The sequence below is a fragment of the Flavobacterium sp. genome (assembly GCF_027531705.1).
Lineage (GTDB): Bacteria > Bacteroidota > Bacteroidia > Flavobacteriales > Flavobacteriaceae > Flavobacterium.
The window spans coordinates 1-44,525 of record NZ_JAPZSP010000027.1; the positions used below are offsets into that span (position 1 = coordinate 1).

The following is a 44,525-nucleotide window of genomic DNA, read 5'->3' on the forward strand; positions in this document are numbered from 1 at the left end:
TGTCGGAACAGCGCATGTTGGTTGAGTTGTACTTGCTACTGTCGGCGCTGTTGGCGCTGTTGGTACAGCGTTGATAGTTACTGTCGATGCTGCTGGTGTTGAACAAGTAGTATCTGTAGTGCTTCTTACTCTTAATGTATAGGTTCCTGGTGCTAGTCCTGCAAAAGTTGCACTAGCTTGGTAGGTTGTTCCGTTATTGATACTGTAAGTAACTCCTGCTTGAGTAGTAAATACTATAGTTCCTGTCGGTACAGCGCATGTTGGTTGAGTTGTACTTGCTACTGTCGGCGCTGTTGGTGCTGTTGGTACAGCGTTAATAGTTACTGTCGATGCTGCTGGTGTTGAACAAGTGTTATTGGCTATACTTCTTACCCTCAAAGTGTAAGTCCCTGGTGCTAGTCCTGCAAAGGTGGCTCCTGCTTGGTAAGTCGTTCCATTATTGATACTGTACTCTACGCCTGCTTGTGCGGTAAAGACTATTGTTCCTGTTGGTACTGCGCATGTTGGTTGTGTGGTACTGGCTACTGTAGGTGCTGTTGGACTAATACAAGTAGGTGATATTGAAGATGTATTATTTGCTAAATTGGGGTCAGGGTCAAAAGCTGAAATTGTGGCTGTATTAGTATTTGCCCCTGTTGCATTAACCGTCGCCGTAATTTGCAAAGTTGGAGTATCTCCTATATTTAGACTGCCAATATTCCACACTCCAGTAGTATTATTATAAGTCCCAACTGAAGGATTGGCACTTACAAAAGTATAACCAGAAGGCAAAATATCATTAACAATAGCATTAACTGTATTGTCAGGCCCTGCATTAGCTGCAGTTACTGTAAACACTACATTACTTCCAATAACTGGAGTAGGATTACTTATCGTTTTAGTAACAGAAACATCTGCTGCATTAACACCAAATAATTGCGTTATGAAAACTCCAGAATCATAAGAAGCATCTCCACCCGCGTCAGCAATAGCTATTTTAAAAGTATATGTTCCTCCGGGAGTTAAACCAGTTAAATTTCTATTAATAACTGTTGTTATTCCATTAAATTCTACAAAAACTGGAAATGGTCCAGGTTGTGTAGCAGGGTTTTGGACATAACGCCCATTTGCGGCAATTGTAGTTGTATGTCCATTATTTATATAAAAAGCTGATTGGGTTAAGTCTAAAGCAGCATTATTAGTCCCTGAAAAACCCTGAACACCAGCATTTACTTTATTAATTGAAGTAACATTATTATTTGGTAGCCTTGCCATGTTAACCGTTCCTGCAATACCAGGTCCCGTAACAAAAAAACCAAAATTATCATCAAATGCAGAACCTACATAATCTGGATATTCTTCTGAACCAAATTGATAAGAAAGTCTTATAGAGGTAGTAGAAGGACCTAATGTAACTGTAAAACTATAAACTACATTATCTCTTATTGCAGTTGGATCAATCGCTGATAAATTTACATCCGAATAAGTAGTTCCTCCCATGGGATTATCACTCCTATTTCTTACTGAATTTCTGTTGGATAAATTTTGTGTTACATTACCTGTAGAAAAGAATACTCCATTATCAATACCCAATGACGCACCTGGCATACCATTTGCAAAAGTAGCAATTTGATTAGGCCTACTTCCATTGACTAGATTACCGCCAGAAATTGTCAAACCAGTACCATTTAAAGCCGTATTTATTTGGGCATCAGTAGGATTTGCGGTAAATGTAGCTTGAGAAAAAACTAATTGGCAAGCTAATACTAGAGTAAATACAAAAATTACTTTAATTTTTCTAGTGATTAATCTATATATCATGGTAATGTTTTTTTAATTTTATAGAAAAAAAATTATTAATAACTACTAAAAATAGTATCACTCATTTTTTTATTCTCATTCAATAGCTGAATTTGTCTAGCTGTTAAACAATTTTCAAATTCTCGTTTATAAGCCAAAAGCACAATTTCCTTTCTTGCATCAGACAATTCGGTATCAGCAAAAAACTCTATTTTGTTTTGAAAATGTTTTTTTAGAATAGTGTACTGTTCTTTAGATAAAGAAACAAGTTTGTCAATTTTAGTTATTAGCTCTTCAGATTTAGACTCTGATTGATTTTTGCCTGTTTTATTTTCTTGAGCAACCAGATTAGTTGTAAAAAATAAATTTAAAAACATCATTAAAACTATTCTTTTCATAATATAACTTTTAAATTTTCGAAACATCTTATTGTTTTCAACACTTCACCTAAAATAGAACATATTTTTACCAGCTAAATTAAGTAATCATTTCCTTTGCAAATTTTATTAAAATTTATTTTGTTAACAAAATTGTTAACAAGATTGCTTAAAATGTTAATAATTAAAAATTGTTTTTATTTAAACGAAAATCAATGTTTTGCTTAAATTTTAAATCGCTGTAAATCAACATTATAAATAAATTTTAATGTGTTAAATTCCTAAATACAGACAACTTTACTAAGTCAGTAATTTACAATTAGTTAGTGTTCATTGCTAGCAACATTGCTAATTTGCAGCAAATTTAATTAAAAAAAAATAAAATTATTGAACTATATAAATACTATACGATATATTTGTACTTAAAGTTTTTGATTACAATGAATAACTCCATTTCAGGATTCTCTAAATTATCCAAAGAAGACAAAATAAATTGGATTGCCAATCAATATTTCGCAAATCCAAATGAAGCTGTTGAAACCATAAAACAATATTGGAATAGTAATACAAATCTTCAACAACTTCACGATGAGTTTATAGAAAACACCATAACCAATTTCTATTTACCAATGGGAATTGCTCCCAACTTTCTTATCAACGATAACTATTATTCAGTCCCAATGGTAATCGAAGAAAGTTCGGTTGTAGCCGCGGCCGCAAAATCTGCAAAATACTGGTCAACTCGAGGTGGCTTCAAAGCAAAAGTTATCAATTCTGAAAAAATAGGACAAGTTCACTTTATATATAAAGGTGATGTTGCCAAACTTGAAAACTTTTTTAACAAAACCAAAGCAACTTTTTTCTCTGCTACCGAAAGCATTACTAAAAATATGCAAAAACGTGGTGGTGGAATTCTAAATATCGAATTAAGAAACAAAACCAACGAACTAGAAAATTATTTTCAACTTCACGCAACTTTTGAAACCAAGGATTCAATGGGCGCCAATTTCATCAATTCGTGTTTAGAACAATTTGCCAAAACCTTAAAAGAAGAAGCCCAAAATTATCCTGATTTTTCCGATGACGAAAAAAACATTCAGGTTGTCATGAGCATTCTATCTAATTATGTTCCAAACTGCATTGTTCGCGCAGAAGTTTCATGCAAAATTGAAGAACTTGCCGAAAAGAAAATCGAAAACCCTCAAGAATTTGCCGAAAAATTTGTTCAAGCTGTTAATATTGCCGAAATCGAACCTTTCAGAGCTGTTACACATAATAAAGGCATCATGAATGGTGTTGACTCAGTTGTTCTTGCCACCGGAAACGACTTTCGCGCTGTTGAAGCTGGCGTTCACGCTTATGCCTCACGAAATGGAAAATATTCAAGTTTATCGCATGCCAAAATAGAAAACGGCATATTTACTTTTTGGATGGAAATTCCATTAGCATTAGGAACCGTTGGCGGCTTAACGTCATTGCATCCATTGGTGAAAATGGCATTGCAAATTCTAAAAAAACCATCTTCTCATGAATTAATGCAAATTGTGGCGGTTACTGGTTTAGCCCAAAACTTTGCCGCTTTACGTTCGCTTACAACTACAGGAATTCAGGAAGGCCACATGAAAATGCACCTTAATAATATACTAAACCAATTTCAAGCCACCAAAGACGAGCGAGTAGCAATCGCCAAACATTTTGAAAACAATACGGTTTCGCACGCTTCGGTAGTTGAGTTGATTGAAAATTTAAGGAAATAAAAGTTGAAGCGAAAGGTTCGGGTATTTCGATAATCCCTATTCCCGCTTTCCGTTCCAATCTTTTCTTTTTTATCCAAAAAAAGAAAAGGATTTCCACTGCAATCGGGGCTATTGAGTCAACCATAGCACAAAATCAAGTTTATGAAGAAAGAATTTTATAGCAACGGAAAATTATTAATAACAGGAGAATATGTAGTTCTTGACGGTGCAAAAGCATTAGCCTTGCCAACCAAGTTCGGACAAAGTCTAATCATTGAACCGTCAGACAATAACGAAATTTATTGGAAAAGCCACGATCAAGATAAAAGCATCTGGTTTGAAGACACTATTCCGTTTTCAGCTATTATTCAAAAGAAAAACTACAACGAAGAACATTCTATAAAAAATACTTTGATAGAGATTTTACATGAAGCTTATCAACTAAATTCCGATTTTATTTCTCAATCAAAAGGTTACAAAATCACAACCGAATTGACATTTCCAAAATTTTGGGGATTAGGCACTTCTTCTACTCTAATCAATAATATTGCACAATGGTTAGAAATTGACGCCTACGAATTATTGAAAAAAAGTTTTGGTGGCAGCGGTTACGACTTGGCTTGTGCACAAAACGACTCTGCTATTCTTTACCAATTACAAAACGAAAAACCAGTTGTAGAAAAAATCAGTTTCGAACCAAGTTTTTCTGATAAGATTTATTTTGTTTATCTAAACAAAAAACAAAGTAGCAAATCCGCAATCGCTTCTTATCTTGACAAGCAAGGCAATATTAGCAAAACCGTAAAAAAAATCGATTCTATAACGAACAAAGTTCTGCAAGCAACCGAACCAAAAGAATTTGCACTAGCATTACAACAACACGAAATAGAAATGAGCAATATTTTAGAATTACAAACTGTTCAAGAAGCGTTGTTTGATGATTTTCGTGGCGTAATTAAAAGTCTTGGTGCTTGGGGCGGCGATTTTGTTTTAGCCATTTCCAAAGAAAACCCAACTAATTATTTCAAAGAAAAAGGATATAAAGTGGTCATTCCATATCAAGAAATGATTTTATAAAACAAAAAAAAATCCCTACCATTTCTGCTAGGGATATTTTACATTCTATTTAACTTCTTAGTAATTAAAGTCAGCTCTATTATCTTCAATTTCAGCATCCGATTTAAGCGCTTGAATAACTCTTCCAGCGTTTCCAGCAGCTTGTTGTGCTACTTTCTTAGTATAATCAGCGTAAGATTTTAAAACTGGTGCTTTAGTAACCACTTTTGTTTGGATTACATAAACTCCTGTATTTCCTTCAATTGGTGCAGAAACTTTGTTAGCCGCAGTTCCAAAAGCAGTACCAACCACTTTAGGCTCATAACCAGCATTAGGAATTGATGGATTTTGCAAAACTAAATCAACTGCATTTTGAACCGTTACAGCATTTTTAGAAGCGATAGTCGCTAAAGAAGTTCCAGCCATTTTAGCTTTTATTTTTTCAGCTTTCTTTTTGTTTTTAATGATAGTTTCTACCATTGGTCTTGCATCTTCAGCCGACATTAATCCTTCTTCTGAAGCTTTCTTAACTTTAGCAATTACATTACCAACGTTAGCAATTTCGAATCTTTTTACATCACCAATTTTAGTTTCTTTGTCAAATGCCCAACGAACAATTTGTCTTTGGTTTTGCATTGGTCCAAAGTTTTCGTCCATTGTTTTAACTTTTACAGATGGATTGATTGTCAATTTTTCAGCTTTAGCAACAGCAGCAAAATCTTTTTCGTTAGCATCCATTTCAAACTTAACAGCTTGTGTGTAAATTTTATCAGCAGTAGCTTCAGATGGTTCAATTTTTTGAGAAATTGTTGCCAAACGAACACCGTCTTGTTTATCGGTAACATTAATAATGTGGAAACCAAAATCTGTTTCAACCAAACCAATTTTTCCAACAGAATTATTAAAAACGAAATCGTTGAATGGTTTTACCATTTGTCCTGGAGAAAAATAACCTAAATCACCACCTTGTTGAGCAGATGAATCATCAGAATTAGTCAAAGCCAACATTAAGAAACTTGAAGGATTAGCTTGAACTTGTGCTAACAAACTTTCAGCTTTAGCTTTAGCTTGTTCTTTAGTTCTTTTTTCTTTTTTGTTTGGTACTTGCGTTCCTTCATAGCTAATTAAGATATGACTAGCTTTAGCAGAAGTACCCGATTTTCTTCCCATTGCTTTAGTGATGCAATAATCTTTACCATTCATGTAAGGTCCGAAAACTTGTCCAGCAGGAAGATTATATAATTGTTCAGCATATTGAGCTGGTAAATCTTTTTTAGCTATATAAGTAGAATCATAAGGCTTTTCAGAATTAGCATTTACAAATTCAACTGTGTTAGCTGCTTGTGCAAAACCAACAATTGTATCGTTTGCTCCAGTTTCTTTATTATAAACAACTCCACCAACAAGTAATTTATTGATTTCGTTTTTAACTTCAGCTTCATCTTCTGGAGATGCTTTGTCTTCTATAAGAACATAATCTAATTCGCGACCAGCTTCACCTTTATATTTTTTCTCATTCTTTTTAATGAATTCTACAATTTCTGCATCAGTAACTTTTACTGTTTCATCTTTGATAGAAGTATATGGAACGGCAACATAATCAAAAGTCACTTTGTCAGATTCCATTTTGTATCTCAATTTACCTTCAGCTTCTGTTGTAAACATACCCGCTTTTAGTAAAGTGTTATAGATTTGGTATTTTGCATTAAGTGTTGCAGATTTTTCTTGATCTTTCAACATAGCGGCTTGCTCAGGATTTGATTTGAAAAATTCTTTGAATTTAGCAATATCAAATTTTCCATCTTTACCTTGAAAAGTTGGGTTTCCACCAATATTTTGATCGTTTTTGAAAACTTCCATGATGTGTTTTTCACCAACTCTCAAACCTAATTTTTCAAATTCTTCAGAAAGTAATGCGACAGAAACTTCTTGTTCCCAAACTCTATTTGCAGCTTGAGTTGAAGTCATTCCTTGACCACTTTTTTCAAGATTACTAACTTTTACACGAAAATCTTCGAAAGTAATATCTTTTCCATTTACGCTTCCAACATCATTTGAACTTGAAGAAAAACTATTATTTTGAACGATGTCACCAATGATAAATGCTAATAAACTCAAACCAATAACTACTATTAGTAAAAGTGAGCGTTGTCTAATTTTTTGTAAAACTGCCATTGTATTATTGTTAATTTTTTATTTCAGTTTGCGAAAATACAATTATCTATTTAATAATTATAGTACTAAAGCTGAAATTTATATGAAAAATATTTTTTTATTGATTTTTGTTACGATCTTCAAATTTTTTTGCAAATTTTCTTCTGAAGAAAAACATGAAAATAGCCAATCCAGCTATTACAAAACTTAAGATTGCATTTTCACCAGAAGTATATTTCATTATTCCATCATAAATGAAATAAATTCCAAAAAGTAAGTAAGCGTATTGAGTATATTTTAAGTAATTCATTGTGTATTATTTATCTTCCGTTTGTATTTCTCCTTTTATTCGTTGTGAGTTTACAATTTTAAAATCTTTACTAAAATCGATTCCTTCTCCAAAAGAATTTCCATTTGGAGCTGATAATTTATAAACTCTTTGTGTATGAAACCATTCGTTTTTTTGGTCAAAATACAATTGCTCTGTTTCTAGCATTTGACCTGTTTCGTTATAAATTTTTACCTTTCCTTGCAAGTCAATAACATCTGTTCCTTTGAATGAAATTGCATATTTTGCTTTTACAAAAGTCTTCTTTCCTTTTTCATCATACATTGTTACATCAATGCCTTTTGGAAATTCGATAAACGGAAATTCAACACTCCCATAATCTAACATTTTGGGACTTATCAAGATTGATTTTATTCGCCCAGAATCTGTATATTTTAAATTAAAATCGTCGGCTTCACCGGTTGGATGAAACTCAGAAAGGTTAATTTTTTGAACATCTTTAATACTGTTTCCTTCACAGGAAATTAACAACATTAAAAGTATTGCAGTTGAAAAAAATATTTTGAAATTATTTTTCATTAACCAAGATTAATCATACTTTCTTTTCACAAACCAAAGATCGTTTAATGACAAACTTATCATTACGTTTAAGAAGTTTTCCTGAACAAGATTTGCTTTTCTAGTTCCACGTTTCCCATATTCAACACCAATATTTAGGTTTGAAAATGTTCCGCCAAGAGGAAATCCGAATCCTAATGAAGCAGCCTGCTCTTTGATTGATTCATTAAAAATAACTAAACCAGTATTTTCAAATCTAAGTCCTGCACGATAAGTTACTTTTTTATAATAATCTGTAAAAGAGCTATAGTTTGGTAAATAATATCCGCCAAAGCTATATTTGGTTACATCCTCATAAGTTCCTTTAGTATAATCGCTAAATCTATTAGTAAAATCACTTGATTGTTGTGATGTTATTTCGGCACCAAACATCCATTTTCTTGCTTGTCCAACTCCTACTCCAAAAGACACTTTAGTTGGCATTTTGATAGTTGTTTCTGTTTCAATTACATCATTAGCTTGATAAGTAGACCCAGAGGCTGATAAGGCTGAAAGTAGTAAAGAATTAGTTGTCTTTAAATTTGCACTTGGAGAAAAAACAAAACTTGAATAGGCTTCTAGTTTTGGAGAAATTTTAGTTTGATACATTGCACCTAAATTAAAATTCACACCCGACATTTCAGAGTTTCTAGCTTCTGACGTAATAAGTTCAACATTCTTTTTACTTGTATAGCTTTGTGCTTCAATTGTACCAAAATTATAATTCAAATCAGCTCCAACACTAAAATTCTTATTGACTTTATATGCTAATGCAACATATACTTTATTAAGTCCTCCTGAGCCATTATAGCTGCTTTCTTGAGAAATGTTATCTACAATTTTTGAACTTTTTATTTTATATCCAACAGAAGAATATGGTATAAGACCAAAACTTGCTCCGAATTTTTTCCCAATTGGAACACCAACTGCTAAATAATCCAAAGTGGTTCTTTGTGCCTTATCATCAACAGTAGCAGTTCTTAGCTTTGAAGCATTAAAACTTCCTGCAACACTAAAAGTAGTTAGTTTTAAATCTGAATAAGAGGCTGGATTTTGAATATTTAGGTGGATACTATCCGGCAATATAGATAAGCCACCCATGAATCTATTTTCTATTGTTCCTTTAAATCTTACTTCACCGATTCCGTAAAAAGAATAAGGTGAAGCAGTACCTTCTTGTGCCAACGAAGCTAAAGAAAAGAGTAAACTAATACTCAGTATGAATTTTTTAATCATTTTTGATTTTGTATTGATAAATTGTATTCAAACTTTCGAGTAAAAAGTTTGCGTTGGCAAATATGGTATTTTTTAATCGTTTAGCCAAAAAATCTGTGTCTCCACCCGTTAAAATTATTATAAAGTTTGTAAATTGATTAGAATATTGGTCGACAAAGCCATTTATTTCATTTGTCAATCCTTCTACAACGCCTGAATGAATGGATTCAGAAGTAGAATTTCCGATGAATGATTCTGGCTCTTTTTTGGTCAATAAAGGCAATTTTGCAGTATAATTATGTAAAGCCTCGTATCTTAAACGTATTCCTGGAGAAATTGCTCCTCCTAAATAATTGTTATTAGAATCAACAAAATCATAGGTTACACATGTTCCTGCATCAATAATAAGTCTGTTTTGGTTAGGATAAAGAATTGTTGCACCCGAAGCAAGAACTATTCTATCTATCCCTAAAGTATTGGGTGTTTCATATAAATTGACAAATGGAAACTTATCTTTGTGAGTAATAAAATGAAGCTTCAATCTGTTTTCAAATTCTAAAAAAGCTTCTTTTTCTATATTTCCGACTGATGCAACTATCAAATTGGAAACTTTTTTATATTTATTTAAAATTTTTTCAATTTCTTTTTTAAAGTCTTCTTTTAGAAAAAAATGATTATCAATAATTGTATTGTTCTCAAATACAGCATATTTAATTCTAGTATTTCCGATATCGATAGCTAACAACATTCAAGATGATTTGATTTTGCAAAGTTAGTGATAGATTTTTTTAATAATTGTTTTGTTTAAATAAAAAATGATTCTATATTTGCACCCGCATTAGCAAGGTACCTTAGCTCAGATGGTAGAGCAATGGACTGAAAATCCATGTGTCCCTGGTTCGATCCCTGGAGGTACCACAAAAACAATCCGTAATACACTTGTAAAACAAGGAATTACGGATTTTTTGTTGTTTTTTTTGAACTCCAACTGTACGATAAACGATTATATATAAAAAAAGATAAACAATAATTTAAAAATAAAAAGCATAAAAAAACCTTTCAAATCAATGAAAGGTTTTTTGTTTTCAAGTAATATAACGTATTATTGTTTGACTAATTTAACCGTATTTTCACGATTATTTGAATCAACAACTTTGACAAAATATACACCTTTATTTAAATCGCTAATATTGAATTGATAAGTACTTGCTTGTTTATCAAAACTTTTCACTAGTTGCCCTGTTATAGAATAAACATAAACTTTATTAGTATCACTATTAATTGTAAACTCATCATTTGCTGGATTTGGATACAAGCTTATAATTTTACTGTTAAAAGCATTAGTTGCTAATGTAGATGGTTTATTTCCATATATTTTAAATTGTCCTGCATCAATTGTTATAGGAGTTGCTGTGTCTGTAACATTCAATGTCGAATCATCCATAAGATCATACCAAATTCCAGTGTATGGAAAGTTAGGAGTTATATTTTGACTTGTAACATTGAAATTAGATAACACAACTACATTTTTCAATTGTGTTGAAGGAATAGCTTCATCGTAGATATATAATTTTGGCGTTAAAGTTGTTCCAGAATTTATCGCATAATTACCACTAAAAACTGGTTCAGATTTTTTTAAATTTATCATTTTAGACCAGTCATTGTAAATTTTTGATCTATTTACATCTGCAAGCCAATTGTTTGCCCATTGTGGTTGCGGTTTATTGTCTAATTTACAATCTCCAGGTGTTGCATCAGATTGGCTATTTACTGTGCCATTACTGCATGTAAAAATTGATAAATCCCATCCTAATGCTCCAAAATGCCAAATCATTTTTGGGCCTGGAACTAATAAAGAAACTGCACCAATTGCAGACATTCTTGATAAGGCTGTATTTAAGTTTCTTACATTATGTGAAGCATTTGTATTATTTCCAAATTGAAGATTTTTGTACATTAATCTTTCTTCATCATGGCTTTCTGGATAACCAATAACTCTTTTTGCAGAAAATCCTCTAGCGACATTCCCCATTCTTGTTATATCGTTATTTGAATTGAAACCCATTGATAATTGGTTATATTGAGAAGTCATAATTCCCCACATCATTACACCCTTACTTGGAGTTTCGTTTATTCTATGATTTGCCCATTGTTGCTCTTCTGCATCTGTTCCTAAATGTTCAAAAATTACATAATGCGTTGGGTCAAGACTCCAAGAATAATCAGCATATTCTTTTAAAACATCCACTCTATCTTGTTGATAAGCGTTAGTACATGCATCACCACTTTGACAATTTTGTGTAAATCCTTTTGTTAAATCCCATCTGAAACCATCAATTTTATATTCTTCAATCCAATGTTTAACCGTTCTTTTAACGTAGTTTTTTGTCCTTTGTTGTTGGTGGTTAAAATCACTTCCAACACTATAACTATGTGTTGCAATCATATTGAAATATGGACTATCTGAAGAAGGTCCGCCCCAACCATCACCATCTGCATCACTCATCCACATTCTATTCATTGGATTTCTACCGAATGCGTGATTTAATGCAACATCAAGTATTACTGCTATACCATTTTGGTGGCATAAATCTATAAACTCTTTTAACTTTTCTGCTGGACCATAAGCCTTGTCATTTGCTAAATGAAATGCGGTGTTGTAACCCCAACTTTCATTTCCTTCAAACTCCATTACCGGCATTAATTGAATTGCGTTTATTTTCAAGTTTTTGAAATAGTCAATTTTATTTATTAAATCTTGATAGCTTCTATTCGAATCAAAATCTCTTACTAGAACTTCATATACAACTAATTTGTCTTTATCTGGTTTAACAAAATTTGTAGTTGCTGTACTCCATGCATAAGGAGTTTGTCCTGTTTTCAAAACGGTAACTTCTCTTTCTTGGCCGGATGCAGTTGGAAATGCTGGTAAATTTGGATATACCAAAGAATTAATCCAAGGATCATCATAAGAAGACAAAACCAACGTTGAATATGGATCGGCCGTTTTTACCAATACTGGAGAATTTGCCACAGGCGTATTGTCTACAACCCAATATTGATAAGTGTAATCAACTCCTGGCGTTAAACCTGTAAGTTCAAGCCAAAATTTTGATGATGAAACATCTTTTCGCATTGCATATGAATTGTCAGGTTGCCAATTATTGAAACTTCCTGCAACATAAATAAAGTCTTTTCCTGGGGCATCTAATACTAAAACGGCTTTTGTTGGATCATTTGGATCATAATTAATTCCATCAATTTTCCCCGAAGGAATTGATTGCGAAACTGTTGGGGGCGTTACTATTACCGAAAATTTCTTAGTCTGTGTTATTGCTCCTTGTGTAATATCTAATTCATAATTTTGATTAGATGTAAGATCGGTATGTGTGTAAGAATAGCTTGTAACATTAGAAGCAGTATTAATACTTACGCCATTAGCTTTTAAATTGTAATTTGCATTACCGTTAGTATTAGATGCGGCAACTGTTCTACTACCGCCAGATGCAATTATTGTGGTGCTATTAAGAGCAGGTGTTGTTAGTGTAGATTGAAAAAAACCAACTTCTGCTAAAATATCTTGCGATTTTTTATCGCCAGTACCGTTTTTTGCTTTTACTAAAAAGCCTATTCGACCAATGTTTGTTCTGTTATAAAATGTTGTTGGTGTGATAGTCTTTGTATAAGTATCGGTTCCTGCATCATATGTAAACTTGTTAGCTTCATTGGAGACTGTCCAAGTTCCGTTAGTTGGGCAGTCTATGATGTTGACATCATTTATATCAAATGACCATGCCCACATATAAAGGGCATTTCCAATAACACCCCAAGTAGTTTCATTTACACTACTTCCATTTATAGTTATAGTGATTGGTGTTGTTTCTTCAAATGTATTTGGAGAAATAGAATAGGTTATAGATTGCTGTTGTGCCCAAGTACTCATTGTGAACAATGCAAATAAAAAGTAACAAATTATTTTTTTCATATTGGTTAAGTTAAGATAAAAAAGGGCTGCAATATACAGCCCTTAATTTATTGGTTGTTATAAAACTTATTGAGTAACTAATGTGTATTTGTAGTCTCTTGAGTTTCTTACATCAATTGTTATAATACAAGTAACTTTTGTGCCATCGTCTGTTCCAGGAACAGTTATCAAACCATCTGTAACATTCAAGTCAGGATCTACACTAACTAATTGTCCAGATGTAGAGGATTTTCCTAGTGCAGAAATAATTGGTGCTGTGCTTGGTATATAAGGAGGAGTTCCTGTTAATAGTGCTGTCCAATAATTAGATTTTAGTTTGAATTTTCTCCCTTTGTATAAGTCTACAGTTATAGTCCAAATATTATCATGATCATCGTCAACAAAAGGCAATGCTCTATCTGAAAAAAGTGTGCTTTTTGCTTTCCCATAAATACCAAAATAATTGTACTGCGATACTGAGTAGGTATTAGCAACAATATTTGCTTTAACTAAATAATATCCCGCAGTAGCTATCGTTATACTTGGCGCAGCAGAATCAGTATCTAAAGTTCCTGCTGTTCCACCGATTGCAGTAGCTGAAGCGAAATCGCCGCAAGCACTTGGTTGGTAGAATTTATAACTTCCTGACTGAAGATAAAAGTATCCTTCAAACTCAGAATTTAAAATTCCTTTTGAAACCATTTTAGAAGAAGCTGCAATTTCTGAAGTACTAGTTACAAAAGCAAGTTCAGGTGTTTCAGTAGAATAAGGAGTTACATTAATCGTTATTACATTGGAATATTGAATAAATGGATTACCTACTCTATTTCCAAGAACAGATTTAATTCTAACATCAACTGGAGTACTAACACCACATTGAAAACCAGCTGTTGCTAATAGTGAATTTAATTCAGCAACTTTTAAAACATAAGCTCTATCAGTTAAAATAAATTCATCATCATTTGCAACAAGTGATTCAGAAAAATTAGTTCCTGACTTGGCGACTTCTAATAAATAATTTGAATCTTGTGTTGCCACACCATTATTAACTTTATCCCATTCAAAAGTTAAAACTGTATTTTCATTATCTTGTGGCAACAATACAAACGAACTAACTGACTCTAATGTTCTCAATTGAAAACTATTAGCTGAAACTATTGGTTCTTTATCATTTTCGCATGAACTTATAGTAATAATAAGAAATGCAAAAAACATTGTTTTAATTATATTTTTCATTTAAAATTAATTTAATCTGTTAATTATAACCTATATTTTGAGTTAAATTTGGATTAGCTTGAATAGCTTTAAGTGGAATTGGAAATAAATTATAATGTACAGGAATTGCAGTTCCATCTTTTACATTTCCTTTCCAAGGCCATAAATAGGTTCCACCAGTAAATTTTCCAAAACGAATTAAGTCAGATCTTCTGTGCCCTTCGAAATTTAATTCTCTAGCTCTTTCATCTAAAATAAAATCAAGAGTTAGCTGACTTGCATTAATTGTAGTTGCATTTGATCTATTTCTAACATCATTAACATACTGCAATGCTTGAGATATACTGCCGCCGCCACCTCTTACCACACATTCTGCATACATTAAGTATACATCAGCCAACCTAAAAAGAGGGAAATCAGTTCCAGAGAAACTTGTAGCTACAGTTGAACTTGAGAAATTTGAATTTCTAAACTTTACACTAGGAAAACCATCTGTCCACTCTTTATAATCTTCCATTTCAAAGTTATGACGTTTTAATGGATCAGTGTCTAAATGATTTGACCAAAATAAATGAGCTCTATCATCATCAGAATCATCTAAATCTTGAGCACTATTACCAAACAATCCATACCAAGCTTTAGTTGCTCTATGTCCACCCCAGCCTTCAGTTGCGCCATAATCTCCTAATTGCATGTTACTGCCATTTAAACTTCCGTTAACCAAATAAGTAGTGTTTCCATAACTTTGACTAGTTAAAGGATCTGCAATTAAAGCATAAATAATTTCATTTTTAGCACTAGTTAAGTTATTATCTCCAGAAAACAAACTGACAAAATTAGGAGTTAATGAATATCCTCCTTCATCTATTATTTTTTTAGAATAGATTAAAGCATCCGCATATCTTGGAGATCCGGTATATACTTCTGCGTTCAAATAAAGTTTTGCCAATAACATTCTAGCAACAGATTTATTTGCTCTTCCATATCCAATGTAAGCTGGTAACTTTTCTTCAATATCTTTTAATTCAGACTCTATAAAACTAAATAACTGCTGTCTTGTTGATTCAGGTTTCGACACATTTGGCAAGTCATTTTCAGTCAAAATTGGTCCTTTTCCAAAGCAATCAATCAAATAATAATATGAAAGGGCACGCAAAAAACGCATCTCGCTAATAACTTGATCTTTTGTAGCAAAATCTAATACACTAACTTGTTTAATGACATTATTAGCTTGAGGTACAGTATAATAAATTCTATTATACATATATCTGAAAAATTTATTGTTCTCATCCCAATCAGAAGTCGTTGTCAATTGATCTAAACCATTGTCTCCCCAACGATTTTTCATATCATCCGCAGTGAAATCTTGAAGATTGATAATCCCTCTTAAGAAAGGAGATTCTCCTGCATCATCACCAGGTGTATCTGTACTACCCGGACCGCTAGGTCCAGACAAAGCAAAAGATCCATACACTTTTGAAACTAAACCTCCTAATGTAGATTGTTCCTCTAACAATTGGTCAATAGTTTTGGTAACATCTTTTGGTTCTGTTTCTAAGTCATCAATGCAACTTGTGAATATAGAAATAGATAAAAGAAATAAACTAATAATTTTATATTTTTTCATTTTCATTTTTTTTACTATTAAAAATCTAATGTTAGTCCTAAAGTGAGTATTCTTGGTCTTGGATAAAAGGTTCTATCAATCCCGTTAAAATTTTCAGGATCTTGCCCTGAATATTTCGACAATACAAACACATTGTTTACTGAGGTGTTTACTTTTAAAGTAGAATTTTTCACAAATTTACTAAATTTATAACCTAAAGTTACATTGTCAAGTCTTAAAAATGTTGCATCTTCGAGTAAATAATCAGAGAATTGAGCGTTCCCATTGTAATTTATAAACGAAGGATTTGCTGCTCCAGTATTGAAGTTTAAAACATTGTAAATTGAATTACCATCTGTAGCAGAACCACTTTGAATAGAACCATTACTGTCTTTTTTCAGATTATAAATTTGACCACCTACTTGACCTCTAAAATTGGCGGCTAAATCCCATTTCCCATAATTAACCGTTGTGTTAAAACCATATGTCCAATTTGGACGCAATGCTTTATAATATCTATCGTCATTTGTTATTTCCCCGTCTCCATTTAGATCCTTATAAGCCCCAACGATTGGTTGTCCATTTGAATCATAAATTTGTTCGAAAACAAAGGCTGAATATGGTTGTTCACCTACTTTATTATAGGCTAAAACTACTCCAGTACCTCTAATCCCACTTCCTTTATCAGGCGTTACATCTCTTCCTTCTAATTCAATAATTGTATTATAATTATAAGATATATTTCCGCCAAAATTCAATGATAAATTATCAGTGTCAATTATTTTTGTATTGAGATTCAATTCAAAACCATTACTATCTAAAGAACCAATATTTTTAGCAAACTCAGTTGCAACAGTACCTCCTGCTTCAAAGGGAACTACTGAAATTAGATCCGTAGTTTTTCTACTATAGACATCAACGCTTCCACTAAGTAAACTGTTTTTAAAAATTTCAAAATCAAGTCCAGCATTGATTGTTGTTGTTTTTTCCCAACTTAAATCAGCATTATAATCTTTTGCAGTATATGTGTTTTCACCTGGCAAATATTGACTGTTTTGATTCCCTGGTTGGAATAATAACCTAGAAGGAAAATAACCTGCCGCACCAGTTATATTAGATTGCCCCGTTTTACCCCATCCTAAACGAAGTTTTAAATCTTGAATAAAATCAGTATTCTTTAGAAATTTTTCTTCTTTAATTTTCCAAGCCGCCCCGATTGCTGGAAAATAAGCCCACTTATTTTCATCAACATATAAAGAAGTTGCATCGGCTCTTAGAGTTGCAGTAAATAAATACTTTCCTAAAAGGTCTATATTAGTTCTTCCAAAAAATGCTTGAAGGTTTAAAGGCAGATAATATCTTCTTGTCGGGTCATTCTCGTCAATATTTGGTATTCTGATACCATCTGGAGTATCTGTTCTAGTTTCTTGTTTGTTTCCATCAGTAACGAAATCTTGATATGAATAACCTGCTTGAGCATCAAATTTTGTAACAAAACCTGTTAATGATTTTGAATAAACTAAATAAGCATCCATAGTTTTATTATTACTAGTTTGGTTTTCAAGAAATGCTAATCCTGGATTAAATAAATAATTTGTAGTAGGATCAGTCCCTTGATTAAATGTATATGTGTTTAAAGAATTTTCAGAATAATACTCTGACATTCTTGATTGAGAAGCATCTAATCCAAAATTTGCAACAGCTCTTAAATCTTTGATGAAAGGCAACTTATAATCAAATTCTATATTTCCTAAAAAACGTGTAGCTCTTTCGGGTCTTGTTCTTTGTTCTAAAACAGCTAATGGGTTTGTAGAACCTAATTTTCCATCTCTGTTACTGTTAATAAAAGTTTCTTGATAATAACCAACAAACTTATTGTTAAATGATGACCCATATACTGGTTTTGTTGGATCCATGCTTATAGCTCCTCCAATGGCACCACCTTCATCAATTGCGTTTTTATCAGAATATGTTCCTTTAGCATTAATATCAACTTTTAAATTGTCATTTAGGAATTTAGGGGTCATTTTGAAAGAATAGCTAAAACGTTCATAATCACTTGTTTTTACAATTCCTTGGGTTTTATTATACCCCACTGAGGCTCTAAATGGAATTTTTTTGTAAAGATTTGCTCTAGCACTAAAATTATAATCAGAAGAAATAGAGGTTCTTGTTATCACATCTTGCCAATCGGTATCACTTAATATCCTACCTTCAATTTCTGGAGTTAAGAGATTGTCCTGATCTGTTGTGCTTGGATCGTCAATTCCAAGAAAATTTGTTTTGCTAGGATGATATTGTTGAATAAATCTGGTAAACTCTTCACCATTCATAACATCAACTTTTTTTGCCATTTTTCCAATAGATAATGAAGACGAGAAAGTAAATTGTGGCGCTCCCACTGTCCCTTTTTTTGTTGTAATTAATATTACACCATTAGAAGCTCTAATACCATAAATTGCAGTTGCCGATGCATCCTTTAAAATTGAAAAACTTTCAATGTCATTTGGATTTATTAATGTAAATGGATTACTTACACCCGCTGGATTCAAATCTCCAATCGGCACTCCGTCAATAATTATTAAAGGAGAGTTTGAAGCGTTTAATGAAGCCCCACCTCTTATACGAATATTTGGATTTGAATCTGGTTGACCTCCATCATTTGTAATTCTTACACCAGCAGCTTTCCCAGCTAATAATTGGTCTGTTGATAAAATTGCTCCTCTATTAAAATCCTTAGCAGTAATCAAAGCAACCGATCCAGTAGCATCTTTTTTCTTAACACTACCATAACCCACTTGAACTACAACTTCTTGTAATTGATTTGACTCTTCTTCAAGAGCAATTGAAACTTCTTTTTGAGAATTGTAGACGATAACTTCATTTTTGTATCCTATGTATGATACTAAAACTTTATCACCTACATTTAATTTTGGTAATTGAAATTTACCGTCAAAATCCGTTTGGGTTCCTATACTTGAACCCTGAATTACTACATTAACACCAGGCAATGGTTGTTTGGTAGTTTTATCGGTCACAATTCCACTTAAGCCACTCTGAGCCAAAACACTAAAGGGAAGAATTACCAACAATAGCAACAACTTTTTATAAATTGTTTTCATACTAAATTGAATTTGATTTTTGTACTAAAATATCTTAAAAAGCCTTTTTCAAAATTGATTTTTCAAGATATTCCTCATACATTTTGTTTAAGTTTTTAATTTGTTTTTATTAGCGTATACTTTACTTCGAATGTTAAAATTATGTAAAAAACTGGTATAAAAAAATGACATTTAGATAATGTGTCACCGAAAACGTTTTCGTGTTGAAAAGTTTCTCAAATTCTTACTATTTTTGTGGTATAATTGCCATACCAAAAAATTAAATCTATCTTTATTCAAAATTCACAATTTATCCTTTTTCAAATGAGAAGAAAAGTTACTTTAAAACAAATCGCAAGAGAACTTGATGTTTCTATTTCAACTGTTTCAAAATCACTGAGAAATAGTTTAGAAATTAGCGAAGATACGCGTCAAAAAGTGCAAGCGTTTGCTAAATTATACAACTACAAACCAAATAATATTGCGTTAAGTTTAAAGAATAGAAAATCTAAAACAATTTGCATCATTATTCCAGAAATTATACATCACTTTTTCGCAACCGTTATTAGCGGAATTGAACATGTAGCAAATGAAAACGGATACAATGTAATTGTTTGTTTGTCAGACGAATCATTTGATAAAGAAGTAATTAACATGGAAATGTTGGCTAATGGAAGTATCGACGGTTTTATCATGTCTTTGTCTAAAGAAACGCAACAGAAGAAAGATTTTCATCATATTTCGGAAGTAATAAATCAAGGAATGCCTGTTGTAATGTTTGATCGAATTACTAACGATATTTTGTGCGATAAAGTTATTATTGATGACAGTTTAGCAGCTTACAATGCTACTCAATTTTTAATTGATAAAGGATTTAAAAAAATAGGTCTTATTTCAACTGTTGATTATGTTAGCGTTGGAAAACTTAGAACGGAAGGCTATTTAAAAGCTTTAAAATCAAACGATTTAAAAGTTGATGAAAATTTAATTCTTAAAATTGAAGACACCGATAACTTTGAATCTAGCGTTGAAAGTCTTATCCAAAACAATGATTTAGATGCCATTTTTGCAGTAAATGAAATTTTTGCAGTAACTGCCATTAAAGTTGCAGCAAGACTTGGCAAAAATGTTCCAAATGACATATCGGTTATAGGTTTTACTGACGGAATTATTTCTAAATATTCATCTCCATCTATCACAACTGTTAGCCAAAACGGTGTGAAAATGGGAGAGAAAGCAGCCAAAATGCTAATTGAACGTCTCGATATCGAAGAGGAAGAATATGAAGAACAGTATAAAACTGAAGTTATCGAAACTGAATTAGTAGAAAGAGAATCAACTATATAAAAAATGTTTTTTATCAACAAGAAAACGTTTTCGTAACACATTTTTTCAAGATTCTGAATTCTGAATTCTGAATTCTGAATTATTTTTCTATATTTACACCAATTATCAAGCTTATATTTTACTTCGAAAACAAAAATAAGTTTTGATAAGCATCGCGCTTATCGTTTTATTAATCAATAAATTACGATAATGGAAAAGCGTAAGTTAAGTTTCTGGCAAATTTGGAACATGAGTTTCGGATTTCTAGGAATACAAATGGGTTTTGCCCTACAAAATGCTAATGCTAGCAGAATTCTTCAAATTTTTGGTGCAGATGTTCATGAGTTATCATGGTTTTGGATAATTGCTCCCTTGATGGGATTAATTGTTCAGCCAATAATTGGTCATTATAGTGACAATACTTGGGGAAGATTTGGAAGAAGAAAACCCTATTTTCTAGCAGGAGCTTTACTTGCTTCAATCGGATTAATCTTAATGCCACAAGCTGAAATATTCATTGCCTTCATGCCTGCTCTTTGGGTTGGTGCCGGAATGTTAATGATTATGGATGCATCTTTTAATGTTGCCATGGAACCTTTCAGAGCTTTAGTTGGTGACAATCTTAGAGCTGATCAACATACATTAGGTTTTAGTGTACAAACAGCATTAATTGGTATTGGTGCCGTAATTGGATCTTGGTTGCCATATGTATTAAACAATTGGTTTGGAGTTAGTAATTTAGCAACAGAAACTTCTGCAATTCCACAAAATCTAATTTATTCTTTTATTATTGGTGCGCTAATTCTTGTTGGTTCAATTCTAATTACAATTTTTACAACTAAAGAGTATTCTCCAGAAGAATTAACTCAATTTAGCGATGAAAAATCGCATCAGGCTTCAATGAAAGAGTCTGAAAAAGAATCTAAATTAAGTGATATTTTCACGGATTTTGCCAAAATGCCAGAAACAATGCGTCAATTAAGTTGGGTGCAATTTTTCTCATGGTTTGGATTATTTGGAATGTGGGTTTTTACAACGCCTGCAATTGCACAACATATTTATGGATTAGGTATTGATGATACAAAAAGTGCTGAATTTCAATCGGCTGGGGATTGGGTTGGAATCATATTTGGTGTTTACAATTTAGTTTCTGCTCTTGTAGCTTTTGCATTGCCATATATTGCAAAACAAATTGGAAGAAGAAAAACGCATGCTTTATCACTAATTTTAGGAGGAATCGGATTAATTTCAATGTATTTCATGCCAAACAAGGAAGCGTTAATCTTCTCAATGATTCTTGTGGGATTTGCATGGGCAAGTATTTTAGCTATGCCATATGCAATTTTAGCAGGTTCTATCCAACCAAAAAAAATGGGAGTTTACATGGGAATTTTCAATTTTTTCATTGTAATCCCTCAAATTGTAAATGCCTTAATTGGCGGGCCACTTGTAAAATATGTTTACGGTGATCATGCAATTTATGCAATAGTAATGAGCGGAATCAGTTTCATCATCGCAGCAATTTTAGTAATTAAAGTTAAAGATAACGTAGACACAAAATAAATGTCAAAAAAAGCATTCATATTCGACCTTGACGGAGTAATAGTTGACACGGCAAAATATCATTTTTTGGCGTGGCAAAAATTAGCTCAAGAACTCGGAATCGAATTTACACCCGAACACAACGAAGAATTAAAAGGAGTTAGCCGCGTTCGTTCTCTTGATATTATTTTAGAGCTTGGAGGAATTCAAGCTTCTCAAGAAGATAAAAACAAATGGCTTATTCAAAAAAACGAAGATTATCTATCTTATTTGGTAGATATTGATGAAAGTGAAATTTTACCTGGTGTACTTCCTGTTTTACACTATTTAAAAGACAACAATCAATTAATTGCATTAGGTTCTGCAAGTAAAAATGCTAGACCTATTTTAGAAAAAACAGGAATTCTAAATTTATTTGATGCCATAGTTGACGGAAATGATGTTTCCAATGCAAAACCTGATCCTGAAGTATTTCTTCAAGCAGCAAAAAAATTAGGAGCAACTAACGAAAATTCAATTGTTTTTGAAGATTCAGTTGCAGGAGTTCAAGCAGCTAATATTGCAAATATGACCAGCATTGGAATTGGAGAAGCAACAACATTACACGAAGCAAAATATATATTTAAAGATTTTACATTTATTGATGTTTCTTTTATTGAATCGTTAATAAATTAGAGAATAGAAAATAGAATAAAGAAAAAAGAGAATAGATATTTTGAAAGTTTAAGATTCAACTTTTAAACTTCTAAACTCCTAAACTTTTAAACTTAAAATAAAATGAACCAAGATTATATCAAACCAAACAATTGGTCCATCATAGAAGAAGGATTTGATGCCGAAATGGTAAAATCGTCTGAAAGTTTATTCAGTATCGGAAATGGTGCTATGGGACAACGAGCCAATTTTGAAGAACACTATTCGGGTGAAACATTTCAAGGAAGCTATATCGCAGGAATTTATTATCCTGATAAAACCAAAGTGGGTTGGTGGAAAAATGGCTATCCAGAATATTTCGCAAAAGTATTAAACGCTCCAAATTGGATTGGAATAGACATCGAAATCAATGGCGAAAACCTTGATTTGGCCAAATGTCAATCGGTTGCTAATTTCAAGCGTGAATTGAATATGAAAGAAGGTATTTACTATCGTTCTTTTCAAGCTATTATGCAAAATGGTTTGAATATAGCGGTAAAAATTACTCGTTTTCTTTCATTAGATTTAGACGAATTAGGTGTTATCAATTACGAAATAACGCCATTAAATGGTGATGCTAAAGTTGTTTTCAAACCATATATTGACGCTGGAGTTCATAACGAAGATGCTAACTGGGAAGAAAAATTCTGGGAACCATTAAACGTTCAACATTCAAATAATGAAGCATTTGTTACTGCTAGAACTTTCAAAACGCATTTTACAGCAACCACGTTTATGCAAAATGCTATTTTGATAAATGGAGAAAACGTAAATGCTTCTCCAATAAATATTGAAAAAAATAGCGAAAAAGTTCAATTTTCATTTGAAGTTGATGTAAAAAAAGAACAGGTTGCTACTATTCAAAAATTAGGTGGTTACACGGTTTCATTAAATCATGAAAACACTCAAGTTGCTGCTCAAAATGTAATTGCTGAAGGTTTGAAAATTGGTTATTCAAATTTAGTTGAAGGTCAAAAACAAGCTTGGGCTAAAATTTGGGAAATGAGCGACATTACTATTGATGGTGATGTAAAAGCGCAACAAGGAATTCGTTTCAATATTTTCCAATTAAATCAAACCTATTTAGGAAAAGATTCTCGTTTAAATATTGGCCCAAAAGGATTTACTGGAGAAAAATATGGTGGTTCAACTTATTGGGATACCGAAGCTTATTGCATTCCTTTTTATATGGCTACCAAAGACCAACAAGTAGCAAGAAATTTATTAACTTACAGATACAATCAATTAGATAAAGCGATTGAAAATGCTGGAAAATTAGGTTTCAAAAATGGAGCTGCATTGTATCCAATGGTTACCATGAATGGTGAAGAATGTCATAACGAATGGGAAATCACATTTGAAGAAATTCACAGAAACGGTGCGATTGCTTTTGCTATTTTCAATTATTACAGATTTACAGGAGATTACTCTTATATTCCTGAAAAAGGATTAGAAGTTCTTATCGGAATTGCTCGTTTTTGGCATCAAAGAGCCACCTACTCTACTTACAGAAATCAATATGTGATTTTAGGAGTGACTGGTCCAAATGAATACGAAAACAACGTAAATAATAACTTCTACACTAATTATTTGGCTAAATGGTGTATAGATTATGCCATTGAACAAATTAATAAAGTAGAAAAAGAATATACTTCAGATTATTCTCGAATAATGAGTAAAGTAAATCTTGATTCTGCTGAAATCTCACATTGGAAAGCCGTTGCAGACAATATGTATTTCCCTTATTCTGAACTTCACGATGTTTATTTACAACAAGATGGTTTCCTAGATAAAGAACTAGTAAAAGTGCATGATTTAGACAAAAGTCAACGCCCAATCAACCAAAAATGGTCTTGGGATAGAATTTTGCGTTCGCCATATATAAAACAAGCGGATACATTACAAGGTTTCTATTTCTTTGAAGATCATTTTACCAAAGACCAATTAGAAAAACATTTCGATTTTTACGAACCATTTACCGTTCATGAAAGTTCACTTTCTCCATGCGTTCACTCAATTCAAGCGGCAACTCTTGGTAGAATGGAACAAGCTTATACTTTTTACCTAAGAACCTCTCGTTTAGACTTAGATGATTATAACAAAGAAGTAGAAGAAGGCTGTCACATCACATCAATGGCTGGAACATGGATGAGTATCGTAGAAGGTTTTGGCGGAATGAGAGTTAAAAACGACACCTTACACTTCGAACCAAGAATTCCAAAAGAATGGGCTGGTTATTCATTCAAAATCAATTTCAGAAACCAGATTTTGAAAATTTCTGTTAATCAAAACGATACCACATTCTCACTTGAAGGCACAAAAGAAATTTTAGTTTTCGTAAATGGAAAAGAAGTTTTAGTTGAGCCGAATAGTTTGGTAACGGTATAAAAAAACATAAAAATCAACCAAATAAGGCATATAAGAACATATAAGAAAAACTTAAATGAACTTATATGCCTTAAATGGTTAAACTAAAAATCCAAATGAAAAAAATATTATTCCTTTTACTAATCACATCCATTTCATTTGCTCAAGTAGAACGTGTTGAACCTCCATTTTGGTGGTCAGATATGAAATTATCGAATGTGCAAATTATGTTCTACGGAAAAAATATTGCGCAATATGATGTAACAACATCCAATGCAATTGTAATTGAAAGCATTCAAAAAACCGAAAATCCTAACTACGTTTTTGTGACAATAAACACTAAAAATACAGCTGCTCAAGATTTTGTTTTCTCTTTTTCAAAAAACAAAAAAGTAGAGTTCACACAAAATTATTCTCTAAAATCACGACGAGAAAATTCTGCTTTACGCAAAAGTTACGATGCTTCTGATGTGATTTATTTAATAATGCCTGACCGATTTGCCAACGGAAATCCAAACAACGACAGCGATAAATCAGTAACAGAAAAAAGCAACCGCGAACTTCCAGGTGGAAGACATGGTGGTGATATTGAAGGAATTATAAAAAATCTAGATTATCTAAAAGAACTAGGCGCAACAGCACTTTGGCCAACGCCTTTGAATGAAGATAACGACGAAAAGCATTCCTATCACGGCTACGGTCAATCTGATGTTTACAAAATCGATCCACGATATGGAACTAACGAAGATTATGTAAAATTAAGTGCCGAATTACACAAACGTGGCATGAAAAACATCATGGATTATGTCACCAATCATTGGGGTTGGAAACACTGGATGTACAAAGATTTACCAACCTACAATTGGATTCATCAGTTTCCGGGTTATTCACAATCGAACTACAGAATGACGACGCAATTTGACACTAATGCGTCAGCAATTGATACCAAAAACTGTATGGATGGTTGGTTTGTTCCATCAATGCCCGATTTGAATCAATCCAATCCTTTAGTTTTAAATTACCTAACACAAAACGCCATTTGGTGGATTGAATATGCCGATTTAGACGGATTTAGAGTCGACACTTATTCGTACAACGACAAAGAAGGAATCTCTAAATGGACAAAAGCAATAACAGACGAATACCCAAATTTCAACATAGTTGGTGAAGTTTGGATGCATGATCAAGCACAAATGGCCTATTGGCAAAAAGAAAGTAAAATTGGAGCGATTCAAAACTACAATTCGTATTTACCAAGCGTAATGGATTTCACTTTACACGATGCTATAAGTTCAATGTTTAACGAAGACAATGGTTCTTGGGATAGAGGAATGATAAAAGCATACGAGAATTTCACCAATGATTTCTTATATCCAAATCCGAATAGCATATTGGTATTTGCAGAAAATCACGACACGCAACGTTTCAACGAAATCTACAAAAACGATTTTAAGAAATACCAAATGGCGATGACCTTAATTGCGACCGTTCGAGGTATTCCGCAAATTTATTACGGCTCAGAAATTGGAATGGCTGGAAACAAAGACAAATTGGGCGATGCCGATATCAGAAAAGATTTTCCTGGCGGATGGAATGGCGATGCAAACAACGCTTTCACAAAAGCAGGAAGAACTGCAGAACAAGCGAAATTTTTCGATTTTTCATCAAAATTGTTTACTTGGAGAAAAACCAAATCAGTTATTCATTCAGGAAAAACTACACATTATATTCCAGAAAATAATGTTTACGTTTATTTTAGACATAATGATTTGGAAAGCGTAATGATAGTAATCAACAACAGTCCAGAAACGAAAACGTTCAAAACAAATAGATTTCAAGAAAATATTTCAAAATACAACTCTGGAAAAGATATTTTAACAGATAAATCATTTGATCTAAAGAACGATATTCAAATAGAAGGAAAATCAGTTCTGATATTGGAATTAAAATAAATCAACACTTTGTCATTTCGACGAAGTAGAAATCACATAAAGTAATTCAGATTATGAGATTTCTCCTTCGTCGAAATGACAAAATCATAAAAACATATGAAAAAAACATTATCCATAATTGCAATTATACTATTTTTCTCAAGTTGTAAATCAACAAAAGAAACAGCAACCAAAGAAGTCAAAACACCTTTTGTTTGGGAAAGCGCCAACGTTTATTTTTTATTAACCGATAGATTTAATAACGGCGACAAAACCAATGATATCAACTACAATAGAAATAAACCAACCGGAAAATTACGCGGATTTGAAGGTGGCGATATTCGCGGAATTATTCAAAAATTAGACGAAGGTTATTTTGAAAATTTAGGAATAAATGTAATTTGGATGACACCAATTGTGGAACAAATTCACGATGGCGTTGATGAAGGAACCGGTTTTTCATATGGATTTCATGGTTATTGGACACGAGATTGGAGCGCACTTGACCCAAATTTCGGAACCAAAAAAGATTTGGCAGAACTAGTTCAAAAAGCACATGCCAAAGGAATTAGAATCATGCTTGATGCAGTAATCAATCACACTGGACCAGTTACTTCTGAAGATTCTGTTTATCCTAGTGATTGGGTTAGAACTTCGCCAAAATGTCAATACAATAATTATGAAAATACGATTGCTTGTACGTTGGTAGAAAATCTTCCAGACGTTAAAACCGAAAGCAATCAAGCTGTAGAATTACCTCCTTTTTTAGTCGAAAAATGGAAAAAGGAAGGACGTTACGATGAAGAACTAGCCGAATTGGATACCTTTTTTGCAAAAACAAATTATCCTCGTGCGCCAAAATACTACATCATGAAATGGCTTTCCGATTATATTGTAGATTACGGAATTGACGGCTACAGAGTTGATACTGCAAAACATACTACAGAAGATGTTTGGTCCGATTTCAAGAAAGTTTGCGATGCTGCTTTCGCTGAATTTAAAGCAAAGAATCCAAAAAAAGTGTTGGATAAAAATCCATTTTTTACCGTTGGTGAGGTGTATGGTTACAACATTGGAAGTAAAAGAATCTACGATTTTGGAGATAAAAAGGTCGATTATTATGCCAATGGTTTTACTGGTTTAATCAATTTTGATTTTAGAAATGAAGCCAAAATGAACTACGAACCACTATTTTCTAAATATTCGAATATTCTTCAAAATGATTTGAAAGGAAACACGGTTATGAACTACGTTTCTTCTCACGATGACGGTTGGCCATTTGATAAAAAACGTGAAAGAACATTTGAGTCTGCAACAAAATTATTGCTTGCACCAGGAATTTCACAAGTATATTATGGCGACGAATTAGCGCGCTCTTTAGATATTGAAGGTACTCAAGGCGACGCGACTTTGCGTTCGTTTATGAATTGGAACGAATTAAAAAACAATCCTAAAACGGCAGAAATTAATTTGCATTGGCAAAAATTAGGTCAATTTAGACGAAATCATCCAGCAGTTGGAGCCGGAATTCACAAGCAAATTTCTACATCACCATATGTTTTTAGTCGTGAATATTCTCAACCTAATTTTATCGATAAAGTGGTAGTTGGTTTGGATTTACCAATCGGAAGTAAAACAATTTCGGTTGGAACAATTTTCGAAAACGGAACTAAGATTAAAGATGCCTATTCGGGAAAAACATCAGAAGTTATTAATGGAAAAGTTACAGTTGATTCAGAATTTGGAATTCTTTTATTGGAGAAAAATTAATAACAATATCATAACATGATAATTTAAACCAATAATTCTCAACAAATTAGTTTTGAGATAGTAATTTCAATTAAATTTATCATAATGAAAATCTGCTATTTATTTTTAATTTCATTTCTATTTACACAATGCAACATGATGAAAAAACCACTAAATATTGGACATCGAGGCGCAATGGGACACGAAACTGAAAACACCATTTCGTCAATCAAAAAAGCTTTAGAGCTTGATGTTGACATGATTGAAATTGACGTTTTCGTTATAAAATCTGGCGAAGTTGTAGTTTTTCATGATGACCTATTGGATAGTTTAACAAATGCTAAAGGAAAAATAGAAGATTATACTTGGGAAGAGTTGAAAAAAGTTGTTGTAAAAGGAAATCATAAAATTCCTCTTTTGGAAGAAGTAATTGCAACTATAAATAAAAAAACTCCTTTGAATATTGAATTAAAAGGAAGCAAAACTGCCAAACCAGTTTTTGATATTCTTACTACTTTTTATGAAAAAGGATGGACAAGAGCTGATTTCAATATTTCAAGTTTTCTATGGGAAGAATTAGAAAACTATAGACAACTTGATACTAAAATTTCCATTGGAATTTTAACTGAAGAGAACCCAATTGACGCCATCACTATTGCCGAAAAATTAAAAGCTCAAAGTATTAATCCGTGGTATAAAACTTTAACAACAGAAAATATTGAACTGATTCATAAAAAAGGTTTCAAAATTTATACTTACACAGTCAATGAACCTGACACAATCAAACAAATGATTCGTTTGGGTGTCGATGGAATTTTTTGCAATTATCCTGAACGATTGCATTAATGTTTAGTGTTTTAAAAGTTTATCTTTGCAGAGATTAAAACTTTGCTAAAGATTTTCAAAAAACAAATGAATTCAAAATACGATATAATACTAGTTGGCGCAGGCGCAGCAGGATTTTTTACAGCCATCAACATAGTTGAGAAAAATCCGAAATTAAAAGTTGCCATTCTTGAACGCGGTAAAGAAGTTTTAACCAAAGTTAGAATTTCTGGTGGCGGACGATGCAATGTTACACATGCGTGTTTTGTACCCAATGATTTAGTCAAATTTTATCCTCGTGGTGAGAAAGAATTACGCGGACCTTTTCATCAATTTTGTTCTGGAGATACGATAGAATGGTTTGAAAAAAATGGCGTTGAACTAAAAATTGAAGACGATGGACGAATGTTTCCAATATCCGATTCATCGCAAACTATTATTGACTGTTTTACAAATGCTACCAAAAAACTTGGAATTGATGTTTTAACCAATCAAAGCGTTCAATCTATTTTTAAAGCAGAAGATTATTGGAAAGTTGAAACCAATTCAGAAACCTTTGCTTGTCAGAAATTGGTCATGACAACAGGAAGTAATCCTAAAATTTGGGAAATGCTTTCAGAGATTGGTCATTCGATTATTGAAGCAGTTCCTTCACTTTTTACCTTTAACATTAAAGACAATCGTATTAAAGATTTGATGGGTTTGTCGGCATTTGCATCAGTCAAAGTAAAAAACACAAAGTTGGAATCTTCTGGACCATTATTGATAACTCATTGGGGAATGTCTGGTCCTGGAATTCTTAGACTTTCGGCTTGGGGCGCAAGAGAATTATTCGATAAAAACTATCAATTTGTTTTACAAGTCAATTGGTTAAACGATTTAACTTTTGAAGAAACAATCGAAAAACTAAAAGAACTAAAACAAGAACATTCTAAAAAAGCAGTTTCTAAAAAATCTCCCTTTGAATTGCCAAACAGACTATGGGAAAGTTTAGTTTTAGCATCTGAAATTTCAGAAGAAACTAAGTGGGCCGATTTATCTAAAAATCAGCTAACCAATTTAGCCAATCAATTAACAAATGGCGAATTTCAAGTGAACGGAAAAAGCACTTTCAAAGAAGAATTTGTAACCGCTGGCGGAATAGATTTAAAAGAAATCAACTTCAAAACCATGGAAAGTAAACTGCATCGAAATCTATATTTTGCGGGTGAAATTTTAAACATTGATGCGATAACCGGCGGGTTTAATTTTCAAAATGCTTGGACAGGCGGATTTATTGTGGCGAATTCATTATAATTTATTTTTTTTATTGAAATTGAAATTGAATTTTGCAATTGTAATTTTTTACCTATTCAACCACCAAATACTTCCATTTAGAACCATTGCAAAACTTACCCAAGCGATGTAAGGAATAAATAAATAACCAGCAATTTTGTCGATTTTGGCAAATTTTAGATAGGTTTCATAAATCATCAACCATAATAAAACAATTTCTATCAGTGCCAAAAATGGATTTCGTAAACCAAAAAACAGAATTGACCATAAAGCATTCAAAGCAAGTTGAATAGCAAAGAAAATCAATGCTTTTCTAACTTCTTCTTTTTGATGTTCAAATCGATTCCAAACCATTCCTGCTGCGACGGCCATCATAATATATAACATGCTCCAAACAGGCGCAAACACCCAACTTGGCGGATTGAAAACGGGTTTGACCAAAGTTGGAAACCAAGTTTTGACACTCGACATAGTTGCAATACTCGAAAAATAGCCAACAGCTAAACAAGTGGCAACCATTACGGTAATTTTTGTATATTTATTAAGTTCCATTTTAAATTAATTTTGTTGGAAAACCTTTTACAAAGTCAACCAGATTTAGTGCTAAAAAGTTTTGCAAATGTTTTGATTTTAAATGATTTTGAAAAGCAGTTTCATCAACAAATTGTTCCCAAACAACAATTTCTCTTGGATTTTCGATTGATTGTTGTACTTCAAAAATCAAATTCCCGATTTCTTCTCTACTATATTTTTGTAATTTACTTAACTCTTTTAAAGCTAAATTTATCAAAGACTCTTCTTTTATCATAAGAATTCCAGTAGTGCAAAATGGTGTTTTCTTTACGGGCTCAATCAAATCCCATAAATTTCCATATAAATCTTCAAATACGGCAACTTTTCCGTAATTTTCAATACTAGGTTCTCTTACAATCTTTATATTATTATGAATTAAATTTTCATATTCTTTTTCAAAATTATCGGTTTCTAAAAAAAGAAAAACACGTCCTCCAGTTTGATTACCAATTGCTTTATTTTGATTCTCATTTACAGCTTTAGCTAATAAAACACAGCAATCATTAGGGTTTTTTGGTGAAATTACAACCCATCTTTTTTGGTCATTCAAAATGGTGTCTTCAACTAATTTGAAATCCAATTTTTGAGTATAAAAAGCTATAGCTTCATCATAATCGTTAACAACTAAAGTAAACTGAGAAATTCTTCTATTCATTTTTTATAAATATAATAGCAAATATACTATTTACTTATTTTGCTTTGCTTCAAAAAAAGTATATTTGTATAAATTTTCAAATCGATGTTTTTAGAAAAAGATTTTATTGCCAACCTATCCTCAACTTCTATCGAAAAAGGAAGTTTTGAATGGAGCGCGCCAAGTAATATTGCTCTTGTAAAATATTGGGGCAAAAAAGAAAACCAAATTCCAGCAAATCCTTCAATAAGTTTTACTTTAAATAATTGTAAAACAACAACTAAAGTAAGTTTCAAAAAAACTATTGACGGTAATTTTACATTTGATATTTTGTATGAAGGTGATTATAAAAAAGAATTTGTACCTAAAATCAATCATTTTTTTCTTCGTATCGAAAAATATTGCAGCTATATAAACGATTATCATTTTACAATTGATACATCTAATACATTTCCGCATAGCTCCGGAATCGCTTCTTCTGCTTCTGGAATGGCGGCTTTGGCAATGAGTATCATGAGTTTAGAAAAGCTTCTAAATCCTGAAATGACAGATGCTTATTTTTATCAAAAAGCTTCTTTTTTGGCAAGATTAGGTTCGGGAAGTGCTTGTAGAAGTGTAAAAGGAAACGTAGTAGTTTGGGGAAATCATAAAGAAATTTCAGGAAGTTCAGATTTATTTGGAGTAGAATTTACTTCAACAATTCATTCAAATTTCAAGAATTATCAAGATACTATTTTGTTAGTTGACAAAGGTGAAAAACAAGTTTCAAGCACTGTTGGACACGATTTGATGCACAATCATCCTTATGCCGATAGACGATTTGAACAGGCGCATGAAAATTTATCAAAATTAAAAACAGTTTTAGAATCTGGAAATTTAGACGAATTCATAGCAATAGTTGAAAGTGAAGCTTTGACTTTACACGCTATGATGATGACGTCAATGCCTTATTTTATTCTGATGAAACCCAATACATTGGAAATAATCAATAAAATTTGGAAGTTCAGAAATGAAACTAAAACGCCTGTTTGCTTCACGCTAGATGCTGGTGCTAATGTGCATATTTTGTATCCCGAAAACGATATAGAGAAAGTTTTGCAATTTATTAAGAACGAATTAGTTGGCTATTGTCAAAATGGTCAGTATATTTGTGACGAAATTGGTTTTGGCGCAAAAAAATTATAACTTAGCATTTCTAAAATAAGAATATGAAAGGACCATTATTTTACTCAAAAATATTACTCTTCGGAGAATACGGAATTATTAAAGATTCTAAAGGTTTATCTATTCCTTATAATTTCTACAATGGGGCATTAAAGGTTGATGAAAATCCATCTGATGAAGCTATAAAATCAAATCAAAGTTTACGAAAATTTGTTGCTTATTTAGAGCAATTGCAAACCGAACAACCAACTTTGGTAACATTCAATTTAGAGCTATTAAAAAGTGATGTTGAACGCGGAATGTATTTTGATTCAAGCATTCCTCAAGGTTACGGTGTTGGTAGTAGCGGCGCATTAGTTGCAGCCATTTACGATAAATATGCCCAAGATAAAATCACTGTTTTAGAAAATCTTACAAGAGAAAAATTGTTACAATTAAAAACCATTTTCTCTCAAATGGAATCTTTTTTTCACGGAAAAAGTTCTGGTCTCGATCCGCTAAACAGTTATTTGAGTATTCCAATTCTTATCAATTCAAAAGATAATATCGAAGCAACCGGAATTCCATCTCAAAGTGCCAACGGAAAAGGTGCCGTTTTCTTGTTAGACTCAGGGATTGTTGGTGAAACTGCTCCAATGGTCAATATTTTTATGGAAAATTTGAAAGATCAAGGTTTCCGTACCATGCTAAAATCACAATTCATTAAATATACCGATGCTTGCGTAGAAAATTTCCTTGGTGGCGATATGAAATCTCTTTTTTCAAACACCAAAAAACTTTCTAAAGTAGTGCTAAATAACTTCAAACCAATGATTCCAGAACAATTTCACGGAATTTGGCAAGAAGGAATAGATTCTAACGATTATTACCTGAAACTATGTGGTTCTGGTGGCGGTGGCTATATTTTAGGTTTTACTGAAGATTTAGAAAAAGCTAAAAAATCACTCAAAGATTATAAATTAGAAGTTGTTTACCAATTCTAATTAAATCGTTATGCTCAACCGACAAACCAAACTTACTTTACTGAAAATTATCAGTATGTTTTCTGTGGTTAGAGGTTACAATATTCCCATAATTGCACTTGCGCAGTACTTATCGGCTATTTTTATCTTAGCGCCCGAAAAAAGAGCACTAAGTGTAATCCTCGATTTCAATCTTTTTATAATCGTCTTAGCCTCAAGTCTTACCATTGCTTCTGGTTATATCATCAACAATTTTTACGATAGCAAAAAAGATTTAATCAATCGCCCGAACAAATCCAAATTAGATCGTTTAGTTAGTCAAAAAACCAAATTACAAGTCTATTTCACCTTAAATTTTATCGTGTTTTTTATTGCCTTTTTTGTTTCTTGGCGAGCCGTTCTATTTTTCTCGGTTTATATTTTCCTAATTTGGTTTTATTCACATAAAATAAAAAAACAACCTTTTATTGGTAATCTAATGGCATCTTTTTTGGCCGTTTTGCCATTTTTTGCCATTTTGCTGTATTATAAAAACTTTTATGAAGTTATTTTTGGCCACGCAACTTTTCTTTTTATCATCATTCTTATTCGCGAAATGATAAAAGATTTAGAAAACCTAAAAGGTGATTTAGCCAACGGATATTCCACAATTCCAATTGTTTACGGCGAATCAGTTTCTAAAAAAATCATTATTATTTTAGCAATTTCAACCCTAATTCCGGTATATTTTTTAGTCAATCTTTACGATGTGGGTTACATGGATATTTATTTTTATGTCTGTCTAATTCTACTAATTTTATTTGGAGTAAAACTCTCGAAATCAAACACTAAAGAAGAATATAACCAACTTCACAATTTACTCAAAATCATTATCGTAGCAGGCGTTTTTTGCATAATCCTAATCGATCCATCTGTACTTTGGAATGGCGAAAAGTTACTTTACCGACTATAGTGTAATTATGTAATAATCTGAAGCTATTTCCCGCTATACGTTGCAATCTTTTCTTTTTTAAAGAAAAAAAGAAAAGGATTTCCACTACTATCGGGGCTAGGACAATCGAATAACCAAACAACTTTCAACAATAAAACCTATCTTTGCCAACTCATTGAAATTTTTCAATTGAGAAGTTAAATTAAGTATTATGAATAATTCAGGAGGAAACAAACGTGGTGGTTCCCGACCAAGTTCCAATAAGCCTAAGCCAGCAATGGCAAAACGTGCTCAAGGTCCAAAAAAAGCAAAACCAAAAACTAAAGCAGAGTTAGAAGTTGAAGCTAAAAAGGAGAAAAAACCTAACCAAGCACCAAAACGTCAAAAAGAAAAAGACGAAATTCGTCTAAATAAATACATCGCAAATTCTGGCGTGTGTTCACGTCGTGATGCCGATATTTACATTCAATCAGGAAATGTAAAGGTAAATGGTGTTCCTGTTACAGAAATGGGATATCTAGTAAAACTAACCGATGTTGTCAACTTTGACGGTGTAACCATTACGCCAGAGAAGAAAGTATATATTTTGCTAAACAAACCAAAAGGTTTCACAACAGCCGAAGATGAGTTTGGTGAAAACCGCAATGTTTTTGAATTAGTTAAAGGTTCAACCAATGCTAAAATTGGTCCAGTTGGACGTATGGATAAAAATACAACAGGTTTGTTATTATTTACTAATGACACTGATATGATTAGAAAATTTAGCCTTCCTAATCAAAAGTCGGCTAAAATCTACCAAGTTTCTTTAGATAAAAATCTAAAATACGAAGACTTAGAAAAAATTTCGGGTGGCGTAACCATCGACAATCACAGACTAGCAGTTGAAGAAGTAAGTTATATAGAAAAAGAACCAAAAACCGAAATCGGAATCAAATTAAGAACTTCTAATGTTAAAGTAGTACGTTCGATTTTTGAACATTTCAAATATGATGTTTTAAAAATTGACCGTGTTTCGTTTGCAGGTTTAACCAAGAAAAATCTTCCACGTGGTAACTGGCGTTTGCTAACCGAACAAGAAATTATCAATTTGAAGAATATGTAAAATCTAAAAATCCCGTTTACAAGTGATGTAAACGGGATTTTATTTTATCTAGGATTTCTTATCCAAACCTCTTTTTTTCAATAGCGGTTCAATACTTGGTTCGCTTCCTCTAAATCGTTTGTATAATTCCATTGGATCTTCGGTGCCACCTTTTTCAAGTACATTTTTTCGGAATGAATTTGATTTTTCTGAATTAAACAAACTTGTTTTCTTAAACTGATCAAAAGCATCAGTATCTAAAACTCCAGACCATATATAACTATAATATCCAGCTGAATAACCGCCAGAAAAAACATGGCTAAAGTAATTTGATTTATGTCTGGCTACAATCGAATTAGGCATCCCGATTTTTTGCATCACTTGTTTTTCAAATTCTTCTGCTAAACCAGAATGTGCATTTGTTGCGTTATGATATTCCATATCTAATAAAGATGAAGAAAGATATTCAACTGTTTCAAAACCTTGTCCAAAAGTTCCTGCTTTTTCAAGCTTGGCAATTAATGCATCTGGAATTGGTTCTCCTGTTACATAATGTTTGGCATACATTTTTAATACTTCTGAGTCGGCTGCCCAGTTTTCCATAACTTGCGATGGTAATTCAACAAAATCTCTTGGAACACTCGTGCCAGAAAGACTTTTGTACGTTACATTTGATAACAATCCATGTAAGGCATGACCAAACTCATGAAAATAAGTTTGTACTTCATCAAAGGTAAACAAAGCCGGAGCGGTTGCGGTTGGTTTTGAAAAATTACATGTTATAGAAACAATCGGAGTCACTCTTTTTCCATTTACCGTTTCTTGCGATTTATACGAAGTCATCCAAGCACCGCCACGTTTAGAAGCTCTTGGATGAAAATCCATATAAATAATTCCTAAAAAGGTGCCGTCTTTTTCTAGAACTTGCCAAGCAGTAACATCTTGATGGTAAACAGGGACATTTTCAAGTTTTTTAAATTGTAAACCATATAATTTATCACAAACCATAAAAACACCTTGCGTAACATTATCAAGACTAAAGTAAGGTTTCAACTCTTGTTCGTCAAGATCAAATTTTGCTTTTTTAATTTTTTCACTATAATATCTCCAATCAGAAGGTTTTACATCGCTTGCAATTCCATCTGCAACCATCATTTTTTTTATTTCAGCTTCTTCTTCCTTAGCTTTTTCCAATGCAGGAATCCATAATCGGTTTAGAAAATCAATTACTTTTTCAGGTGTTTTCGCCATTGATTCTTCTAGAACATATTCCGCATGAGATTTATAACCAAGTAATTGTGCTTTTGACATTCTCAAATTGGCAATTTTAATCGCTATTTCATTATTGTCAAATTCATTTTTATTACTACAACGATTGGTATAAGCTTTCCAAATTTCTTCTCTCAACGCTCTATTTTCATTGTATTGTAAAAAAGGCATAACACTCGAATTGGATAAGGTGAAAATCCATTTTCCTTCTTTGTTTTTGCTTTTTGCAGTTGATGCCGCTTGTTCAATAATTTCAGATGGTAATCCTTTTAAATCAGATTTATCAGATAATACCAACTCATAACTATTGGTTTCAGCTAAAAGATTTTGACCAAATTTTAATGTCAAACTTGATAAATCACTGTTAATTGCTCTTAGTTTTTCTTTCTCAGCTTTATTCAAGTTGGCACCGCTTCGTACAAATCTTTTATACGTTTTTTCCAAAAGCTTTGAATCTTCTTGATTTAATTTGAGTGTTTTTTGATTATCCCAAACCGATTTAACTCTGGCAAATAATTTTTCATTCAAATTAATATTGTCATTATGTGCTGATGTGATAGGTGCAATTTCTTTAGCAATTTTTTGAATGTCATCATTAGTATTCGCCGAGTTCAAATTGTGAAAAACTCTTGAAACTTTTGATAGTAATTCACCACTATTTTCGAGTGCTAAGATTGTGTTTTTAAAAGTTGGTTTGGCTTTACTATTGGCTATTGTGCTGATTTCTTTTTCATTCTCTTTTATTCCTTCTAAAAAGGCAGGTTTGTAATGCTCGTTTTTTATCAAGTCAAAAGGTGGCAAGTCATAAGGTGTATTATACGAATTAAAAAAAGGATTGGTAGAAAAAGACTTTTTCAGTTCTTGCGCATTTGTATTCATTGTAAAAAAAAGTATAGTAACTAGTTGTAGTAGTTTATTTGCGTTCATAATTTGGTGATTTTGTATGTAAAAATAAACAATATGATTCCATTTTTCTTTCCTTAACTTAAATTTATGATTTTTATCTATTTTGCTTTTTATTAAAATTGTTTCTTTGAAAAAAATAAAAAAATATGCCCGTTAACAAAAATCTTTCTATTGCGCATCGTTGGTTTGATGCTTTCAACGCTCACAATCTTGAACAATTACTAGCTTTATATGACGACAATGCAGAACATTTTAGTCCAAAATTAAAAATAAGAAAACCCGAAACCGACGGACTTATAAAAGGCAAAAATGCTTTAAGAGATTGGTGGCAAGATGCTTTTGATAGATTGCCAACTTTAAATTACAAAGTTACCTCATTAACCGCCGATGAAAATCGTGTTTTTATGGAATATATTCGTAAAGTTGAGAACGAAGAAGACATGCTTGTTGCCGAAGTTTTAGAAATAAAAGATGGCAAAATTGTATTTTCAAGAGTTTATCACGGATAATTTCAATACTTTTATAATTCAAAATAGAAACAATATGAAAAAACTAATCTTATTCGGAATTCTGATTTCTTTGAGTTTTCTTTTTATTCAATGTAAATCAGAATCAAAAAGCAACGATTTTGCAACTTTAACAAAAGCCTATTTTCAAGAAAAAAATCTTTTAAATCCACTAGATGCAACGCTTAATGGACAAAGTAATTACAATGCGCAGTTAGTTTTTGAAATGACAGATAGTTTCAGAAAAGAACAAGCTACTTTTTTTGATAAATATGAAGCAGAACTTTCCAAAGTTGATTATGAAAAGTTATCAGAAGAAGAAAAAAATAGCTTTGACATTATCAAATGGGAAGTAGCTGTTGGAAAACAATTGCTTAATTCGCCTTCTAACTTGATGCCAATTCAACAGTTTTGGGGAACACATCTTACTATGGGGCAATTTGCATCGGGTGAAAGTGCACAACCATTCAAAACCGAAAAAGATTATCAAGATTTCCAAAAAAGAATGGAATTATATGCAACTTGGATAGATTCTGCTATGGTTTACATGAAAAAAGGAATGGCGAAAGGTATCGTTTTACCAAAATCTTTATCTATAAAATTGCCACCACAATTTGACGACATGGTAACTGCTAAAGTAGAAGACAATTTATTTTATTCTTCTATAAAAACAATGCCTGAAACTTTATCTGAAACTCAAAAAGAAGCCATAAAAAAGAGTTATACAACGACTATCAATGAAAAATTAGTCCCAAAGTTTAAAGAAATGAGTGCTTTTTTGAAGTCAGAATACATTCCAGCATCAAGAATTACAAGCGGAATTGGGAGTTTGCCTATCGGAAAAGAATTGTATGCTGCTTATGTAAAACAATGGACAACGACCGAAATGACACCTGAAGAAATTCACGAACTCGGGTTAAAAGAAGTAGCAAGACTAAAAGCCGAAATGGAAAAAGTGAAAACACAGGTAGGTTTTACTGGAACCATTAAAGAATTTTTTGATCATGTTAGAAGTAAAAAAGAACTAATGCCTTTCACAAAACCAGAAGAAGTCATTGCTAATTTTGAAAAAATTCATAAAATAATTAAACCGAATGTTGACAAGCTTTTCTCGCTTCAACCAAAAACAGCATTTCAAATAAAAAGAACGGAAGCTTTTAGAGAAAAAACGGCTAGTGCCGAGTATGTTCAAGGTGCTGCAGATGGTTCGAGACCTGGTACTTTTTATGTTCCAATCCCTGATGTGACTAAATACAATTTTTATGCAGATGAAGATTTGTTTTTGCACGAAGCTATTCCTGGACATCATTTTCAAATGTCGTTGCAACAAGAAAACCAAGCGTTACCCGATTTTAGAAAATTTAATTGGTTTGGCGCTTATGGTGAAGGTTGGGCATTATATACAGAAAGTCTTGGAAAAGAATTAGGATTATACAATGATCCATACCAATATTTTGGAATGTTAGGAAGTGAAATGCACCGTGCCATACGATTGGTTGTTGATACAGGTTTGCATTCTAAAAACTGGACAAGAGAACAAGCAATTCAATATTCACTAGATAATGAAGCCGAAAGCGAATTGAGCATTATATCAGAAATTGAACGTTATATGGCCGTTCCAGGGCAAGCATTGTCTTATAAAATTGGGCAACTTAAAATTTTAGAACTTCGTAAAAAAGCCGAAACTAAAATGGGTTCAAAATTTGATATCAAAAAATTTCATCAAATTGTTTTAGAATCAGGAGTGATGCCATTAGCGCTTTTGGAGAAAAAAGTAAATGCTTGGATTGAGAAATAATAAATATTTTTTTTTAAATATTGAATAAAAAAAGTCCAAACGATAAGTTTGGACTTTTTTGTGCGGATAATAGGGCTTACTTCGACTTCGCTCAGCATAAACTTCTCGCCTATTTCCACAAAAAAAGCCCAAACGAAATGTTTGGGCTTTTGTGCGGATAATAGGACTCGAACCTACACGCCTTGCGGCACCAGATCCTAAGTCTGGCATGTCTACCAATTTCACCATATCCGCGAATTGTGGGTGCAAATATACATAATACTTTGTAATTTCCAATTATCAAATAACAAATTCCAAAAAAAAATAAAACTTCTTTAAAAAATTGGATTTTGGAATTTAAATATTGGAATTTGTATTCGTATATTTGACATTATCATTTAACAAACTATAATGGACAATATAAAACAATACGTTCAACAAAACAAAGAACGTTTCCTATCTGAATTAATCGAATTATTGAAAATTCCTTCAGTAAGTGCCGATAGCGCTTATTCCCAAGATGTAATTGATACTGCTAATGCCGTAAAAACAAGTTTAGAAAAAGCAGGTTGCAAACACGTAGAAATTTGTGAAACACCTGGTTATCCAATTGTTTTTGGCGAACATATTATTGATAAAAATTTACCAACGGTTTTGGTGTATGGACATTATGATGTGCAACCGCCAGATCCAATGGAATTATGGACTTCTCCTCCATTCGAACCCGTAATTAAAACTACCGAAATTCATCCTGAAGGTGCTATTTTCGCTCGTGGTTCATGCGATGATAAAGGTCAAATGTACATGCACGTAAAAGCTTTTGAATACATGATTGCCAACAACAATTTACCTTGCAACGTAAAATTTATGATTGAAGGTGAAGAAGAAGTAGGTTCAAAAAGTTTAGGATGGTTTGTAGAAAGAAACCAGGAAAAACTGGCAAACGACGTGATTTTGATTTCCGATACTGGTATGATTTCCAATCAACAACCTTCAATTACAACAGGATTACGTGGTTTGAGTTATGTAGAAGTAGAAGTTACAGGTCCAAATCGTGATTTGCATTCTGGTCTTTATGGTGGTGCCGTTGCTAATCCTATCAATGTTTTGACCAAAATGATTGCGTCGCTTCATGACGAAAATAATCATATCACCATTCCAGGATTTTATGATAAAGTAGAAGAATTGACTGCTGCCGAAAGAGCCGAAATGGCAAAAGCACCTTTCAGCTTAGACAATTATAAAAAAGCATTAGCTATTGAAGATGTCTATGGAGAAACAGGTTATGTAACCAACGAAAGAAACTCTATCCGACCAACATTAGATGTTAACGGAATTTGGGGCGGTTATACTGGCGAAGGTGCAAAAACGGTTATTGCAAGCAAAGCTTACGCTAAAATTTCAATGCGTTTGGTTCCAAATCAGGATTGGGAAGAAATCACCGAATTGTTTTCAAAACATTTTACAAGCATTGCTCCTAAATCGGTAAAAGTGAAAGTGACACCTCATCATGGTGGTCAAGGTTATGTAACACCAATTGACAGCATCGGTTATCAAGCGGCTAATAAAGCCTACACCGAAACATTTGGAGTTCCAGCCATTCCAGTTCGTTCTGGTGGAAGTATTCCAATTGTTGCTTTGTTTGAAAAAGAATTAAAATCAAAAACAATCTTAATGGGATTTGGTTTAGACAGTGATGCCATTCACTCACCAAATGAACATTTTGGAGTATTTAATTACTTGAAAGGTATTGAAACCATTCCATTGTTTTATAAGTATTTTGTGGAAATGAGTAAATAATTTTTCTTATCACCTTACATTAATCCGTTCATTCATAGTTGATTGAGCGGATTTTTTATTTGTGCGTTACCTTGTTGCACAACACTATTTTAAAATAGAAATTATGGCTGGCAACAAGGTCGAGCTTTCCGTTACAATCTTTTTCTTTTTAAAGAAAAAAGAAAAAGGATTTTCTCTTCAATCTCTAACGCGAAAAATCACTACTTTAGTAACAGCTAATTTTTTCAAAATGAAATCTATACTTTTAAAAATCGTTTTGCTACTGTTTTTATTTACCATAAATAGTTGTAAAGTCAATCAAACCAGAGACAAAGTCAAAATTGGTCGTTGGATTTACACCGATACAGTAAATAATATTATATACAAAACCACAGGGAAATACAAAAATGGAATTGAAAAAAGACGTTGGTTCTATTACGCAAATAACAAACTCATAAAAAAAGAAAGCTACCAAAAAGATATTTGCAACGTAATCAACTATCATCCAAACGGAAAAATAGCTTCAACTGGAAAAACAAAATTAATTCTCAAAGACGATTTAGCACATTGGTTCTACTTTGACGAATGGCTATTTTATGACAAAAATGGAATTTTCATAGAAACAAAAACATATAATTATGGCGAACTAATGTCTGTTTCTAAATAAAATATCAACCTCAAAAGCTATAATTTTCAACATTTTACAACAATCTGTAATTTTTGGCGTTAAATTTGTACTAATCATCAATCATCAACCTGTCCGCCTTTGGTGGATCAAAATCAATCATTATGTTAAAACGTTTTTTTATCTTATGTTCTGGTGTCGATAAAGACATTGTGAACGGTTGTTCCAACGGCGAACAAAACAAATATGCAGGAATAGGAGCAACTGTTTTCTTTACTGCAATTATGGCTTTTATTGCTAGTAGTTATGCACTTTTTACGGTTTTCGACAATGTTTATACCGCAGTATTCTTTGGATTTATTTGGGGATTGTTAATCTTCAATCTCGATAGGTTTATTGTTTCTACGATTAAAAAACGCGATAATTTTCTAGACGAATTCATTCAGGCTACACCTCGAATTGCGTTAGCGATTATTATTGCCATTGTAATTTCAAAACCATTGGAAATCAAAATCTTTCAAAAAGAAATTGAAACGGTTTTATTGAAAGAAAAAAACGAAATGGCAATGGCAAATAAAAACCAAGTGTCCAATTATTTCAAAACCGATGTTGACAAAAACAAAACAGAAATTGACAGTTTAAAATCTTCTATTACAAAAAAAGAAAAAGAAGTTGCTGATTTATACAATTCGTATATCACAGAAGCTGAAGGAACAGCTGGAACCAAAAAAATGGGAAAAGGTCCAATTTATAAAGAAAAACGTTCTGCGTATGATTTAGCTTCAAAACAATTGGATAGTTTGAAAGCTACCAACGCTGTAAAAATCAAAGAAAAAGAAGAAAAAGGCAAAACGCTTCAAGCTGATTTAGATAAAAAAGTAACAGAAACACAACCAATAATTGACGGTTTCGACGGATTAATGGCAAGAATCAATGCTTTGAATAAATTACCATCATTGCCTTCTATTTTCATTATGTTGCTGTTTTTAGCAATTGAAACTTCGCCAATTATTGCCAAATTACTTTCTCCTAGAGGCGAATATGATTTCAAGCAAGAAGATGCTGAAATGGGAATTAAAAACCTAATTGCACAAAATCGCTACCAGAGTGAATTGCAAAGAAAAACCGATGCTGAAATTTACGACAAAGTTTACGCCGACATCAAAGACGATAAAGAATTATACAATTACAAGAAAAAAGGCGCTTTGGAATTATTGAAATTACAAGCCGATGGATTTGTTGAGAAACAAAAGAAGTCGATGTAATTTTATTAATAAAAAGTACAAAAGAAAACCCGATAAAAAAGTTAATTTTATCGGGTTTTACTCTATAATAAAAACTTTTTGAGTTAGCAATTTTTGTGGCAATTACAAAAAACTCAAAATTTCATTTTTCAATTTATCATATTCACCTTGAAGAATTAATCCGTTATCAAGCAATTTTTTATAATTTTGAAGTTTTTCAAATAACTGATCTTGAGACAAACTTGCCAAACCACTATCTGTATTTGCTTTTTCATCA

General features: G+C 32.3%; 33 protein-coding genes and 2 tRNA genes. 20 read left to right on the top strand and 15 right to left on the bottom strand.

From position 1 onward, the window contains the following. A partial coding sequence (locus tag O9267_RS10940; RefSeq protein WP_298179317.1) for a choice-of-anchor L domain-containing protein occupies positions 1–1,800 on the bottom strand: 1,800 nt, incomplete at its 3' end. 35 nt (positions 1,801–1,835) lie between these two features. After that, positions 1,836–2,177, bottom strand: coding sequence for a hypothetical protein (locus O9267_RS10945; RefSeq protein WP_298179320.1), 342 nt, complete (start codon positions 2,175–2,177; stop codon positions 1,836–1,838). Positions 2,178–2,596: 419 nt separating this feature from the next. Between O9267_RS10945 and O9267_RS10950 the strand changes: the two genes are divergently transcribed. Beyond that, a complete protein-coding gene (locus O9267_RS10950; RefSeq protein WP_298179323.1) occupies positions 2,597–3,913 on the top strand; it encodes a hydroxymethylglutaryl-CoA reductase, degradative in 1,317 nt (438 codons plus the stop codon). A 141-nt stretch (positions 3,914–4,054) separates the two neighbouring features. Further along, on the top strand, positions 4,055–4,969 hold the full coding sequence (locus tag O9267_RS10955) for a GYDIA family GHMP kinase (RefSeq protein ID WP_298179326.1): 915 nt from the start codon (positions 4,055–4,057) through the stop codon (positions 4,967–4,969). 57 nt (positions 4,970–5,026) lie between these two features. Here O9267_RS10955 and O9267_RS10960 read toward each other — a convergent pair whose 3' ends face one another. From O9267_RS10960 to O9267_RS10980, 5 genes are all read right to left on the bottom strand, one after another. Beyond that, positions 5,027–7,123, bottom strand: a complete 2,097-nt coding sequence (locus tag O9267_RS10960; protein WP_298179329.1) for a peptidylprolyl isomerase — start codon at positions 7,121–7,123, stop codon at positions 5,027–5,029. 97 nt (positions 7,124–7,220) lie between these two features. Continuing rightward, on the bottom strand, positions 7,221–7,412 hold the full coding sequence (locus O9267_RS10965; protein ID WP_298179331.1) for a hypothetical protein: 192 nt from the start codon (positions 7,410–7,412) through the stop codon (positions 7,221–7,223). A 6-nt stretch (positions 7,413–7,418) separates the two neighbouring features. Next, a complete protein-coding gene (gene lptC / locus O9267_RS10970; RefSeq protein ID WP_298179334.1) occupies positions 7,419–7,970 on the bottom strand; it encodes an LPS export ABC transporter periplasmic protein LptC in 552 nt (183 codons plus the stop codon). Positions 7,971–7,979: 9 nt separating this feature from the next. Continuing rightward, positions 7,980–9,224 carry a hypothetical protein gene (locus O9267_RS10975; RefSeq protein WP_298179337.1) on the bottom strand — a complete coding sequence of 415 codons (1,245 nt, stop codon included), beginning with the start codon at positions 9,222–9,224 and terminating at the stop codon, positions 7,980–7,982. Further along, a complete protein-coding gene (locus O9267_RS10980) occupies positions 9,217–9,951 on the bottom strand; it encodes a type III pantothenate kinase (RefSeq protein WP_298179338.1) in 735 nt (244 codons plus the stop codon). The genes O9267_RS10975 and O9267_RS10980 overlap by 8 nt, the downstream gene beginning before the upstream one ends. 97 nt (positions 9,952–10,048) lie before the next feature. Between O9267_RS10980 and O9267_RS10985 the strand changes: the two genes are divergently transcribed. After that, a tRNA-Phe gene (locus O9267_RS10985) sits at positions 10,049–10,121 on the top strand. Positions 10,122–10,305: 184 nt separating this feature from the next. Here the strand turns inward: O9267_RS10985 and O9267_RS10990 are convergent. From O9267_RS10990 to O9267_RS11005, 4 genes are all read right to left on the bottom strand, one after another. Continuing rightward, positions 10,306–13,188 carry an alpha-amylase family glycosyl hydrolase gene (locus tag O9267_RS10990; protein ID WP_298179341.1) on the bottom strand — a complete coding sequence of 961 codons (2,883 nt, stop codon included), beginning with the start codon at positions 13,186–13,188 and terminating at the stop codon, positions 10,306–10,308. Positions 13,189–13,254: 66 nt separating this feature from the next. Then, a complete protein-coding gene (locus O9267_RS10995; protein WP_298179344.1) occupies positions 13,255–14,403 on the bottom strand; it encodes a SusE domain-containing protein in 1,149 nt (382 codons plus the stop codon). Between the two features lie 19 nt (positions 14,404–14,422). After that, positions 14,423–16,009 (bottom strand): RagB/SusD family nutrient uptake outer membrane protein, encoded by a 1,587-nt coding sequence (locus O9267_RS11000; RefSeq protein WP_298179347.1) that lies wholly within the window; start codon positions 16,007–16,009, stop codon positions 14,423–14,425. A gap of 17 nt (positions 16,010–16,026) precedes the next feature. Beyond that, a complete protein-coding gene (locus O9267_RS11005) occupies positions 16,027–19,110 on the bottom strand; it encodes a SusC/RagA family TonB-linked outer membrane protein (RefSeq protein WP_298179350.1) in 3,084 nt (1,027 codons plus the stop codon). Positions 19,111–19,413: 303 nt separating this feature from the next. On the opposite strand from O9267_RS11005, the gene O9267_RS11010 reads away from it, so the two are divergent. The 8 genes from O9267_RS11010 to O9267_RS11045 all read left to right on the top strand — a co-directional run bounded on the left by O9267_RS11010 (position 19,414) and on the right by O9267_RS11045 (position 30,818). Further along, the gene (locus O9267_RS11010; protein ID WP_298179353.1) at positions 19,414–20,436 is read left to right on the top strand and encodes a LacI family DNA-binding transcriptional regulator; all 1,023 of its coding nucleotides are present in this window, start codon (positions 19,414–19,416) and stop codon (positions 20,434–20,436) included. Between the two features lie 189 nt (positions 20,437–20,625). Then, positions 20,626–21,978, top strand: coding sequence for an MFS transporter (locus O9267_RS11015; RefSeq protein WP_298179355.1), 1,353 nt, complete (start codon positions 20,626–20,628; stop codon positions 21,976–21,978). Continuing rightward, on the top strand, positions 21,979–22,632 hold the full coding sequence (gene pgmB, locus O9267_RS11020; protein ID WP_298179358.1) for a beta-phosphoglucomutase: 654 nt from the start codon (positions 21,979–21,981) through the stop codon (positions 22,630–22,632). A 102-nt stretch (positions 22,633–22,734) separates the two neighbouring features. Then, on the top strand, positions 22,735–25,038 hold the full coding sequence (locus O9267_RS11025; protein ID WP_298179361.1) for a glycoside hydrolase family 65 protein: 2,304 nt from the start codon (positions 22,735–22,737) through the stop codon (positions 25,036–25,038). A 95-nt stretch (positions 25,039–25,133) separates the two neighbouring features. Further along, entirely contained in the window at positions 25,134–26,969 is a 1,836-nt protein-coding gene (locus tag O9267_RS11030; protein ID WP_298179363.1) for a glycoside hydrolase family 13 protein, read from the top strand. Between the two features lie 96 nt (positions 26,970–27,065). Next, positions 27,066–28,718: an alpha-amylase family glycosyl hydrolase gene (locus O9267_RS11035; RefSeq protein WP_298179366.1), complete on the top strand. Its 1,653-nt coding sequence runs from the start codon at positions 27,066–27,068 to the stop codon at positions 28,716–28,718. 138 nt (positions 28,719–28,856) lie between these two features. Further along, on the top strand, positions 28,857–29,543 hold the full coding sequence (locus tag O9267_RS11040) for a glycerophosphodiester phosphodiesterase family protein (RefSeq protein WP_366522005.1): 687 nt from the start codon (positions 28,857–28,859) through the stop codon (positions 29,541–29,543). A gap of 66 nt (positions 29,544–29,609) precedes the next feature. Continuing rightward, positions 29,610–30,818, top strand: coding sequence for an NAD(P)/FAD-dependent oxidoreductase (locus O9267_RS11045; RefSeq protein ID WP_298179370.1), 1,209 nt, complete (start codon positions 29,610–29,612; stop codon positions 30,816–30,818). A gap of 48 nt (positions 30,819–30,866) precedes the next feature. On the opposite strand, the gene O9267_RS11050 is transcribed toward O9267_RS11045, so the two are convergent. After that, the gene (locus O9267_RS11050; RefSeq protein WP_298179372.1) at positions 30,867–31,349 is read right to left on the bottom strand and encodes a TspO/MBR family protein; all 483 of its coding nucleotides are present in this window, start codon (positions 31,347–31,349) and stop codon (positions 30,867–30,869) included. A 1-nt stretch (position 31,350) separates the two neighbouring features. Next, positions 31,351–32,025 (bottom strand): VOC family protein, encoded by a 675-nt coding sequence (locus tag O9267_RS11055; protein WP_298179375.1) that lies wholly within the window; start codon positions 32,023–32,025, stop codon positions 31,351–31,353. Positions 32,026–32,109: 84 nt separating this feature from the next. Here O9267_RS11055 and O9267_RS11060 point away from each other — a divergent pair, with 84 nt between their 5' ends. The 4 genes from O9267_RS11060 (at position 32,110) to O9267_RS11075 (ending at position 36,163) form a co-directional block, all read left to right on the top strand. Continuing rightward, the gene (locus O9267_RS11060; protein WP_298179378.1) at positions 32,110–33,189 is read left to right on the top strand and encodes a diphosphomevalonate decarboxylase; all 1,080 of its coding nucleotides are present in this window, start codon (positions 32,110–32,112) and stop codon (positions 33,187–33,189) included. 23 nt (positions 33,190–33,212) lie between these two features. Beyond that, positions 33,213–34,151 carry a mevalonate kinase gene (locus O9267_RS11065; protein ID WP_298179380.1) on the top strand — a complete coding sequence of 313 codons (939 nt, stop codon included), beginning with the start codon at positions 33,213–33,215 and terminating at the stop codon, positions 34,149–34,151. A 10-nt stretch (positions 34,152–34,161) separates the two neighbouring features. Beyond that, positions 34,162–35,082: a geranylgeranylglycerol-phosphate geranylgeranyltransferase gene (locus O9267_RS11070; protein ID WP_298179383.1), complete on the top strand. Its 921-nt coding sequence runs from the start codon at positions 34,162–34,164 to the stop codon at positions 35,080–35,082. Between the two features lie 190 nt (positions 35,083–35,272). Then, a complete protein-coding gene (locus O9267_RS11075; RefSeq protein WP_298179386.1) occupies positions 35,273–36,163 on the top strand; it encodes a pseudouridine synthase in 891 nt (296 codons plus the stop codon). 48 nt (positions 36,164–36,211) lie between these two features. On the opposite strand, the gene O9267_RS11080 is transcribed toward O9267_RS11075, so the two are convergent. Then, positions 36,212–38,338 (bottom strand): M3 family metallopeptidase, encoded by a 2,127-nt coding sequence (locus O9267_RS11080; protein ID WP_298179388.1) that lies wholly within the window; start codon positions 38,336–38,338, stop codon positions 36,212–36,214. 125 nt (positions 38,339–38,463) lie between these two features. On the opposite strand from O9267_RS11080, the gene O9267_RS11085 reads away from it, so the two are divergent. Beyond that, the gene (locus O9267_RS11085) at positions 38,464–38,826 is read left to right on the top strand and encodes a nuclear transport factor 2 family protein (RefSeq protein WP_298179390.1); all 363 of its coding nucleotides are present in this window, start codon (positions 38,464–38,466) and stop codon (positions 38,824–38,826) included. 34 nt (positions 38,827–38,860) lie between these two features. Further along, a complete protein-coding gene (locus tag O9267_RS11090; RefSeq protein ID WP_298179393.1) occupies positions 38,861–40,621 on the top strand; it encodes a DUF885 family protein in 1,761 nt (586 codons plus the stop codon). 152 nt (positions 40,622–40,773) lie between these two features. On the opposite strand, the gene O9267_RS11095 is transcribed toward O9267_RS11090, so the two are convergent. Next, positions 40,774–40,855: transfer RNA gene (locus O9267_RS11095), tRNA-Leu, on the bottom strand. 156 nt (positions 40,856–41,011) lie between these two features. Here O9267_RS11095 and O9267_RS11100 point away from each other — a divergent pair. The 3 genes from O9267_RS11100 (at position 41,012) to O9267_RS11110 (ending at position 44,269) form a co-directional block, all read left to right on the top strand. Beyond that, positions 41,012–42,400, top strand: a complete 1,389-nt coding sequence (locus O9267_RS11100) for a dipeptidase (protein ID WP_298179396.1) — start codon at positions 41,012–41,014, stop codon at positions 42,398–42,400. A 229-nt stretch (positions 42,401–42,629) separates the two neighbouring features. Further along, positions 42,630–43,046, top strand: a complete 417-nt coding sequence (locus O9267_RS11105; RefSeq protein ID WP_298179399.1) for a hypothetical protein — start codon at positions 42,630–42,632, stop codon at positions 43,044–43,046. Between the two features lie 122 nt (positions 43,047–43,168). Continuing rightward, positions 43,169–44,269, top strand: coding sequence for a DUF4407 domain-containing protein (locus tag O9267_RS11110; protein ID WP_298179400.1), 1,101 nt, complete (start codon positions 43,169–43,171; stop codon positions 44,267–44,269). The last annotated feature ends 256 nt before the right edge of the window (positions 44,270–44,525 follow it).

What these genes read in the sequence shown, in the direction of transcription:
- O9267_RS10945 (WP_298179320.1), bottom strand. Translation starts at nt 2,177, where the DNA reads ATGAAAAGAATAGTTTTAATGATGTTTTTAAATTTATTTTTTACAACT.
- O9267_RS10950 (WP_298179323.1), top strand. Translation starts at nt 2,597, where the DNA reads ATGAATAACTCCATTTCAGGATTCTCTAAATTATCCAAAGAAGACAAA.
- O9267_RS10955 (WP_298179326.1), top strand. Translation starts at nt 4,055, where the DNA reads ATGAAGAAAGAATTTTATAGCAACGGAAAATTATTAATAACAGGAGAA.
- O9267_RS10960 (WP_298179329.1), bottom strand. Translation starts at nt 7,123, where the DNA reads ATGGCAGTTTTACAAAAAATTAGACAACGCTCACTTTTACTAATAGTA.
- O9267_RS10965 (WP_298179331.1), bottom strand. Translation starts at nt 7,412, where the DNA reads ATGAATTACTTAAAATATACTCAATACGCTTACTTACTTTTTGGAATT.
- lptC (WP_298179334.1), bottom strand. Translation starts at nt 7,970, where the DNA reads ATGAAAAATAATTTCAAAATATTTTTTTCAACTGCAATACTTTTAATG.
- O9267_RS10975 (WP_298179337.1), bottom strand. Translation starts at nt 9,224, where the DNA reads ATGATTAAAAAATTCATACTGAGTATTAGTTTACTCTTTTCTTTAGCT.
- O9267_RS10980 (WP_298179338.1), bottom strand. Translation starts at nt 9,951, where the DNA reads ATGTTGTTAGCTATCGATATCGGAAATACTAGAATTAAATATGCTGTA.
- O9267_RS10990 (WP_298179341.1), bottom strand. Translation starts at nt 13,188, where the DNA reads ATGAAAAAAATAATTTGTTACTTTTTATTTGCATTGTTCACAATGAGT.
- O9267_RS10995 (WP_298179344.1), bottom strand. Translation starts at nt 14,403, where the DNA reads ATGAAAAATATAATTAAAACAATGTTTTTTGCATTTCTTATTATTACT.
- O9267_RS11000 (WP_298179347.1), bottom strand. Translation starts at nt 16,009, where the DNA reads ATGAAAAAATATAAAATTATTAGTTTATTTCTTTTATCTATTTCTATA.
- O9267_RS11005 (WP_298179350.1), bottom strand. Translation starts at nt 19,110, where the DNA reads ATGAAAACAATTTATAAAAAGTTGTTGCTATTGTTGGTAATTCTTCCC.
- O9267_RS11010 (WP_298179353.1), top strand. Translation starts at nt 19,414, where the DNA reads ATGAGAAGAAAAGTTACTTTAAAACAAATCGCAAGAGAACTTGATGTT.
- O9267_RS11015 (WP_298179355.1), top strand. Translation starts at nt 20,626, where the DNA reads ATGGAAAAGCGTAAGTTAAGTTTCTGGCAAATTTGGAACATGAGTTTC.
- pgmB (WP_298179358.1), top strand. Translation starts at nt 21,979, where the DNA reads ATGTCAAAAAAAGCATTCATATTCGACCTTGACGGAGTAATAGTTGAC.
- O9267_RS11025 (WP_298179361.1), top strand. Translation starts at nt 22,735, where the DNA reads ATGAACCAAGATTATATCAAACCAAACAATTGGTCCATCATAGAAGAA.
- O9267_RS11030 (WP_298179363.1), top strand. Translation starts at nt 25,134, where the DNA reads ATGAAAAAAATATTATTCCTTTTACTAATCACATCCATTTCATTTGCT.
- O9267_RS11035 (WP_298179366.1), top strand. Translation starts at nt 27,066, where the DNA reads ATGAAAAAAACATTATCCATAATTGCAATTATACTATTTTTCTCAAGT.
- O9267_RS11040 (WP_366522005.1), top strand. Translation starts at nt 28,857, where the DNA reads ATGAAAAAACCACTAAATATTGGACATCGAGGCGCAATGGGACACGAA.
- O9267_RS11045 (WP_298179370.1), top strand. Translation starts at nt 29,610, where the DNA reads ATGAATTCAAAATACGATATAATACTAGTTGGCGCAGGCGCAGCAGGA.
- O9267_RS11050 (WP_298179372.1), bottom strand. Translation starts at nt 31,349, where the DNA reads ATGGAACTTAATAAATATACAAAAATTACCGTAATGGTTGCCACTTGT.
- O9267_RS11055 (WP_298179375.1), bottom strand. Translation starts at nt 32,025, where the DNA reads ATGAATAGAAGAATTTCTCAGTTTACTTTAGTTGTTAACGATTATGAT.
- O9267_RS11060 (WP_298179378.1), top strand. Translation starts at nt 32,110, where the DNA reads ATGTTTTTAGAAAAAGATTTTATTGCCAACCTATCCTCAACTTCTATC.
- O9267_RS11065 (WP_298179380.1), top strand. Translation starts at nt 33,213, where the DNA reads ATGAAAGGACCATTATTTTACTCAAAAATATTACTCTTCGGAGAATAC.
- O9267_RS11070 (WP_298179383.1), top strand. Translation starts at nt 34,162, where the DNA reads ATGCTCAACCGACAAACCAAACTTACTTTACTGAAAATTATCAGTATG.
- O9267_RS11075 (WP_298179386.1), top strand. Translation starts at nt 35,273, where the DNA reads ATGAATAATTCAGGAGGAAACAAACGTGGTGGTTCCCGACCAAGTTCC.
- O9267_RS11080 (WP_298179388.1), bottom strand. Translation starts at nt 38,338, where the DNA reads ATGAACGCAAATAAACTACTACAACTAGTTACTATACTTTTTTTTACA.
- O9267_RS11085 (WP_298179390.1), top strand. Translation starts at nt 38,464, where the DNA reads ATGCCCGTTAACAAAAATCTTTCTATTGCGCATCGTTGGTTTGATGCT.
- O9267_RS11090 (WP_298179393.1), top strand. Translation starts at nt 38,861, where the DNA reads ATGAAAAAACTAATCTTATTCGGAATTCTGATTTCTTTGAGTTTTCTT.
- O9267_RS11100 (WP_298179396.1), top strand. Translation starts at nt 41,012, where the DNA reads ATGGACAATATAAAACAATACGTTCAACAAAACAAAGAACGTTTCCTA.
- O9267_RS11105 (WP_298179399.1), top strand. Translation starts at nt 42,630, where the DNA reads ATGAAATCTATACTTTTAAAAATCGTTTTGCTACTGTTTTTATTTACC.
- O9267_RS11110 (WP_298179400.1), top strand. Translation starts at nt 43,169, where the DNA reads ATGTTAAAACGTTTTTTTATCTTATGTTCTGGTGTCGATAAAGACATT.